At 59.1% G+C, this 54,875-nt stretch carries 64 protein-coding genes and 2 tRNA genes (2 of these 66 running past the window's edge); 19 read left to right on the top strand and 47 right to left on the bottom strand.

Annotated elements, in window-relative coordinates:
- From D460_RS0120605 to D460_RS36445, 5 genes are all read left to right on the top strand, one after another.
- Positions 1-225 carry the 3' portion of a hypothetical protein gene (locus tag D460_RS0120605; protein ID WP_026283348.1) on the top strand. The gene continues 201 nt to the left of window position 1, outside the view, so 225 of the gene's 426 nt are visible here — the last part of the coding sequence; the start codon falls outside the window, past its left edge; the stop codon is at positions 223-225.
- Positions 226-227: 2 nt separating this feature from the next.
- The gene (locus tag D460_RS0120600; protein WP_155947798.1) at positions 228-1,106 is read left to right on the top strand and encodes a hypothetical protein; all 879 of its coding nucleotides are present in this window, start codon (positions 228-230) and stop codon (positions 1,104-1,106) included.
- A 129-nt stretch (positions 1,107-1,235) separates the two neighbouring features.
- Positions 1,236-1,382, top strand: a complete 147-nt coding sequence (locus tag D460_RS36450) for a hypothetical protein (protein WP_018900475.1) — start codon at positions 1,236-1,238, stop codon at positions 1,380-1,382.
- Positions 1,372-1,923, top strand: a complete 552-nt coding sequence (locus tag D460_RS0120590) for a hypothetical protein (RefSeq protein ID WP_018900474.1) — start codon at positions 1,372-1,374, stop codon at positions 1,921-1,923. Before D460_RS36450 ends, D460_RS0120590 begins: the two co-directional genes overlap by 11 nt.
- Positions 1,924-2,395: 472 nt before the next feature.
- On the top strand, positions 2,396-2,569 hold the full coding sequence (locus D460_RS36445; protein WP_018900473.1) for a hypothetical protein: 174 nt from the start codon (positions 2,396-2,398) through the stop codon (positions 2,567-2,569).
- A gap of 94 nt (positions 2,570-2,663) precedes the next feature.
- Here the strand turns inward: D460_RS36445 and D460_RS0120585 are convergent, their stop codons facing one another.
- From D460_RS0120585 to D460_RS0120555, 6 genes are all read right to left on the bottom strand, one after another.
- On the bottom strand, positions 2,664-3,137 hold the full coding sequence (locus D460_RS0120585) for an NUDIX hydrolase (RefSeq protein WP_018900472.1): 474 nt from the start codon (positions 3,135-3,137) through the stop codon (positions 2,664-2,666).
- A gap of 694 nt (positions 3,138-3,831) precedes the next feature.
- Positions 3,832-4,329, bottom strand: coding sequence for a hypothetical protein (locus D460_RS33375; protein ID WP_018900470.1), 498 nt, complete (start codon positions 4,327-4,329; stop codon positions 3,832-3,834).
- A 77-nt stretch (positions 4,330-4,406) separates the two neighbouring features.
- Complete coding sequence (locus tag D460_RS34595; protein WP_018900469.1) at positions 4,407-5,717, bottom strand: hypothetical protein; 1,311 nt, start codon at positions 5,715-5,717, stop codon at positions 4,407-4,409.
- A gap of 175 nt (positions 5,718-5,892) precedes the next feature.
- The gene (locus D460_RS33365) at positions 5,893-6,105 is read right to left on the bottom strand and encodes a hypothetical protein (protein ID WP_018900468.1); all 213 of its coding nucleotides are present in this window, start codon (positions 6,103-6,105) and stop codon (positions 5,893-5,895) included.
- A complete protein-coding gene (locus D460_RS0120565) occupies positions 6,098-6,985 on the bottom strand; it encodes a metallophosphoesterase (RefSeq protein WP_018900467.1) in 888 nt (295 codons plus the stop codon). The genes D460_RS33365 and D460_RS0120565 overlap by 8 nt, the downstream gene beginning before the upstream one ends.
- 181 nt (positions 6,986-7,166) lie before the next feature.
- A complete protein-coding gene (locus tag D460_RS0120555) occupies positions 7,167-9,116 on the bottom strand; it encodes an AAA family ATPase (protein WP_018900465.1) in 1,950 nt (649 codons plus the stop codon).
- Positions 9,117-9,673: 557 nt separating this feature from the next.
- Here D460_RS0120555 and D460_RS0120550 point away from each other — a divergent pair.
- Together D460_RS0120550 and D460_RS0120545 are read left to right on the top strand one after the other, a co-directional pair.
- A complete protein-coding gene (locus tag D460_RS0120550; RefSeq protein WP_018900464.1) occupies positions 9,674-10,171 on the top strand; it encodes a helix-turn-helix transcriptional regulator in 498 nt (165 codons plus the stop codon).
- Between the two features lie 440 nt (positions 10,172-10,611).
- On the top strand, positions 10,612-10,812 hold the full coding sequence (locus D460_RS0120545) for a hypothetical protein (RefSeq protein WP_018900462.1): 201 nt from the start codon (positions 10,612-10,614) through the stop codon (positions 10,810-10,812).
- 81 nt (positions 10,813-10,893) lie between these two features.
- On the opposite strand, the gene D460_RS36030 is transcribed toward D460_RS0120545, so the two are convergent.
- On the bottom strand, positions 10,894-11,094 hold the full coding sequence (locus D460_RS36030) for a hypothetical protein (RefSeq protein WP_155947797.1): 201 nt from the start codon (positions 11,092-11,094) through the stop codon (positions 10,894-10,896).
- 11 nt (positions 11,095-11,105) lie between these two features.
- On the opposite strand from D460_RS36030, the gene D460_RS37165 reads away from it, so the two are divergent.
- Positions 11,106-12,125, top strand: coding sequence for a GlxA family transcriptional regulator (locus D460_RS37165; protein WP_018900461.1), 1,020 nt, complete (start codon positions 11,106-11,108; stop codon positions 12,123-12,125).
- A 55-nt stretch (positions 12,126-12,180) separates the two neighbouring features.
- On the opposite strand, the gene D460_RS0120535 is transcribed toward D460_RS37165, so the two are convergent.
- The 5 genes from D460_RS0120535 to D460_RS0120515 form a co-directional block, all read right to left on the bottom strand.
- Positions 12,181-13,506, bottom strand: coding sequence for a diguanylate cyclase (locus D460_RS0120535; protein ID WP_018900460.1), 1,326 nt, complete (start codon positions 13,504-13,506; stop codon positions 12,181-12,183).
- Positions 13,507-13,702: 196 nt separating this feature from the next.
- Positions 13,703-14,533: a response regulator gene (locus D460_RS0120530; protein WP_026283344.1), complete on the bottom strand. Its 831-nt coding sequence runs from the start codon at positions 14,531-14,533 to the stop codon at positions 13,703-13,705.
- A gap of 240 nt (positions 14,534-14,773) precedes the next feature.
- Positions 14,774-17,314: a mechanosensitive ion channel family protein gene (locus D460_RS0120525; protein ID WP_026283343.1), complete on the bottom strand. Its 2,541-nt coding sequence runs from the start codon at positions 17,312-17,314 to the stop codon at positions 14,774-14,776.
- A 178-nt stretch (positions 17,315-17,492) separates the two neighbouring features.
- The gene (locus tag D460_RS0120520; protein WP_018900457.1) at positions 17,493-18,932 is read right to left on the bottom strand and encodes an MFS transporter; all 1,440 of its coding nucleotides are present in this window, start codon (positions 18,930-18,932) and stop codon (positions 17,493-17,495) included.
- Between the two features lie 176 nt (positions 18,933-19,108).
- Positions 19,109-20,263 carry an amidohydrolase gene (locus tag D460_RS0120515; protein ID WP_018900456.1) on the bottom strand — a complete coding sequence of 385 codons (1,155 nt, stop codon included), beginning with the start codon at positions 20,261-20,263 and terminating at the stop codon, positions 19,109-19,111.
- Positions 20,264-20,429: 166 nt separating this feature from the next.
- On the opposite strand from D460_RS0120515, the gene D460_RS0120510 reads away from it, so the two are divergent.
- Positions 20,430-21,215, top strand: coding sequence for an IclR family transcriptional regulator (locus tag D460_RS0120510; RefSeq protein WP_018900455.1), 786 nt, complete (start codon positions 20,430-20,432; stop codon positions 21,213-21,215).
- A 48-nt stretch (positions 21,216-21,263) separates the two neighbouring features.
- Here the strand turns inward: D460_RS0120510 and glpD are convergent, their stop codons facing one another.
- Complete coding sequence (gene glpD, locus D460_RS0120505) at positions 21,264-22,790, bottom strand: glycerol-3-phosphate dehydrogenase (protein ID WP_018900454.1); 1,527 nt, start codon at positions 22,788-22,790, stop codon at positions 21,264-21,266.
- A 169-nt stretch (positions 22,791-22,959) separates the two neighbouring features.
- On the bottom strand, positions 22,960-23,763 hold the full coding sequence (locus D460_RS0120500) for a helix-turn-helix transcriptional regulator (RefSeq protein WP_018900453.1): 804 nt from the start codon (positions 23,761-23,763) through the stop codon (positions 22,960-22,962).
- Between the two features lie 130 nt (positions 23,764-23,893).
- On the opposite strand from D460_RS0120500, the gene D460_RS0120495 reads away from it, so the two are divergent.
- Positions 23,894-25,102 (top strand): MFS transporter, encoded by a 1,209-nt coding sequence (locus D460_RS0120495; RefSeq protein WP_018900452.1) that lies wholly within the window; start codon positions 23,894-23,896, stop codon positions 25,100-25,102.
- A gap of 326 nt (positions 25,103-25,428) precedes the next feature.
- On the opposite strand, the gene D460_RS0120490 is transcribed toward D460_RS0120495, so the two are convergent.
- The 4 genes from D460_RS0120490 to D460_RS0120475 form a co-directional block, all read right to left on the bottom strand.
- Positions 25,429-26,208, bottom strand: coding sequence for a putative nucleotide-diphospho-sugar transferase (locus D460_RS0120490; protein ID WP_018900451.1), 780 nt, complete (start codon positions 26,206-26,208; stop codon positions 25,429-25,431).
- Positions 26,209-26,245: 37 nt separating this feature from the next.
- Positions 26,246-26,322 (bottom strand) — tRNA-Arg (locus D460_RS0120485).
- Positions 26,323-26,383: 61 nt separating this feature from the next.
- Complete coding sequence (locus D460_RS0120480) at positions 26,384-26,689, bottom strand: ETC complex I subunit (RefSeq protein ID WP_018900450.1); 306 nt, start codon at positions 26,687-26,689, stop codon at positions 26,384-26,386.
- Positions 26,690-26,841: 152 nt separating this feature from the next.
- Positions 26,842-28,455 carry a phosphoethanolamine--lipid A transferase gene (locus D460_RS0120475; RefSeq protein WP_245267773.1) on the bottom strand — a complete coding sequence of 538 codons (1,614 nt, stop codon included), beginning with the start codon at positions 28,453-28,455 and terminating at the stop codon, positions 26,842-26,844.
- Positions 28,456-28,687: 232 nt separating this feature from the next.
- Between D460_RS0120475 and D460_RS0120470 the strand changes: the two genes are divergently transcribed.
- A tRNA-Pro gene (locus D460_RS0120470) sits at positions 28,688-28,764 on the top strand.
- Positions 28,765-28,885: 121 nt separating this feature from the next.
- The gene (locus D460_RS0120465) at positions 28,886-29,188 is read left to right on the top strand and encodes a hypothetical protein (protein WP_026283340.1); all 303 of its coding nucleotides are present in this window, start codon (positions 28,886-28,888) and stop codon (positions 29,186-29,188) included.
- Here the strand turns inward: D460_RS0120465 and D460_RS33360 are convergent.
- On the bottom strand, positions 29,185-29,379 hold the full coding sequence (locus D460_RS33360; RefSeq protein ID WP_018900447.1) for a hypothetical protein: 195 nt from the start codon (positions 29,377-29,379) through the stop codon (positions 29,185-29,187). The genes D460_RS0120465 and D460_RS33360 overlap by 4 nt on opposite strands.
- An 84-nt stretch (positions 29,380-29,463) precedes the next feature.
- Here D460_RS33360 and D460_RS0120455 point away from each other — a divergent pair, with 84 nt between their 5' ends.
- The 6 genes from D460_RS0120455 to D460_RS0120430 are packed head-to-tail and all read left to right on the top strand — an operon-like array spanning position 29,464 to position 32,413.
- Positions 29,464-30,207 carry a hypothetical protein gene (locus D460_RS0120455; protein ID WP_018900446.1) on the top strand — a complete coding sequence of 248 codons (744 nt, stop codon included), beginning with the start codon at positions 29,464-29,466 and terminating at the stop codon, positions 30,205-30,207.
- Positions 30,204-30,410 (top strand): DUF2829 domain-containing protein, encoded by a 207-nt coding sequence (locus tag D460_RS0120450; protein WP_018900445.1) that lies wholly within the window; start codon positions 30,204-30,206, stop codon positions 30,408-30,410. Before D460_RS0120455 ends, D460_RS0120450 begins: the two co-directional genes overlap by 4 nt.
- Before the next feature lie 44 nt (positions 30,411-30,454).
- Complete coding sequence (locus D460_RS0120445; RefSeq protein WP_155947796.1) at positions 30,455-31,228, top strand: hypothetical protein; 774 nt, start codon at positions 30,455-30,457, stop codon at positions 31,226-31,228.
- Entirely contained in the window at positions 31,225-31,620 is a 396-nt protein-coding gene (locus D460_RS0120440) for a hypothetical protein (protein ID WP_018900443.1), read from the top strand. Before D460_RS0120445 ends, D460_RS0120440 begins: the two co-directional genes overlap by 4 nt.
- Positions 31,617-31,859: a hypothetical protein gene (locus D460_RS33355; RefSeq protein ID WP_018900442.1), complete on the top strand. Its 243-nt coding sequence runs from the start codon at positions 31,617-31,619 to the stop codon at positions 31,857-31,859. The genes D460_RS0120440 and D460_RS33355 overlap by 4 nt, the downstream gene beginning before the upstream one ends.
- Positions 31,856-32,413 carry an HNH endonuclease gene (locus tag D460_RS0120430; protein ID WP_018900441.1) on the top strand — a complete coding sequence of 186 codons (558 nt, stop codon included), beginning with the start codon at positions 31,856-31,858 and terminating at the stop codon, positions 32,411-32,413. Before D460_RS33355 ends, D460_RS0120430 begins: the two co-directional genes overlap by 4 nt.
- 3 nt (positions 32,414-32,416) lie before the next feature.
- Here D460_RS0120430 and D460_RS0120425 read toward each other — a convergent pair whose 3' ends face one another.
- The 15 genes from D460_RS0120425 to D460_RS34585 are packed head-to-tail and all read right to left on the bottom strand — an operon-like array spanning position 32,417 to position 45,469.
- Positions 32,417-32,905: a hypothetical protein gene (locus D460_RS0120425; RefSeq protein ID WP_018900440.1), complete on the bottom strand. Its 489-nt coding sequence runs from the start codon at positions 32,903-32,905 to the stop codon at positions 32,417-32,419.
- On the bottom strand, positions 32,906-33,127 hold the full coding sequence (locus D460_RS0120420; RefSeq protein WP_018900439.1) for a hypothetical protein: 222 nt from the start codon (positions 33,125-33,127) through the stop codon (positions 32,906-32,908). It abuts the gene before it with no gap.
- Positions 33,127-33,408, bottom strand: a complete 282-nt coding sequence (locus D460_RS0120415) for a hypothetical protein (RefSeq protein ID WP_018900438.1) — start codon at positions 33,406-33,408, stop codon at positions 33,127-33,129. Before D460_RS0120415 ends, D460_RS0120420 begins: the two co-directional genes overlap by 1 nt.
- Before the next feature lie 4 nt (positions 33,409-33,412).
- Positions 33,413-33,721 carry a hypothetical protein gene (locus tag D460_RS0120410; protein WP_018900437.1) on the bottom strand — a complete coding sequence of 103 codons (309 nt, stop codon included), beginning with the start codon at positions 33,719-33,721 and terminating at the stop codon, positions 33,413-33,415.
- Positions 33,703-34,167: a hypothetical protein gene (locus D460_RS0120405; protein ID WP_018900436.1), complete on the bottom strand. Its 465-nt coding sequence runs from the start codon at positions 34,165-34,167 to the stop codon at positions 33,703-33,705. Before D460_RS0120405 ends, D460_RS0120410 begins: the two co-directional genes overlap by 19 nt.
- Positions 34,164-34,532 (bottom strand): hypothetical protein, encoded by a 369-nt coding sequence (locus tag D460_RS0120400; RefSeq protein WP_018900435.1) that lies wholly within the window; start codon positions 34,530-34,532, stop codon positions 34,164-34,166. The genes D460_RS0120405 and D460_RS0120400 overlap by 4 nt, the downstream gene beginning before the upstream one ends.
- Complete coding sequence (locus tag D460_RS0120395; RefSeq protein WP_018900434.1) at positions 34,529-35,152, bottom strand: glycoside hydrolase family 19 protein; 624 nt, start codon at positions 35,150-35,152, stop codon at positions 34,529-34,531. The genes D460_RS0120400 and D460_RS0120395 overlap by 4 nt, the downstream gene beginning before the upstream one ends.
- 40 nt (positions 35,153-35,192) lie before the next feature.
- Positions 35,193-35,519 carry a hypothetical protein gene (locus D460_RS33350; protein ID WP_155947795.1) on the bottom strand — a complete coding sequence of 109 codons (327 nt, stop codon included), beginning with the start codon at positions 35,517-35,519 and terminating at the stop codon, positions 35,193-35,195.
- A 10-nt stretch (positions 35,520-35,529) separates the two neighbouring features.
- A complete protein-coding gene (locus D460_RS34590) occupies positions 35,530-37,236 on the bottom strand; it encodes a hypothetical protein (RefSeq protein ID WP_018900432.1) in 1,707 nt (568 codons plus the stop codon).
- A gap of 12 nt (positions 37,237-37,248) precedes the next feature.
- On the bottom strand, positions 37,249-38,775 hold the full coding sequence (locus D460_RS0120380) for a hypothetical protein (RefSeq protein ID WP_018900431.1): 1,527 nt from the start codon (positions 38,773-38,775) through the stop codon (positions 37,249-37,251).
- Entirely contained in the window at positions 38,775-41,198 is a 2,424-nt protein-coding gene (locus D460_RS0120375) for a phage tail protein (RefSeq protein WP_018900430.1), read from the bottom strand. The genes D460_RS0120380 and D460_RS0120375 overlap by 1 nt, the downstream gene beginning before the upstream one ends.
- Positions 41,198-41,602: a hypothetical protein gene (locus D460_RS0120370; protein ID WP_026283337.1), complete on the bottom strand. Its 405-nt coding sequence runs from the start codon at positions 41,600-41,602 to the stop codon at positions 41,198-41,200. The genes D460_RS0120375 and D460_RS0120370 overlap by 1 nt, the downstream gene beginning before the upstream one ends.
- Before the next feature lie 4 nt (positions 41,603-41,606).
- Positions 41,607-42,251 (bottom strand): hypothetical protein, encoded by a 645-nt coding sequence (locus D460_RS0120365; protein ID WP_018900428.1) that lies wholly within the window; start codon positions 42,249-42,251, stop codon positions 41,607-41,609.
- Positions 42,252-42,869 carry a hypothetical protein gene (locus D460_RS0120360; RefSeq protein ID WP_018900427.1) on the bottom strand — a complete coding sequence of 206 codons (618 nt, stop codon included), beginning with the start codon at positions 42,867-42,869 and terminating at the stop codon, positions 42,252-42,254. It lies immediately after the preceding gene.
- The gene (locus D460_RS34585; RefSeq protein ID WP_018900426.1) at positions 42,869-45,469 is read right to left on the bottom strand and encodes a phage tail length tape measure family protein; all 2,601 of its coding nucleotides are present in this window, start codon (positions 45,467-45,469) and stop codon (positions 42,869-42,871) included. Before D460_RS34585 ends, D460_RS0120360 begins: the two co-directional genes overlap by 1 nt.
- Positions 45,470-45,527: 58 nt before the next feature.
- Between D460_RS34585 and D460_RS0120350 the strand changes: the two genes are divergently transcribed.
- Entirely contained in the window at positions 45,528-45,821 is a 294-nt protein-coding gene (locus D460_RS0120350) for a hypothetical protein (protein WP_018900425.1), read from the top strand.
- 374 nt (positions 45,822-46,195) lie between these two features.
- Here D460_RS0120350 and D460_RS0120340 read toward each other — a convergent pair whose 3' ends face one another.
- The 13 genes from D460_RS0120340 to D460_RS0120280 all read right to left on the bottom strand — a co-directional run.
- On the bottom strand, positions 46,196-46,609 hold the full coding sequence (locus D460_RS0120340; protein ID WP_018900423.1) for a hypothetical protein: 414 nt from the start codon (positions 46,607-46,609) through the stop codon (positions 46,196-46,198).
- 12 nt (positions 46,610-46,621) lie between these two features.
- Positions 46,622-47,113: a hypothetical protein gene (locus tag D460_RS0120335; protein ID WP_018900422.1), complete on the bottom strand. Its 492-nt coding sequence runs from the start codon at positions 47,111-47,113 to the stop codon at positions 46,622-46,624.
- A gap of 15 nt (positions 47,114-47,128) precedes the next feature.
- Entirely contained in the window at positions 47,129-47,548 is a 420-nt protein-coding gene (locus D460_RS0120330) for a phage tail terminator-like protein (protein ID WP_018900421.1), read from the bottom strand.
- Positions 47,549-47,751: 203 nt separating this feature from the next.
- Positions 47,752-48,276, bottom strand: a complete 525-nt coding sequence (locus D460_RS0120325; RefSeq protein ID WP_018900420.1) for a hypothetical protein — start codon at positions 48,274-48,276, stop codon at positions 47,752-47,754.
- Complete coding sequence (locus D460_RS34580; RefSeq protein ID WP_018900419.1) at positions 48,276-50,342, bottom strand: phage minor head protein; 2,067 nt, start codon at positions 50,340-50,342, stop codon at positions 48,276-48,278. Before D460_RS34580 ends, D460_RS0120325 begins: the two co-directional genes overlap by 1 nt.
- 32 nt (positions 50,343-50,374) lie before the next feature.
- The gene (locus D460_RS0120315; RefSeq protein WP_018900418.1) at positions 50,375-50,737 is read right to left on the bottom strand and encodes a hypothetical protein; all 363 of its coding nucleotides are present in this window, start codon (positions 50,735-50,737) and stop codon (positions 50,375-50,377) included.
- Complete coding sequence (locus D460_RS0120310) at positions 50,737-50,931, bottom strand: hypothetical protein (RefSeq protein WP_018900417.1); 195 nt, start codon at positions 50,929-50,931, stop codon at positions 50,737-50,739. The genes D460_RS0120315 and D460_RS0120310 overlap by 1 nt, the downstream gene beginning before the upstream one ends.
- 9 nt (positions 50,932-50,940) lie before the next feature.
- Positions 50,941-51,435: a DnaT-like ssDNA-binding protein gene (locus D460_RS0120305; protein ID WP_018900416.1), complete on the bottom strand. Its 495-nt coding sequence runs from the start codon at positions 51,433-51,435 to the stop codon at positions 50,941-50,943.
- A gap of 52 nt (positions 51,436-51,487) precedes the next feature.
- Positions 51,488-51,949 carry a hypothetical protein gene (locus tag D460_RS0120300; RefSeq protein WP_018900415.1) on the bottom strand — a complete coding sequence of 154 codons (462 nt, stop codon included), beginning with the start codon at positions 51,947-51,949 and terminating at the stop codon, positions 51,488-51,490.
- A gap of 12 nt (positions 51,950-51,961) precedes the next feature.
- Complete coding sequence (locus tag D460_RS0120295; protein ID WP_018900414.1) at positions 51,962-52,912, bottom strand: major capsid family protein; 951 nt, start codon at positions 52,910-52,912, stop codon at positions 51,962-51,964.
- Positions 52,913-52,926: 14 nt separating this feature from the next.
- Entirely contained in the window at positions 52,927-53,364 is a 438-nt protein-coding gene (locus tag D460_RS0120290) for a DUF2190 family protein (protein WP_018900413.1), read from the bottom strand.
- On the bottom strand, positions 53,364-54,509 hold the full coding sequence (locus D460_RS0120285) for a DUF2213 domain-containing protein (protein ID WP_018900412.1): 1,146 nt from the start codon (positions 54,507-54,509) through the stop codon (positions 53,364-53,366). The genes D460_RS0120290 and D460_RS0120285 overlap by 1 nt, the downstream gene beginning before the upstream one ends.
- Positions 54,510-54,513: 4 nt before the next feature.
- A protein-coding gene (locus D460_RS0120280) for a phage portal protein (protein WP_018900411.1) crosses the window boundary here: on the bottom strand, positions 54,514-54,875 show its 3' portion. Its footprint extends 1,480 nt past the window's final position; the window shows 362 of its 1,842 coding nt (coding positions 1,481-1,842); the start codon falls outside the window, past its right edge; it ends in the stop codon at positions 54,514-54,516.

The following is a 54,875-nucleotide window of genomic DNA, read 5'->3' as shown; positions in this document are numbered from 1 at the left end:
AGCTACACGGTGCCGACCTATCAGACAGCCACGACCTACGTGAATGGCCAAGCCATCACCACCAACATCCAAGGTTCGAGGACCGAGAGCTTCAACTACGAATGCAGACTCTCGCTCATCGTGAACAGTGCCGGGATCGTGGTGGACACCAAGGTGGAAGGAAACCTCGGTGGCTGTGAGCGCTACGCTCGCTTTGCTCCTAAGCCTCAGCCGAAGAAGGTTTGAAGTTGGCTATCTCGCCGCGTGTGAAACTCCTTGGAGAGTCAACTGACGGCTTTCCCAAAGTTGTTCTCGTACTGACGATCACCGTCGTGACGATAGCAATTGCCGCGTTGACGACGTGGAAATTGAGCTACGAAAAAGAGCAGCGTGAGGTTCGCGATGCGTCTCGCTCTGCAATGGTTCGGCGAGTGCAGAAGCAATGCCAACTTGATCTGGAATGTTTACGCCAAGAGTTGTCGGGACTTTCAGCGGCGGGAGACAACCTGGCCCAATCTCTTCAAGATGAGACGGCTGACTGGACATATTTCATTCTTATTCTCGGTGTGGTAACCGGGGGTGTGAGCGTTTTGGGTTTGGTGTGGATCAGAGCTTCGCTTCTGGCTGCGCGGGAGGCGAATGCTCTCAATGCTGCAGCGATTATCACGTCAGAGCGCGGTTGGGTTTTCTCAACCGTGCGGCCGCTAGACGTTCTTAGGCTAGAGCATGACGGAGAATCTTCATCGCTTCACATTGGCATCACGAATAGAAACGCAGGGAAGACTGCGGCTATCAATGTGCATACCAATGTTCACTCCTCCGATTTACACAGTATTCCCCTTGTGATGGACATGCTTGCGACAGAGTCCCTTGAGTTCGACAGCGAACACCATGGAACGCTGGTTCCGCCAGGAGAGAGCTATGAGCGTGAGTGGAGTTGGACGAACTATGACAGGTTCGAAATAGAGTTTAGAAGCCAGGCCGATTTCATCGTTGGTTGCGTGACATACGAGACGCTGTTTGATGATAAAAAGCATCAGACGGGGTTCGTCTATTTGATAGAACCTACTGATGAATTAAACGGCAAACCTATTCTTAGGCCGTGGTCTGGCGGCTTCGCAACTTAAAGAGCCGTTTGCGTTTCCCACCTGATAATCTCGCTACCGCTCGATCATCAGGTGTCGAGTGACCACGAAGACCTAGAGACTGCATTTTTCAATCTTCTGAGGCGGCTCGATGAACGCCCTCAGGATACCTTGAGCAACTACGACATTTGTGTCCCGCTGATCGGCGAAGGTTACTCTCAAGATGCAGTCTTGAACCTCTTGCTGCCACTCAACGGCCGCGGGGTGATCGAACTGCTGGATGACAACCGGACGAAGGTTCTGAAGCTTGGACGATAATCAGCGTGAGAAGTATGCGGTGCTGGCCCACGACCGACACCTCAAAGAGATATCGGACACTGAGAAGCTCCTGGAGAGTTTCGCTAACAGCGCTATGAAAGCCCCTGCCATAGCTAGTGCGGGTGGCATAGCAGGCCTGCTAGGGTTCTTCTCTGCCAACTCCAAGGCGATCATCCACACGCCTGCAGTGGAAATTTTCAGCGAAGCGGTTACCTACTTCTTCGCTAGCGTATTGCTCGCCGTGATCGTCCCGTCATTAGCCTACATCACCCAGTATTGCTACACGGCTTACCAAGTCCATCACACGATGCACTTCGACAGCCCGTTTGTTCGGCCAAAGCCGAGTGCTGTGCGTTGGCAGGCCTTCGGCTATAGCATCCATCTCATCGCCATACTCCTTGTTGTCGGGTCTATTGTACTACTTGTAGTGGGCGGATTGAAGTTCTTTGAACTCGCGAGCTTTGTCGGCCATCACCCAACAGGCTGCGGACTTTCCCCAAAATGTTTGGTGCAAAAATTTTTGGGGTCAGATCAGATGTAAGGAACTCCGCGTTCCCCCCGGTGGCCCCCTCAAACCAACCTCGACGATCCTTCCGGCCACCGCTGGTGACAAAACGGCATGATACACGATCTCTAATCATTACATGTTGCGCTAGATGATTGATCTGAAGATTGGCCCTAGCGTGCTGTGCAGTGAGGGCTGCCAGGCATCTTCGTGCGTCCAAACGGCCCTCGACCCGACAACCTACCCAAGCTAACCTGAAGGACATCCGTCACCGGTCGTATCGTTATATGCGATCGCCGGGACCACCCGGAGCGTTAAGCACTCGCCGATCAGCTAGGCGCAGGAGCGAGCTTTGCTCGACTGCGCCGTAGTCACCCTATGGGGTGTGACCGCATCACGGGTCCGCGAGATGATCTGTGCGAGACGCGAATCCCTTGTCTGGCCCTAGCCACCTCGGAACATTTGCTGTCTTCCGAACTTCTCTGATGGAAACCATCAGGAGATCATAATGAACGAACGCGACGAACCGTCACTAGCACCATCGGCCGACAGCCCTTCGCAAAACCGGAAGAAAGCGCGATTTGGCCGAGGAGCCGTTTGGATCGGCGTTGCTATCGCACTCGCCGCGTTTGCCTTTTACATCGGAATTGCCGTCTACGGCGGTTATCACGCAGCAAACTAAAGCAAGCGAGGCGAACCCCCGCGGCCCGTGATTATTGCTCGTGCAACTCGGGCCGCCGTTAATGCAAAATGCAAAGAGAGCACGCCGCTCATTTTCAATCTTCTGAAAAGCGCCTCGATAGCTTCGCAAACAACTTTTTTAAGCCGGGCTCGACCACGCGACGAGCTGCTTCCGACGCTGAGACCCAAGCCAACTCTCTTTGACCGCGCTCCGGAAAAATCGATCGGGTCTCTCTCACCTTGATAAGGTGAACCTGGACGTCTGCCGGGACAGCATCCCCATTGGCAAGCACTTTCTCGTACATGAAGCTTCCGAAGGGCTTTATTCCGACCTTGCCTTTCACCCCCGCCTCTTCCCACGCTTCCCGCTTCGCCGACTTGTGCCGGCTGAGGCCTTCTACCGGCCAGCCCTTGGGGATCGTCCATCTCTTGGTTTCACGAGTCGTGATCAGAAGGACGTCGGGTTCGCCGTCGGCGTTCACGCGAAAACACAGGCCGCCAACCTGTTGCAACGGGCGCTTTCGCTTCGGCGGCACCGCGCCGCTGAGCAGTCGTGCAAGAACGGACATCTGCTCCCCTGTCGATGAAGTGGTGGAACCCGCACTAGATGGGGGTGTGCGGGTTCCCGAGAGACATGCACTTCCTGCCATAACGTCGCGACGCGTTTATAGTTGCGACAGTGCTAATATGGGATATGGATGGTTACCAATTCGATAACGAGAAACCGCTAGTAGGACTGCCTTCAATTCCGGGAGCCAGTTGCTGAACCACCACCGCCTTCGCGGCGATAGCACGCGAATTATAGGACTTGGAACATTCCAAAGAGTAGGCCATTGATCGGCGATGAATGAAGAACATTCCATAATCGCCCATCGAAAGGGCATCATCCCGGACGACGCTGACGAAAAATGGCTCCAATCTCTTCCGCCATGCGACATGTATCAGTTCAGGCGTTTTCTAGGAGACGGCGGGAGTCCACTCTTCGTACTCGCACCAGGGTCGACAGCGTTCGCGCCCGTGTGGCTGCTTCTCACATTCGACAGGAACAAACAGCTCTTCCGTGTCACAACGGGGAAGAACCTGATGGCACGGCGGTTGGGGTCAATCCGACAGGTCTATCAAGTCGCCCGGAATTGCGGATTTGCGGGTCTGACGATACCAGTCGAACTGAGAGAATAAATATTCTGAGCCAAGGCTTCCCCGCCGATCTGGGCGACGCTCTGGACCTCGTACTAAGCCAGCGGTTGTCCATCCGACGCATCCCTAGACATCTGCCCTTTGTCGTACGGCCTTTGCGACGACTGACCAATGACCGCCCTCAACGAGACCGAGGGCAATCAAAACCGGTTTAAGGTTGACGGTGACGAACGCTTCCCGAATGCCATTTGCCGCAGCGATGGCGTCCATTGACGACAAATCAACGTTGCCCAACCCTGCTTCCGACGAAATGTCGGAAGACTGAAAGGCAAGCTGTCTGGTCTTGGTCGCAACTTGGATGACCGCGGCGCAAATGTCGTCCCAGCGCGGCGGGGGACTTGGATACTCGGGAAAACGAAGAGGGCTTGCTCCCCATTCGGTCTCCCTTGCCTGCCCCAAGGCAATCAACGCCTCGCATCCAAACATGAATTCCTTTTTGCTCAGATGTAGCCAGCCCACGACCTCATCGTAAGGAATGTTATACGAAAGAAACTCGGCGACTGGCCTGGCCCAAGTGGCAAACCTGATGGCTTGTGTCCTCTCCGCTTTGTCGCCCTCAACCATCCGCTAGTTCCTTCGCGAGTTCGTAGACGTCGTGCCGGGCTATAGACATGGCATGCCAGGTTCCCGGCCCCGTCCCTCTATTCTGCCAAATGTGGGAGATGCGGATAAAGCCGAGCTGCGACCGCTTTCCGCATGGCGATCGCGAGCGGATCACTGAAGATTTCCAATGCCCGTGCAGCTTCGTGTGGACCAAGCCAGCCGTCCTCTATCCGCCAGAACTTGTAGAACAGCTCGTCGAAGTCGAAACGCCTGATCCAGAGGACAGTGGATATTGCCTGCTCACGGGTCTGGGGCGGCGACCTGATCACCGCGTCTGAGTTTTCTCCGCTCTGATCCGGAATCGCGGTGTAAATCGCGATATCTTTTTCAGTAACCTGAGAGAAGCGGTCGACGGCTTCTCGAATATGATCGGGCATTCGAGCGCATGCCTTGTCAAGAGCGTCCAGAAATCGCGGGTGATCTGTGAAGTCGATGCGCCATTCCCGGGGGCTTTCGCGCCAAAGGATCGTTTCTGCGGCTTCGGTCCACTCGAACCCGTCCAGCACGTCAAGAAGACGAAGAATATTCGTGACGTCGGGATGCGAACGTGCGGCCCAGGACCTGTCCCCAAAGCGATGCAAGCTGTCGAAGCCCTCTCCGACTACTTGCGTCGCCTTGTCGTCATCGTTCGAGCGAAAGATGATCAAGCCGCTTTGCCCGGCGAGGTACAAAATCGCAACCGCCACATCGTCCTGCCGAGGCAAGATCGCAGGTAGGGATGGACCTGTGAGCGGGATCGCCCCGTCCTCTGTGGCCTCAGCCTGCCCGAGCGCGACGAGTGTCTCGCATCCGATTTGATAAGCCGTCAGAAAGTCGTGGTACCAGCGGACTTTGCTGTCGCCGGGCAAATTGCTGAAGAGGAACCTAATCACTGGATCGCACCACCGCGGCGGTGCGGACCCAGATTCAGTTATCACGACGCAGTCCTGCGCAAACGCCCCTGTCGAAGAGGCCTTGGGGCGAAAATCCCCGGCTAACACCGCCGCGATGTCATGCGATGTCTTGAGGGACTTCCAATGGAGCAGCTTGTCACTGAGCAATTCGACGTCTGTGATTTCATCGACGTTCGCGCCCGCGAGGTCTGCGAACGCGCTGATAGGCGTCGTGAATGTCGAGCCGTTCATGAAATCGATTACGAGCGTCCCCGATGTGTGATCGTACCTGGCGCTCCGCGGCAAGGGATTGCGGCCGGAGCCTGTCCTATGGGTCCCTGCATCTCCTGACCGAACGCTTCGCCGGCCGAGCGGCTCATAGTCGATGCCGTCAAGCGCTGAGCCAAACGAGAGACTTCCGCCATTTTCGCCCATATTCACGTCCGGTTCCGGCTCCAGAGGTTGTTTCGGCGTCATCTCGATAACTCCTCGGATTGGGTGAGTACCAGGAGAACCGCAGTGAGAGAGCATTCTCGTTATCTCCTATCAGTCACCAAGGGATGTTTTGTGCGATGTGCTCTCGCACATCAGGTTTCCATCATGTACCCGGGGTCAAACCCGTTTTTTGTCCGCGATAATCCGCGCGAGTTGGTCAGAGACCGCCTTTATGACCATCGTTCGGTTTGGAATCGAGCTCTTGGTCAGGTGCCGTTAACAGCGACTCCCGCCGTCGTTCGATTAGTGCTTCAACGCGTACCTTCATCTCGCGGGACGAGATTGTCGGGCCGTTGAGGCGGTCATCAAGAAACTTTCTAACCCTAGCGTTCGACAGGTCGCTGGCAGACACCGACGGTTTGTCACTCATTGTCTCCGACCTCCGTGCGCCGCTCTGGAGCCTCATCGCCCGGATCAGGAGCGGTATCAGGCGCTTGGTCAAGAATAGTGATCGCCTCCGCGACGAGTTTTGCCTTCAAGCCAGGGTCGCTGTCGACCTGGACCGTAAAGCTAGGATCGAAGCCAGTGTTTTCTCCGGGATATCCGCGGGGGTTGGAAACTACCCTGCAGGTGTCGAGCACGTAGTCGTTCCGATGGTGAACGTGCCCGTGCACCCAAAGCGCGGGACCAGTCTCAAAGATGAGTTCCTCCATATCCGAGGCATAGGACGCTGAGATCGGATCAGTTCGGTATCCACTCGCAATCGAACGGGACGACGGCGCGTGGTGGGTCACAACGACAACCTTTTCACCCCGCAGCCTCCGTAGCTCGGAGGCGATGAACTCTCTGGTCTCGACATGCATCCTGTAGGAATGGGTCGGCTTGAACTTCACATAGGGGGTCTTGGAAAACTTGATCTTCTTGTAATCATTCATGTCATGGGCTGCGTACGACATCGCGACTTCGGGATTGAAACCGAATAGATGAAAATCGGACCACAAGGTACCGCCCACGAAATGGACGCCCCCTATCTCTACGGTCCTGTTTTCAAGGAAATGGACTCCGGAGCCGAAAGCCTCGGCCGCGTCCAGGCTCTCCTTGACCGAGGCACCATAGAACTCATGGTTCCCGGCGCTGAACACCACAGGCTTGGTGTGGCCAATGTTTTGCCGAAGCCACTCGATGCTCGGCTTGATCCCCTTGGTCAAAACGTCGCCTGCGCAGACGACAACATCCACGTCTTCAGGGGGCCTGTATTTAAAAGGCACCCCAAACTCGAGATGGAGGTCGGAGATCGGCCAAATATTCATTAAGGGTCTCGCTGTTCAGCTAAGCATGGAAGGTGGGGTAAATATAGAGCTACAAATGCCGAACGCACGTTCAAGGCTAACGGATCAAGTTCGATCGAGGGCCCGCGCTCGGCCTCGCCCAGCGAGCCGGACTGCGCGGCATTCATGGCCCCGAGTTCGCTCCGCTTCGACCGCTTGGCCATCACATCCCAGCCCTTCTTGGTGGTTTCGCAAGACTGACTATGGAACGGCGGTGGTCGCGGATGATGTCTTGGACCTCCTCGCCCGCCAACTCACCCGCTTCAAGCAATCGCTCAGCGACCGCGTCCAACGCTGGCTGTTGCGAGCGAATTGTTGCCCTCGCGCGCGAAAGCTGGGTTTCGAGGATATCATGGACCTCGCGCCTCAATTCGGGCAGGTAAAGACGTAAATTGGAGGAGTCGCCCCGTTCGAAATTTGCTGCGACCAACGTATGTCCCATACCGAGCGACCCCGCGAGTGCGGTAGCAAGATCAGTGGCGCGGTTGAGGTCGGACTCATCGGCACCGCCCGCACCGTCGGTGAATGAACCATACACCTCAAGCTCGGCAGCAATGCCGCCAAGAAAGGTAGCGATCGCGTTCTCGAAGAACTGTCGCGTCCGCCGCTGGGGAGCGGGCGGCTGGTACTCGACGTAGCCCAGTTCTCGAATTTCGTCGTCGACTTTGTGGCGCGATATCTTGATGCGAGAGATCGGCGAATGCCCCAATTCGAAGCTGACGACAGCATGGCCCGCCTCATGGATAGCCAAGGCACGTAGATAGGACTCGGGAAGTTTGGTGAGTGGTCGGAGATTGCTGACGATGTGCTCGCTGTTGAGGTCTTGCGATTGTCGTCGCGCAGCGCGTCTGGCATCGCGAACTAGTCGCTCGATGTCCGCTCCCGTTAGACCTTCGGTCGCCATATCGTAAATCTCGTAGTCGGCAGTGCACATGGTGACCCCGCTGTGGAGTTTCAGGATGGCCCTCCTCGCTGTGGCATTCGGCAAGGGAACCGCGATATGGCGGTCAAGTCTTCCGGGTCTTCTAATAGCAAAATCCAGGCGGTCTGGGTGGTTGCAGGCTCCCATTACAACCACCCCCTCGCGACGTTCGAACCCGTCGAGTAACTGTAGCAACGCGGTTATCACGTTACGCATGTAGGCGCTGTTCCGGTCTTTCTCACCACGGCTGCCGAGAACATCGATTTCGTCAATGAACAGGATCGATGGTGATTTCTCTTTGGCTTCGGCAAAGGAAGCCCTCATGGCCTTGAGGTGCTCGTCGAGCGCTCCCGCCTCCTGCCATCTTGAAGCAGACCCGTAGATGATCGGAATTTTACAGGTGTTGGCTAAAGCACTGGCGAACATGGTTTTGCCAACGCCAGGTGGACCCGAAACCAAGACGCCGTTGTCGACATCTCTCCATGGAATGATGCCCGCTTTGAAGTCTGAGATGTCCTTTGCCAAGTCGTAGCCCCACTCAATGAGGCTCCCGAACCCGTGCATTTCCAAGAGCGTTGGCCCAGCAGGGGTCGGTGAACCCTTTGGCTCGGCCACTTCTTCTGCGATGGTCTTTGGAAGACTCCGCAGACGCTGGATCGCCTGAAGCGGACTGCGTCGATCTTGGAAAGCTCGGCTCAAGCGGGGCCACGGCTCTGTGAGAAGAAGGTCAACGTTTTCGCTGGTGACAGGAAGACCCGCCCGCCGTAGTGCGGCCTGCGCATGTCTGGCCGTACGAGAGCCAAGGGGCACCACGGCATCCGAGAGTAGCCGATCGTCTTCTTGAATTTCGTAGGATGGTGGTGCGAATAAAATTGCGCGCTCGTCACGCAGCGCTTCCGCCTCATGACGAAAATTCTTGTCGCTCCATTGTAATACGTTGCCCGCGAACCGATACGAATGCCAAATCTGCGCCGCAAAGAACCGGGCAGCTTCGGCGAAGACGGGATAATAAAAGTCTTCGCTCGCGACCAGGGTCACGATGCTCTTCGTGCCGTTCCTGTTAAAAGAGCGGAGTGCGCGGGCTACAGCGCAGTAAGCCATGAATACAGGCAACGTCACGGGTAGGTCGTTTTCGTCGAGCTTTTTTCGCCAAGGCACGCGAAAGCGTTTGCCGGACTGTTTATTCGGCATCGAGGTCTCCAATTGGGCTGCAAGGAATTTCTATCGACGGCCGGCTGATACAGCATCGTTTCCGGCGTCGGGCGGCTCGTAAGAGCCGAGCCTGTACCAACGTGACAGAGTTCTCGCTAAACGGCGTGTAGGATCGATGTAGTAGACTTCACTTGTGATGGCGCGTCGTCCGTCGCCAATGCTGGGATGGCCGAACGTGTGTCCTACAAGACATGGGGCCGCGCGAGTTGCGAACGACCACGACGTCATCAAGGTGGCAGGATGCGGTTCCGAGCGTCCTAAAGTGACGGCCTCAAGATCGTCCGCAAGAGTACGCAATCGATCAATTGTGCTGGAGGAAGTCGACCAACGCCAGCGCGACTCAAGCGAAGCCATTTCATCCATTTAAGCCTCCAAATATTCGACGTAGAATCAAACGTCATAAATAACCTTATAATTATTTTCTGACGTAATAATAGACGTCATAAGCAAGTGTTGACAATTTTTTCCGCTACCGGCTTCTCGGACGAATGAGGACCCCCGCACCGTCAGAAAGCCTTCGTGTCGCGCGAGCTCTTTTGCGCCGGTCGCAGCGTGACGTCGCGGAAGATGCTGGCATCAGTCAGAAGACGCTTAGCGAACTGGAGAACCATCAGGCCAGCTTGATCGACAAAAACCTGCAGCTGGTCGATTTCTATGCAAGCAAAGGCATTGAATTCGTCGGTGAAGCCCAGGTCGGAAAACCGGTAAGGCACGCAGGTGCTAAGTGGGCCGCACCGAACGGCCCTGACGCCACAGATGCACAGAAAGCAAAATTCCGATCAGAAGATCAGCCTGTCAGCTTTGGAGCTGCAAGGGCGCTGCTCCAAAAGCATCAGTCATATGTTGCTGCGGCCATAGGCGTATCTAATCCGACCGTCCAGAACCTCGAAAACAGTTATACGCGCTCCCCCGTCTCGGAGAGGCTCAAGCTGTGGTACGAGGAGCAAGGCGTCGTGTTCACCGGCTGGGGGGATGTAAAGAGCGGGCGGTTTTATGGTGTGGGCGTTCGGTGGGCGGACAGAGGCGAGGAGTAACCGCTTTCCGACCAGGACCAGGGCAGCGTTATCCAGTGGCTTCACCCACTACGTCTCTCCGTAGGGCTAAACGAAACATCTTCCGGGTTACCGCCGAAACTGAGCTGGGTTGAAGGGAGCTTTGATCACCGCTCCCGCGAACTGATCGAGTGACAACAATTCGCCAGGACAGCGCGCGCGTAGATTTTCTAAATCACTGAAAAATGTACGGCTAGGAAAAACTATTGATTCTGAAGCGGAGATTTCTTCCGAAAAGCGTCAGCAAATTTTTCCCACTATACGCCATTGGTTGCCCGATCCACATGATCGGCCAATCATTCAAAATGATTGATGATAGCCATAAACTCTATTCGTTTGATTGATGGGCCACGAAGGACCATATCAGTAACAACGGATTCACAACCGAGAGACGTCGGTCGATACGAGAAAGGACATTCGACATGACCACGATCACCTTCAGAGACAACAAGCTGTCCCATGTGGCGCATCATGACCACTCCCTGTCAGCCTACGCCCGCAAGGTTGCCCGCGCATGGCATCAGTGGCAGGCAGCACGCGAAATCGAAGCCATGCCGATCGACATGCGCAAGGATTTCGGCTGGCCGTCGGCGGATAATGTAGACGACCACAAGGCGATGTAATGGATGCGACATACCTCCCCGCATGAGAGCGGCGCCTGCTTACCCGCAGCGCCGCTTTCGTCGTTTTGGGCCCCTCGTGATTTAATCTTGAATATCAGGAACATGTATTTCTAAAGGGGCTTTTGGCGAACATTTGTTCTTGGCAAAAGCCAATTGACCGGCGTCAATTAAAGCAATGTCGCATTTTTGCTCTTTGCGGCCGCATTTTTCCATGAGAATGTCGCTTTCTGAATATCTAAGCGGCGCAATCCAAGCACCAATAGCGCATTGGCCCTCCATCATGGATTTCTCGCATGAGCAAGATGTCGCATAAGAAACGCTCCATCGTCTTCTTCATGGTACCGCAGTTTACGATGCTGCCCTTTTCGGCCGCGATCGATACGCTGCGCATCGCCAACCGCATGCTGGGCTACCAGGCCTATACCTGGCGCCTGACATCGGTTGATGGCGAAAAGGTCTATTCCTCCTGCGGCATCGGCGTCGAGGCCAATACGTCGCTGGCGGACGAACGTCGCAATCTAGGCGGCGAGAACCGCCCGAGCATGGTGCTGGTCTGTTCCGGCATCGACGTCGAGGAATTCAACAACAAGTCCGTCAATGCGTGGTTGCGCGAATCCTACAATCGCAGCGTCGCCGTCGGCAGTCTCTGTACGGGCGCGCATGTGCTTGCCCAGGCCGGTCTCCTGAATGGCAAGCGCTGCGCGATCCACTGGGAAAACCTGCCGGGCTTCTCCGAAGCCTTCCCGCAGGCGGAGGTCTATGCCGATCTCTACGAAGTGGACAGCAATCTCTACACCTGCGCCGGCGGCACCGCCTCGCTCGACATGATGCTCAACCTCATCGGCGAGGATTTCGGCGAAACGCTTGTCAACCGCGTCTGCGAGCAGCACCTGACCGACCGCGTCCGCAGCCCGCACGACCGCCAGCGCCTGCCACTGCGCGCCCGCCTCGGCGTCCAGAACGGCAAGGTCCTGTCGATCATCGAATTGATGGAAGGCAATCTCGCCGAGCCCTTATCGCTGCTGGAGATCGCAGACGGGGCCGGCCTGTCGCGCCGTCAGATCGAGCGCCTGTTCCGCCAGGAAATGGGCCGCTCCCCTGCCCGCTACTATCTCGAGATCAGGCTCGACCGCGCCCGTCACCTGCTGGTGCAGTCGTCGATGCCTGTCGTCGAAGTGGCTGTCGCCTGCGGCTTCGTCTCCGCGTCGCACTTCTCCAAGTGTTATCGCGAACTCTACCATCGCTCGCCGCAGCAGGAGCGCGCCGAGCGGAAGATGACGATGGCAACCGCCCGGCAGGCCATCGCGGCCTGAGCCTTACGACAATTGCCCACGATAGCGGCCGCAAATCGCTATCGTGGATGCGACATTACTCCGCCGCGGCCGTCACCACGCGCGCGTCGGAATAGACTTGGTTACGCCCGTGATGCTTGGCCATGTAGAGATACTGGTCAGCGGCATTGAGATAATTCTCGAACGTCTCGTACCCGCCGATTTCGGCGACGCCGATCGAGACGGTGACCGAAATGTCCTCGTCCTCGGCCACGATCTTCAGCGCTTGAATATCCTCGCGCACCCGATCGCAGAGCGCCGTCGCAGCGGCTGAATCCAGTCCAGCAAATAGCATCGCGAACTCCTCGCCACCCACGCGCGACAGCAGATTGTCACTGCCGATGAACTCGCTCTGGAGCCGCGTCGCGACTGCCTTCAACACCCTGTCGCCAATCTCATGGCCATACGTATCGTTCAAACGCTTGAAATGGTCGATGTCGAGAACTGCAACTGATGCCGGCTCTAAGTTGCGCAGACACTCCGTGACGATTCGCGGTCCCTGGTCGTAGAAGTAACGCCTGTTGTAGAGCCCGGTCAGATAGTCGCTCGCCGCAGCAGCCCGCAGCTGCTTGATCTGCGTCAGTGTCTCGATGTTGTGCGAGATGCGACATTGCAGCTCTTCCGGCACGAACGGACGATAGACGAAATCGCTGGCGCCGGCCTTCAGAAAGCTTGCGGACAAGAACCTGTCTCCCGACGAGGAAATTCCGATCACCCGGATGCGCTCGTTGCTATAGCGATTGCGGATCCGCCGCGTCAGCTCGTAGCCATCCATATCAGGCATATGATGGTCGGTCAGAACCAGCTCGATATCGCCGTATTTTTCCAGCACTTCCAGCGCCTCGATGCCGGTTCCAGCCTGGCACACCTTGAATTGCTGCGCTTCCAGGAGTTCGACGAGCGCGCTTCGGGCCGACACCACATCATCGACGACGAGAACACGGGTCTTTCGGTTGGAAATGGCGCGCCGTACGGCGGCGATCAGATTGTCGAGCGCGAACTCGTTATCCTTCACGACGTAATCGACGATATTGCGAGACGCGATCCGGTTGCGCACATCGACATTGAACGACCCTGTGAAGACGATGGCAGGGATGTCATGTGCGAGGATTTGATCAAGCGCGTGTCCATCCGGCGAACCCGGCAGATTGAGACCGACAACCGCCATGGTGAAACCGTCAGTGGCTTCCAGAAGCGCCGCGTCGAGCGCTTCCTGGGACCCGCAATGCGTCACCGTCAGCCCAAGCTCCGTTTCGAAACGGTGCGACAGGACGGACGAGAACATGCGCGAATCCTCCACCAGAAGAACCGTGCGCCCCTCGCGTTGCGAAGTCTGTCGTTCACGCAGAAGGTCTGATTTCATGTCGGTCACCTGCCTCGTGCGGCTTTGCCTGGCAAACGAAAATCCGTCCCGCGCCGCATCCGGTCAAAAGACCGCAGGCGGGCGCGAAAGGAGATTTTCATCGGTTGGGTATGGGAGTGGACAGCACTCCCGGGAGTGCCATCAGCCCCGGGAGTGATGGCCTCACTCCGGTGCATGGATTGGCGAACATTGCCGCTCAGGCGCTCTTGCGCGCCGGCTGCATCGACTGGATCTGCAGCAACGTATCGAGGTTCTGATTGACCCGGCAATAGAACTCTTCGTCGATGAACGGACGCAGCATGAAGTCGTTGCCTCCGGCCTTCAGGAACCGCGCCGAAAGCAGGCGGTTGGAAGACGACGAGACGCCGATGATCCTGAGTTCATGCGAGCCGATGCTGGAGCGGATACGGCGGGTAAGCTCGAAGCCGTCGATATCGGGCATGTTGTAGTCGGTGATCATCAAGCCGATGTCACGGTTCGCCTTAAGCGTTTCGAGCGCCTTGGCGCCGCTATCGGCCGTGCTGACGCGAAAATTGTATCGCTTCAGGCGGCTGGAGAGCAGCGCGCGCGCCGTCGGGCTGTCATCGACGATCAGCACGTGATGACGATGATTGGTCAGGAAGCGGCAGACGGATTCAGCCAGAAGATCGACCGCAAACACATTGTCCTTGAGGATGTAGTCGACGATCTCCTTGGCGATCAGCTTGTCGCGCATACCTTCCTGGAAGGTGCCGGTGAACACGATCGTCGGGATGCTGAGATCCACCAGATATTCCAGAGCCTCGCCGTTCTCAGCGCCCGGCAGGTTGATGTTGGAGATGGCGAGCGTGATTTCCTGGGAAGACTTGTCGTAGCAGAGCTGCAGCTCTTCGAAGTTGCGGCAGATTTCCACCTCGATGTCGAAAAGCTCCTTCAACCGCGTGCTGATCATGGAGGTGAAGACGTTGGAGTCTTCGGCGACAACAATACGTACGTTCTCAAACATGCCACCGGAATACTGCATCCCGGAAATACCCAAAAAAGCCATTTCAAAACCCCAAGAAGAAAATCGTCTGCTTGGTTCAAATCGCTACATCAGGCTGTTTGAATAAGTATTAAACGGACCCATTCTTGGGCGAGCAAAATAGCTTTCAGCGCAAAGGATGCGGCTTTCTTGGCAACATGATTAAAGGACTATTTTGCGCGCTTTAATCTATAACCTAGTGACCGGTTCAAGGCATCACGCGCGGACGAACGCGACCACAGACAGGCCCTGCGCTCGCATCGCCTAGCCGTCGGCCTTTCCGCGAAGGCGACGCACTCTGCCATCGTCTTCCTCGATATCGCGGCTTTCTACCTGTTCGTCCACCACTGGCTCCGGCGCCAGGATATCGGCATCAGGGGTGACGGTATCCGGCTGGCGATGGAACACCACGTCGCTCTGCGGCAGAGGTATTTCGATCGCCTCCTGGCGGAAGCGCTTGAGGATCGCGATCCTGAGATCATTGCGCACCTTCAACCCGTCGCCCATGTCGCCGAGCATGAAACGCAGCTCGAAATCCAGCGAATAAGGGCCGAAGCGCAGGAACTCGACATGCGGTTCCGGATTGCGCAGCACCAGTGGCACCGCATTCACCAACTCGAGCAGGATATCCATCACCTTCTGCGGGTCGGAATCGTAGCTCACCGAAACAGGAATCTCGGAGCGCCCCATCTTGTTGCGATGGGTCCAGTTGCCGACATTGGCGTTGATCAGCTCCGAGTTCGGAACGATGATCGACTGCTTGCGGAAGGTCTCGATCTCGGTGGCGCGCACCGAGATACGCTTGACGATACCTTCGGCCGTACCCGAAACAACGTGGTCGCCGACCTTGAACGGCCGCTCGACCAGCAGGATCAGGCCGGACACGAAGTTCGACACGATGTTCTGCAAGCCGAAACCGATACCGACCGACAGTGCCGAGGCAACGAGCGCGAAGCTTGACAGATCGATACCCGCAGCCGACACGCCGATCAGCGCCGCGATACCGACGCCCAGATAGCCGATGCCCGTCTTGACCGAGTTACGTACGCCAAGGTCGACATGGCTGCGGGCCATGACGTTGTTGTCGAGCCAGCGCTGGATCCAGCGCGTCAGGAGATAGCAGCCAGCAAACAGCAGGATACCCGTGAGTATGCCGACCAGCGATATGCTGATGCCGCCGAGCCGGACCTCCGTGAACAGGCGATAGGCGATCAGCTGCAGGTCCTGCACATGGAAGCCCCAGAGCAGCAGGATGAGCGGAATGCCGGTGGCAAGCGCCACGCCATAGATGCAGAAGCCGACGAGCAGCCCGACCTGGTCGATCACGACAGGCCCAAGCTTGAAGCGCGACGCCAAATACTGGCCCGGCCGCGTATCGCCGAAAGTTTCCGTCCGCGAAATTGCCTTGCCCGAGAGCAGGCCGATATAGGTCGTGACGCCGATGGCGCCGGTAAAGATCAGCTGCGAGGCGATGAAGCGCGCGAAACCGACATAACCGGTGAGCGCCGCGAAGATGAGGCCGCCACCGAGTACGCGGAGCACGATCGCCAGCCCCTTCGGCCAATGCCGGCCAGGCGCATCGGGATCACGGCTCTTCGCCATCATCGGCCGCCCGAAGGACGCCGCGATCAGTATCAGGCCGATGATCAGCGCCGCGATCCAGCTGCGGACGACGGTGAGAACAAGCGGCGAGCCCATCGATTCGCTGATGCTGCCGAAGAAGAAATCGAGTGCATGAACGATCGCCATCGCCAGCAGGCAGGCGCTGATCGAGCTTGCACCGCGATTGGACAGGCGGACGAGACGCCATTGCGGGTCGCGTGGCGCGAACACGGCATTGGTGAAGCGCCGAACGAAATAGATGACACCGATCGTCGAAAACAGCGCCGCTACTACAGGCGCGATGTCGGGTCTCAGGACATTGAAGCTATCGAGGAAGAGATAGGACGTGACCAGCAGTGTCGCGAGCGACAGCGTTCTGACCAGCGTCGACCAGAAGGCAATCGAAAGCCGGCTGATATAGGAGGGCGGCTCATCGCTCTCCTTGCGCTGCAGATAGTGCCCGAAGAGCCGGTAGCTGCCCGACAGAAGGATCAGCGCTGTGGCGAGCGACATGAAGATAGCGGCGGCAAAGGCGAAGGCCTTGAACTTCAGCACGAAGCCAAGCCAACTCGCCAGCGCCTGCTGGAATGCGCCCACTTCCTGGACAAACGCGGTGCCGGCGTCGGCAAGCACGGAGGCGGAAATGTCGCTGCGGCGAAGCAGCGTCGCGGCAAACAGCTTGCGGCGGAGTTCCGCGATCTGGTTGCTCATCCGGCCGAGCGAGGAGGTCAGCGTTTCAGCATCGCCTTGCACCACGTTGAGCTGCGCGCGCTCCGACATCAAGGCATTCCGCTCGTTGGCAACGATCTCGGCCTCGGGCGGTTGCCCGTCCTTCGGCGGCTCGCCGAGCTCGGCCAGGCGCGCTTTGATCTGATCGAGACGCGGCGTGATGCCGCCGGAAATCCCGGCAACGCCGCGATTGAGCTCATCGGCCCGCCCCGCCAGCGCCACCAACCCGTCATCGTCGTCGACGCTCTGCTTCACGCTTTCCTGAAGTGCCGCGAAATCGGCCTTCGCCTTGGCCATATGCTTGGCGGCCTGATCGCCCGGCCCGCTGGGTGCGGCAGCGTTCTGCTCGGCGGCTGGCTGCGCGCTCTGCGTCGGCGCGGCGGGTGGTGGTGTCTGCGCATGGCTGGAACCAGCGCCGGCCACGGCCAGCGAGACAAACAATAAGCTCTGAAGCAGAAAACGTGTCAGCCGCAAGGTATCCCCGCCAAGTTTGGTAGCAAGTTCGGTAGTAAGAACGAGCGCCCGCTTTTCATAGGAAAGAAAGGCGACAGAAAGGCGACGCGGCTCGAAGCAATCATCTGAGCCCTCGCTATCACGTCACGATCCGGACAGCGACGTGGAAATCGGCCGCACCCGGATCATCGTCCAGGCGCTACCGCTGACGCTTGTGCCCCGAAACCTCGGCGCCGGCATCGTGAGGCAACTGCAAAAACCGCAGCGTCGATGCGACGCCGATCGCGCCGATGACAACGAAAGCCCAGCGAAAATCGACAAGCCCGGGATCGCTGAGCCCGCGAACGGCAGCCGACACGTTGAGAACGGCGGCCGCAATCGCGACACCGAGCAACATCGACATCTGCTGCAGCATGCTCGACAAGGTCGAGGCCGAGCTTCTCTGCGCGCCGCTGATATCGGCAAAGGCAATCGTGTTGAGCGCGGTAAACTGCATGGAGCGCGACAAGCCTGTGATGAACAGCAGCGCATAAATCACCACACGCGGCGTCTCCGGCACGAGAAAGCCGCAAGCCGCGATCGTCAGCGCCGCGATCAACCCATTGAAGAAAAGCACCGTCCGGAAGCCGAACCGCGCGAGCAACGGCGTCGTCACCGTCTTCATGCTCAGATTGCCGAGGAAATAGACCAGCAGATAGATACCCGCCTCGATCGAGCTCAGTCCGAAACCGAGCTGGAACAACAGGGGCAGCAGAAACGGCGGTGCGTTGATGGACGTGCGGCTCGCCGTTCCGGCCGACAGCGTGGCGATCGCGAAGGTCTGCACCTTGAACGAAGAGAGATCGAGCAGCGGATTGTCGACCCGCATGAAATGCCGGTAAGCCAAGAAAGACAAGACGATACCGGCAACCAGCATGGCGCCGACAAGCAAAAGACCGCCATGCCATTTCGCCGACAGTTCGAGCGCCGCCAGAAGAAGCGTCAGCCCGGCGCCGCTCAGGATAAAGCCGCGTACGTCGAGCCGCCCGGCATCCTCCTCGCGCTGCTCCGGCACGAAACGCCAGACAAGCGCCATGCCGAGAACGCCGATCGGAAGGTTGATCAGGAAGTTCCAGTGCCAGCTTGCATAGGTGGTGATGACGCTTCCGAGCAGCGGCCCGATGACGGGCGCCGTCAGCGCCGGCCACGTAATGAGTGCAATGGCCTGCACCAGTTCGGACTTGCGCGCGTTCTTCAACACGATGATCCGCCCCACCGGCGTCATAAGCGCGCTGCCGGCGCCCTGGACCGCACGGGCAAGCACGAATTCGCTCAGATTCTCGGAGAGCCCGCAGAGCAGCGAGGCGACGGTAAACACGGCGATGGACGCCATGAAGACGCGCCGTGCGCCATAGCGATCGCCAAGCCAGCCCGACAGCGGAATGAATGCCGCCATGGTCAGCATGTAGACGGTGATGCCGATGCTCATCGATATCGTGGGAACACCGAAGCTCGCCGCCATCTGCGGCAGCGAGGTGGTGACGATCGTGCCGTCAAGGATCTGCATGAAGAAGGATACGGCGACGACCAGCGCCACTATTTTCGAACGGCGCGCGCTGCCCGCGTCACCATCCGCCTCGACCGTCTCAACTGCTGTCATCAATCTGCCAATGTGAAATCTGGATCAAACGGCCGGCAACAGCACGTGCGGCGTGGGGCGTCGGTCGAACCCGATCGTAGATAGGCCCATCCCGCCGAGCGGGAAAGGGAAAAACGACCTGCGCGGGCAATTTCGATGAGCCGGCGCACATGACATCAATCAAATCTGCGGCCTCATCAACCGAGGATATTGGTGATCGCGCGCAAAAACACGCCCGCCCCGATCGGGATCAACGCCTCGGGAAAATCATAATCCGGATTGTGCAATTGCGGATGCGTTTCACCCGACCCGAGAAAGAACATCGCCGATGGCGCGACGGTTCGAAACAGCCCGAAATCCTCCGAGCCCTTCATCGGCAGCAGGCGGCTGTCGCTCTGGTGGCTGACACCCTCGTCATCCAGCGCTCGGCGTAGCGCATCGACGGCTTCCGGCGAATTGAAGCACTGATGAAACACATCCTCGTAAGTGATCTCGATCGTCAGCCCGGCCGCATCCGCCTCGTTCTTCGCCAGCATCTCGGCGCGCTGCACCAGCCCGGCCATCCGCTCGTCGGTCAGCGTCCTGAGCGTCGCCCATATCTCCGCCCGCCCGGGGCTGATGCCGAAGGCGGGCTCGCCGAGCCGGGCATGGGTGACGGTCACCAGCGCGAAGTCGGGACCGACAGGTGCGACGCTCCCGAGCGCGGTCAGCCCGCCAAGCAGGTTCGCCAGCGCGAATGTCGGCGCAACGCCATCCTCCGGGCAGGAGGCGTGCGAAGTCTTGCCGTTGAGAATGATCTTCATACCCCGCGACGCGCAGTTGACGGGACCTTCGCGCAGCAGCACATGCCCAAGCGGCACACCGGGAAGATTGTGCAGCGAGAGCGCCATATCGGGCTTCAGCGTCGCGAACTGAGGATCAGCGAGAACTGCGGCGGCACCGGCGCCATTCTCCTCGGCCGGCTGGAACAGGAGGATCACACGCCCCTTGTTCGGCCGCTTCTGCCCAAGCGCGGTTGCGACCGCCATCAGGATCGACATGTGGCCGTCGTGACCGCAAAGATGCCCCTTGCCGGGGATCGTCGAGCGGTATTCCTCGTTGGAGATCTCCTCGATCGGCAACCCATCGAGCTCGCAGCGGATGAGCACCGTCGGCCCCGGAATGGCCCCGTCATAGACAGCGGCCACGCCATGGCCGCCAAGGTTCGACACGATCCGATCGGGCTTTGCCAGAAGCAGCGCTTCCTGCACCCGGCGCGCGGTCTCGACCTCTTCGCCCGACACTTCGGGATAGCGGTGAAGCTCGCGGCGAAACGCGGTGATATTTGAAAGCTCTTCCTGCGTCAGAAACATCGGCCTCATCCTGCAAATCTGCCGCATGCTATGTGCGCCTGACCTGGGTAGCAAGCTGCTTCGTGAAACGGGGAAGTTGTCCCGCACAGTCGATAGCACGGCCGAACTTTCGCTTTTCGGATTCGGCTTATTTGTATATGTAAGGGCATATTCACAGGAGAACAGCATGGACGCGGATGAAGCCGACCGGTACCGGGCGCCTGCCTTGGACAAGGGGCTTGATATCCTCGAGCTTCTTGCGAGTGTCGAGGAGGGGCTGACCCAGGCGGAAATCGCCAAGCGCCTAGACCGCAGTCCCAACGAATTCTACCGCATGCTCGACAGATTGGTGCGCCGCGGCTATGTCACCAAGCTTGAGGGCGACCGCTTCACGCTGACGTTGAAGCTCTTCGGCCTCTCCCAGCTGCACGCCCCTGCCCGCCGTCTCGCATCCTTCGCCATGCCGCTGATGCGCGACCTCGCGCAGCGCACCCGCCAGGCGAACCATCTCGTGGTTTTCGACCGCGGTTCCGCCGTCGTTATCGCCCAGCACGAGGCGCCGAACTACTGGGGTATATCGATCCGCGTCGGCTCGCATATGAGCTTGCTCGAAACAGGATCCGGCCACGTGTTGCTCGCTTTCCGCACCGATGAGGAGCGCGAGATGATGATCGCCGAGCACGCCCGCGATCCCAAGGCCAAGCGGCCGGGACCGGAGTTCTATCAGCGCCTCAGCGATATCCGTGAACGCGGCTACGAGAAAATGCCGAGCGCCCAGACCGCCGGCGTCCACAACCTCTCGGCCCCGATCCTCGGCCCCGACGGCCGCGTCATCGCCGCCCTCACCTGCCCCTATATCGGCCTCGTCAACGCGCCTGACGCACCCGATATCGACGGGACGATCGTCATGCTGCAACAGGCCGCGCGCGACCTCTCACTGCTGGCCGGATCGGACGTGAAAATCACGGGCTGAGCGGGCGGGAAAGCTTCCCCGCAGCCGCTCATTCGTGTCGAGCCAAACCTATACGGCGATCTCGGCCGGCGCGGCAGCCATGTACTCCTCCAAAACCGCGGCTTGCTCCCTCGTCAAGCGCAAGCCCTCCTTCGTTCTCCTCCAGAGCACGTCATCGGCGTGTCTCGCCCATTCGTGCTCGATCAGGTAGCGAACCTCCACCTCATAGAGATCGCTCCCGAAACAGCGCCCGAGATCCTCGGTCCCGCGCGCCTGTCCCAAAAGCGCCGCGGCCTTCGTGCCGTAGCGGCGAACGAGGCGGCGGGCATGCGTATCGATGAGAAACGGATAGCTGCCCTTCAGCTTGCGCACTTCCGCCTCGTATCCCTGCGCCGGAAAGTCGCCGCCGGGCAGATGGCTCTTGGCCGTCCACGGGGCACCCTTGGCGCCGATCGCAGCACTGATCTTCTCCAGCGCGTGCTCCGACAGCCGGCGATAGGTCGTGAGCTTGCCGCCGAACACGTTGAGCAACGGCGCCGGCGCGCCCTCGCCTTCGAGTTTCAGCACGTAATCGCGCGTCGCTTCCTGCGCCTTGGACGCGCCATCGTCGAACAGCGGGCGCACGGCCGAATAGGTCCAGACGATATCTTCCGGCCGCACCGGCTCGTTGAAATATTCGCTCGCGGCCTTGCAGAGATAGGTCGTCTCTTCGTCCGAAATCTTCACATCCTTCGGATCGGCCTTGTAGTCGCGATCGGTGGTGCCGATCAGCGTGAAATCCTGCTCGTAGGGGATCGCGAAGATGATGCGGTTGTCGGGGTTCTGGAAGAAGTAGGCCCGGGGATCGTTGAACTTCTTCTTCACGACGATATGGCTGCCCTGGACGAGACGTACATGCCGCGCCTCGTTCTGCCCGAAGGCAGCGCGAATGACGTGATCGACCCACGGACCAGCAGCATTGACCAGCATACGAGCCTGGAAGTGCCGCTTCTCGCCGGTCACCGTATCCACAGTCTCGATCGCCCAGACACCGTTCTCGCGGTGCGCGGAGACGACCTTGGTGCGCGGCATTATCAGCGCCCCCTTGTCGGCGGCGTCGCGGGCGTTCAGCACCACCATGCGGGCGTCGTCGACCCAGCCATCGGAATACTCGAACGCCTTCGAGAGGAGCGACTTCAACGGCTTGCCCGCCGGATCGCGGCGCATGTCGAGCACCTTGGTCGGCGGCAAGAGCTTGCGGCCGCCAAGATGATCGTAAAGAAACAGCCCCAGCCGGATCAGCCATGCCGGCCGGATCCCGCCTTTGTGATAGGGCAGCACGAAACGCATCGGCCAGATGATATGCGGCGCCATCGCCCACAGGATCTCGCGCTCCATCAGCGATTCGCGCACCAAACGAAACTCGTAATGCTCGAGATAGCGCAGGCCGCCATGAATGAGCTTGGTGGCGCCGGAAGACGTGCCGGAGGCGAAATCGTTCATCTCCGCCAGCGCAACGGAGTAGCCGCGCCCGATCGCGTCACGCGCGATACCGCAGCCATTGATGCCGCCACCGATAACGAAAAGATCGTGAATCTGACCGCTCACGCGTCCCATGCCCCCAGAAAATGCCGCAACGCAAACAAGACAACGCAATTGCGAAAGTGAAAACAGTTAAAGCGAAACTCATTCGAATGTCAAACGAATGTTTCGCACAGTTATGCCGCGCGCCGATGTCGGGCGTGTGACAGCGCGAAAGGCCTGCGCTCGAAATTATCGAGGAATTTCAATTGGGCTCGGCAACCCGGAAATAGGCGCGAGGCGGCGCGCCAAGCATGCGCTTGAACATGGTGGTGAACGCCGCGACGCTTTCGTAACCGAGATCGAACGCAACTGTTGTGACCGGCTGGCCCGCCGCCAGCCGTGGCAACGCCGTAAACAAGGCAGCCTGCTGCCGCCATGTCGAAAGGCTGATGCCGGTCTCGCGCCGGAATGCGCGGGTGAACGCCCGCCGGCTCATGTTCAGCTGCTCGGCCCAATCGTCGATCAGGAGCCGCGCGGTCGGGTTCGCCAGAAAGGCGCGACAAAGCCCCGCAAGCCTGGCGTCGCCGGGAATGGGCAGGCCAAGCGAGCGGTCCGGCAGCCGCGAAATCTCCTCGAGCAGCAGCGCGACCACCAGCCGCTGCCGCCGCGAACCTTTAAGATCACCACTTGGCGACACCGCTTCGATGATCAGCGCACGCGCAAGATCGGTAAGCCCGACCACGCGGATGGCCTCAGGCAGCGCGACCAGCGCATCGGAGCTGATATAGGCCGAGAGCATTGTCACCTCGCCCAGCATGTCCACCGAGTGATCCAGCCCGGCCGGTATCCACAGCGCGTGCTCCGGCGGCACCATCCAGCGCCCCTGCCGCGACGACACCATGACCACGCCGGTGCGCGCATAGACGAACTGCGCGCGGCTGTGCCGATGGGTGGCTACGTGATAGCCCGAGGGGTACTCGGACGGGATCGTGTGAACCGGCTCGGACGCAGCCTCGATGGCCGCCAACCGCTCGACATGGAGCTTGGCCAGTTCGGCCGATGTCATATTTTGCAACGCTTTCATAAGCCCTGGCCCAATCGCGAAAGAATGAGACCAAAACACGAAAGCGGGACTATCACAAGGAGACTATGCGGATAGTCAGGTTCTCAGGAGGAACATCGTGACAACAGGCACAATGACGGCGGAGAAACACTCCGCGGAACAGACGGTTTTCAGCATCATCATGGCAGTCAGCTTCTGCCATCTCTTGAACGACACGATGCAGTCGCTCATCCCGGCCCTCTATCCGATGATCAAGGACGGCTACGGTCTCGACTTCACCCAGATCGGTCTGCTCGGCCTGGTCTTTCAGGTCACGGCCTCGCTGCTGCAGCCGCTGATCGGTATCTATACGGATAAGCGCCCGCTGCCCTATTCGCTCTCGATCGGCATGGGCTTCACGCTGATCGGCCTGGTGCTGCTCGCCTATGCGCATGCCTATTGGGTGCTGCTCGTCGGCGCCGGCGTCGTCGGCTTGGGCTCGGCGGTCTTCCATCCGGAATCCTCGCGCGTTGCGCGCCTCGCGTCGGGCGGACGCCACGGTCTGGCGCAGTCGTTGTTCCAGGTGGGCGGTAATTTCGGCTCGGCCATCGGCCCGCTGGCCGCCGCCTTCATCGTCCTGCCGCGCGGACAGACCAGCGTCGCATGGTTCTCGGTTGCCGCATTGACTGGGATGATCATCCTGTGGCGCGTGGGCGTCTGGTATTCGAACCACCGCCGCACCAATGCCGGCCGCAAGGCTGCCATGCCCGCCGTCGTGCTGCCGCGCGCCAAGGTGATCATGTCGATCGCGGTCCTCGCCATGCTGGTCTTCTCGAAATACGTCTACATGACCAGTCTTTCGAGCTACTACACCTTCTACATGATCGAGCGTTTCCAGGTGTCGGTCCAAGAGGCGCAGATCCTGCTCTTCGTCTTCCTGGGCGCGGTTGCCATCGGCACGGTCGCCGGCGGCCCGATCGTCGACTGGTTCGGCACGAAGTTCACCATCTGGTTCTCGATCCTCGGCGCCTTGCCCTTCACGCTGGCGCTGCCCTATGCGGGCTACACCTGGACGATCGTACTAACCTTCGTGATCGGCATCATCCTGGCGTCTGCCTTCTCAGCCATCGTCGTCTTCGCGCAGGAACTGGTACCCGGACGCGTCGGCATGATCGCCGGCCTGTTCTTCGGCTTCGCCTTCGGCATCGGCGGCATCGGCGCGGCGGCACTTGGCATGGTGGCGGACCGCATGGGCATCGTCTTCGTCTACAACATCTGCTCGTACCTGCCGCTGCTCGGCCTGCTCACCGTCTTCCTGCCTGATCTCGGCAAAGGCCGGCGCCACGCAACATCAGCGAAATAGCCGCGTAAAGCCGCAACATCTTCAAAAACCACAAAAGGCCGAAGCACCCGCTTCGGCCTTTTCCATTTGAACATCACGCGAAGTTTTAAGCAGACCCAAATTCCGGACAATAAAAAAGGCCGGGGCGAAACCGCACCGACCTTCCTATTCGCATCTCACACCAGTGCCAGTACATCCGTGGTCAAAAGCATAAACGCGATACCGGCAACTGCGAGCGTTCGCTGTGTGGAACACTGACCAGCAATGCCGATGGACCTCATATGGGAGGTCAATGTGGCGAATTCAAGTCCGAGCGGGAATTCAGCACGCACGAACCGAAATCGATGTTAGGCGGCCTTGTTCTTGCGCATGGAGGGTGCCAGGCTTTTTTCGATGGTCGCGATCCTTTCGCGACGACGTTCGAGCTTTTTGTTGCGGCGGCATGTTTTGCCCGCTGTAGCCTGTCGGCTCGCCTGAAGCTGCTCGATGTAGACGGTCTCGCCTTTCGGGTTCGAAAGCCGGTCGAATATCCAGCAGAAGGACGCGGAGAGTTCCTTGACCTTGTAGAGCGGCGTACCCGAGGTCCGATCCTGATCAAGAATTTCCTGAAGCACGACCTGATCCCATATATCTGGATCGTTGTCGCAGCGCTCTTTCCACACTTCCAGAAGCCGGAGCGTCGCTGGCGTATCGTTCAGCAGAATGGTCGCGGAAATCAGCCGGTCGCCCTCGCGATAAACTGCCACATCGCAGTCATATCCGGCCAGCACCGGCCACGGGTCACGATGGAACACCGCATCGACGTCGACGTAGAGCAGCGGGCCGCGAAATTTCCTGCGCGCCTCCAGGAGAAATGTCGGCTTGAGCGCCGCGTTGCGCACCCACGTGCCGGCACTCTCGATCGCCGTTGTATGGACCGTCAGCCCAAGACGCTCAGCAGACGCCACCATGCGCGCTGCCTCGTTCGCGTAAAACGAGTCCGCCGTGTGAAAGGCGACGATGTCGCCCTTGAAGCCGCGGGATAAGACGATCTCCGAATCCGTCGGGAAAGATACGACGTGATCGCGGTACTTGGCTTTCGACTTGCTGAAGAGGTCAAGGAACCGGTAAAATAGGTTCGTGGTCATATTCAATCCTGGCTGTCCATGTCGGACAGAAAATGAATGGCGACCCCTGCAGGATTCGAACCTGCGACCACCTGCTTAGAAGGCAGGTGCTCTATCCAGCTGAGCTAAGGGGCCACACTGCCGATGCGCCTGGGCGCATCGAAGGCATGGGCTCTGGAAGCGATCGGTGCGCCGATCAGTGCGTCCAGGGCTGCGTGCGCGTATAGCGGAAATTATCCGGATATGCCACCGTCTGACGCTGCGGATCTTTCGGCGCGATCACCCGGTATTCGATGCCGTTGCGCTGTGCATAGGCTTCGGCCAGTTCCTGCGTTTCGAAATTCAGCTTTACCTGCTGGCGCATGTCCGACGACGAGGTGTAGCCCATGATCGGGTCGATCGTGCGCGGCGTTTCCTGATCGAACTCCAGCACCCAGAGGTGAGTCTTTGCCTTGCCGGATTGCATGGCGGTCTTTGCTGGACGATAGATCTTGGCAGACATAGCTGCACGCCTCCGAATTATGGCTTTCGCAATCAATGGACTGCCCCCTTGCGGGACATCTTCATCTACGATCGCACAGATAGATGAATTTTGCTTAGCGGCGAATCCCTTCCTTTTCAAGCGAAAAGCCGTGGGGCTCGCCCGCCAGCGACCTACCCCTTGAACGACGCCTGCACCGCCTTGTCCGGCACTTTCCGGCAAGCGGAAAACAGGTCGAGCTTCGCGTCGTAGACGCTGGTTTCGACATCCATCAGCCCGAGAACGCTGTGGAAGAAATTGTCGTGCGACACCGGATTGGCGGCACTGGCCGCGAGGCAGGCCGTATCGATGCCGGATGCCACGCTGAAATCCGGCGACAGCCAGACGATGATCGGCGCCCGCGTCTGCTCCGCCGGCGCGATGATATAGGGCGCGCCGTGAAGATAGAGCCCGTTCTCACCCAGCGATTCGCCATGGTCGGAGACATAGAGCATTGAAGCCGAAATCTTGTCCTGGTGCTTCTTCAGATTGTCGATGACCTTGGCCACCACGTGATCTGTGAAGAGGATCGTGTTGTCGTAGGCATTGACGACCTCCTCCGGCTTGCAGGCGCCGAACTCCGGTGTGCGGCAATCCGGCGTGAAGCGGCGGAAATCGTCGGGGTAGCGCCGGTAATAGGCCGGCCCGTGGCTCCCGAGTTGATGCAGCACGAGAACGCTGTCGCTCTTCACATTCGATAGCCAGTCGCCGAGCTTGTCGAGCAGCACGGTGTCGAGGCATTCGCCGTCCGTGCAGAAGCGCGGATCGGCGGCATCAGGCAGGAAGCGATAGGGAATGCGGTTGGCGACGCCATAGCTGCCGGTGTCATTGTCCCACCACTCGACATCGACCTTGGCGTGGCCGAGAATATCCGTGAGGTTGTCAGTCTCAAGGCCCTTGCGATGCGTATAGTCCGCCCGAGTATAGACCGAATACATGCAGGGCAAGGACACCGCCGTGGAGGTGCCGCAGCTCGTCGAATTCTTATAGTAGATGACGCCGCGCGCCTTCATCTCGGGATTGGTCTCGCGCGGGTAGCCGCCGAGCGAGAAATTCTGCGCCCTGCCCGTCTCGCCGGCAACGATGATCGTCACCCGGGGCTTACCATTGGCGCTCGCCGTGCGCTGATGCGCATCCGTACCGAGCGGCCGGCGCACGATATAGCGGTCATCCTCCGAGGCGAAGGCGAAGCGCGCGGCACTGCCGATCGGAACGAAGGGGTTGAGCGTCAGCATCAGGTCCTTGTGGAGACGCCCGACCGAGGCATAGGTCTGCGAGAATCCGAGCCCGGCCGCCATGGTGATACCAAGGCAGGGCACGATGACGGCCATGTTCCAGACGAATTTCTTCAGGAACGGCTTGTGAACGACCCTGACCCAGATGATGAACAGCGACGGCAACACACCGGCGAGCAGGATGTGCAGCAGGAAGGACAGCGTGATCAGATGCGCCGATTCCGCCTGCGTCGTCACCGCCGCATTGCGGATCATCTCCTTGTCGATGATCACGCCGAACTGGTCCGTGAACCAAGACGACACCACCGCCACCATCAAAAAGAAGATCAGCGTAGGCTTGGTCAGGTATTTCACCGAGAAAGTCGTCAGCGCAGCGATGGTCAGCGTCGAAATGCCGATCACGAAGGCGGCGAAGGCAACGGGGGCCGAGGAGAGATAGCCGAAAGCGCGGGTCCAGAAGGTGTGGTTGGCCACCACGAGAATATAGATCGCCGTCAATACCGATAGCGTCACGCTCCCGATCTTCGGCCGAAAGCTCTCGCTAGGCTCCGCTAAAACCGTGTCTTCCAATTCCACCCATCCTGAAACCGCATGCCCGGCTAAGATGCCGAGCGACCAAGCCGCGGGGGATGGCATTCGATACTGACATCAACCTGAACGAACGGGAGAGAGCCGATCCTTGTGAAAAGACGATTTTAGTTATTGCAGCGCATGATCGAACCGTGTATTGCGCTCCTCGTTGGCACGGAGTGTAGCGCAGTCTGGTAGCGCATCTGGTTTGGGACCAGAGGGTCGGGAGTTCGAATCTCTCCACTCCGACCACCGACAAGCGCCTGAGATTACTCGGCAATTCCCAACTTTTCGAATGCTGCTGAACCTCCCTTTGTGGGAGCACCGTGGGAGAAGCCCGCCATTTCAGCATCTGTGGGAGACGATCACCCGCATGCCCGATCGCTACCAACCCCTCTACCACTGGCGCCGCACGAAGCTGGATGAGAACGACGAGCCTCGCGATTCCGACTGGTCAGGCTATGACGGGGAGATCGGGATAGGGAGGATACAGTTGCAGGAGCATGGGCCGACGAAGGGGAAGTGGCATTGGGCGGCACACGGTCCTCACGTCCGCCACCGGCATACACCGCACACAGGATATGAAGCGGAAGGCCGCGAAGCCATGAGGATGGTCGAGGAATACTATCACGCGCTGATGGCGGCGAATGGCCTCAAAGGCTCACGGCAGGACTAATCCTGCTTCTCTTCCCGGCGGGATAGTTCGTTCTCGATGGCTTCACGAATGAAGTCGGCCATGCGGTAGTTACCAGCAATGGCTTTGATTCGGTCCTTCGTCTCTTGCGAGATCCGCACTTTCGTTTCCACAACATTGAGAGTTGGACGCCCCATGCGGCCCTGATTAATCGTCCCCGATAAATTTGTCAAAGCGGGCTCTCCATCGCTTGTAATCGTCCCCGTTTAAGATTTATAATCGGGGACGATTACAATGGCAACCAATGGAGGCAAAAGATGTCGGACGGCGGGAAGATGGGACGATTTGCTCCAATCAGCGACGATCAAATCCGCGAGATCATGACCTGCGGCGACGTATCGACGGCACGCATGAAGATTTCACGCCTGATCTACGAGAGGACAAGACCAGCATCGATGAATGCCGAGCCCGCGACCGGCGACGGCACTAAAGCGCTTTACTCGGAAGAAACCCCGGAAGGCAGCGTTGTTCGCCTGTCAAAATGGCCGGAGGGTTATGTTCTTTGGTGGGATGGCCGGATCGCGTGGCGCTCGTGGAAGGCAACGGGAGAGCGCGTTGACCTAACGATTTCGATCGATGCCAAGTCGCTCGAACCAGCAGCCCGCTCATTGCGGGACGCTTGCGAGGCCCATGCGATACGCGCTTTGCATCGCTTCGATGTGGCGAAATATCTGGAAAGCTACCGCTACGCCCCGGCATCCGAAAACGAGGATGCAGATTGCTACCCGCCGACCGAAGAGGAAAAGGAGATGCTTCGCGACGCCATCGATGATGTGATCGTTCATTTGATGGCCGCCGTCGAAGAGGCCCCCGACCAAGACGTGGCGGGTCGTGTTTGGGACGAAATTGGAACAGCCCTCGCCTTGCTCGATGACAACGACGTATCGGCAAAAGCCAGAGCGCTCATCCGCGCAGCGCTTGAGAGCGCGACTAGATGCCAAGCCCCTCAATATCTTGGCGGATCAGCCACACCTCACAACCCCGGAGAAGTCCAATCATGAAATCGCACGAAGCTATCAAGGCTGTCCTTGAAGGACACCGCATCGCCCGTTCTGGATGGAATGGAAAGGGCATGTACGTCTATCAGTACGAAGCGATCGGCTTCAAGCCAGTTCTGGTTTTACGCACGGCACAAGGCGAGCGCCAGCCTGGATGGGTATTTTCTCAGGACGACGTCTTCTCTCAGGATTGGGAGATCGTCTGATGCGGAATTGGAACGATCCGGTCTGCGCCCCCAAGGATGGGACAATGCTTCACCTACTGATCCGGCAGGGTCAGGATGAGAATGACGCATTCACGCCTTTTGACGATAGCCGAGAGCCATACGAGACCATCGGCTTTAACAACCTCGCGAACACGCAGGAAGATCGGTGGGATTTTGCAGGGTGGGACTGGCAGCAAGATTGCTTCGTGACTGGCGCTGGTGAGGTAATTGGCTGGCTCCCCTTCGGCCAGCCCCCATCGCCCATAGAGAATGTGCGTGGTGATCTTTATGACGCCGATGCCTTCATGGCTGACGGTGGCTACACGCCTATGACCTCTGCTGAGGCGGTTCTGGCCTGGCTTCTGATTGAGAAGATCGGCGTTCCTGATGATGTCTGCTACTCACCCAATCAGGCGCAAGATATCATCGTGCGTCGGCTTGATCTGGCCCGTGAGCTTGAGGAAATCGACGCCATGCTTGCCGAAGGTCAGGGCGATGATCAAGGCCACCCGATCATGCCTGAATTTACCAAAAGCATGACAACCTATGCAAAGGTCGAGGCTTGCTTGCATCTGCTCGAAAGGCGTCGTGACGCTCTACACCCATCGCCCGTTTCGAATGTGGTTGGCGCTGATCGGCTGATTGAAGCGGCCAAGGACGTGATCGTTAGCGCGTCAGACACCTACAAGAAGCGCAACGGGCATTTGGGCAGCTTCGAAGACGACAGCGGCGAAAAGTGCTGGATCGTGCCTTTCGACGCTTTCGAGGGCTTGCGCTCGGCGGTTGACGCTCTCGCCTCTACGAAGGTGGGCCGATGAGCAGGCTATTTGGTCGCGACTTCATAACACAGAAGTACCTTCGGCAATATCCGAACAGCAAACGCGCGCAGTCGTGGGCGGGCGTCATGGTGCAAATCCAGACTGAGAACGGCGTTTGGCGCCATGGCGGCAGCGGCTACACGTGGCCGGGACACCCTGACGCATGGATTGTGCCTTTCGAGTTCGCCGTGGAGAAGATTGACCACTGCGGGCCGGAGAAATGTGGCCGGTTCCTTCGCGCCACCCCACCGGCCGACCCCTTGCGCAGCCGCATCATGAAAGCGCTGTTCGATCCCGGCGCCACGGAAGGTTTCAAGGGCAATCGAGATCTTGTGGCATGGCAGGCTGACGCCGTTATGCGCATCATCAATTCTCCGGAGGCACAAATATGAGCATGGAGTGGGTCAGGAAGAACTACAGGGTTCCTGCCAAACGCGGCGGTCGCGTCGAGTATGCGGGCGACAATGGTTCTGGGCCGCGCTTTGGCACCATCATTCGAGCGGATAGCGGCAGGCTCCGGATCAGGCTCGACGGCGACAATTGGGCGGGCATCTACCATCCCACATGGGCGCTCCGCTATCTCGATGCCAGCCCCCCACCGCCCGTACAGAGCGATGTGTGTAGCAAATGAAAGATGAACTGAGCTTTGAACAGATCAGCAAGCTGATCCGCTATGATCGTGAGACCGGGCAGCTTACGTGGCTAGAACGCCAGCCAGCGATGTTCAAAGATAGCCGCTGGGGACGAGAGCAATCCTGTGCGGCGTGGAACGCGAGATATGCCAACAAGCCTGCACTGACCACCAAACACTCAGCGGGATATCTCCACGGAACGATCGATGGGAAGCAGTATTTCGCTCACCGTGTCGCGTGGCTTCTCGAAACTGGAGAGTGGCCGGCAGACCAGATTGACCACGAGAACGGCAACAGAGCAGACAATCGGTTCGTCAATCTCAGGGACGTGTCGACCTCCGTGAACAGGCGCAACACAGCCCAGTACAAGCGCAATACCAGCGGCGTGACGGGTGTGTGCTTCGACAAACGGAGGGGGAAATGGATGGCATACATCTCAACGGAAGTCGGACAAAACAAGTTCATCGGCTATTTCCCGTCAATTGAAGCCGCGACGGAAGCGAGGCTCAGCAGAAACGCAGAGTTCGGCTATTCTGCCCGTCACGGCTCCTAACCTTCAAACGGTGGAGATGGATGCACCTATCATCACGCCAGCCAGCAGGGAGCCAATTGCCACCGCCAAGATGATCGCCCAGATGTTCCGGGTTGAAAGGTCGCCATCCCGAAAGCCGGGTGCGCTCAGGAATAACATTCCTGCCACAGTGTATGAGTAGGGCCAAAAGCCGGACACCGGGGACAAGGCCCAACTCTCAGGTCTACCGAGCCAATTGAAGGCAATGACGTATAGCCGCTGGCAGAGCACCACCAGCCAGATCAGGAAGATGGCGAGTACGAGCAACCATTCACCGCTGTCAGCACCATTTTTGACGGCTCGAAACGCGGCTGGCCCCCAGGTGATCGTGATGATCACCGCTGTCCCGAAGGCCAATGAGTTGAAGATATCGCGCAGCACGAGCGGCGGCACGAACATCGAGGCGATCCAGTAGGCAAGGAACGCACCGACAGCGAAGACGACGGCGCGATTAGGCGTGAGGCTTCTGATCATTTATATTTTTCCAGATACGATGCTGAGGACATTCCCGGCAAGTTCCTGCCGTATTTCCCAAGATCGACGCTCGACGTTGAACTTGGCTTGGACCATGTCAGTGACAGCCTCATGCAGCTGTCTTTCCTTGGCGTGGTTTCGTTCGGCGGGGGCAACGCTATCGGAGGTCACCGGTTCAATCCGGGTATCCAACATGCGCTTCACTAGGTTCAGGAATGCCATCAGGATGCCTTCCTTGCGTTGACCGCGGCGACAAAGGCATCGAGAGAGCGTTCATTCGCCTTGATGATCTCGAAACCGACCCGCGCTTCATTGATCCTGGCATCATACAGCTTTTCGATGAGAGCGTCTTTGGCCGCGAGCTCGACCTTGTGCGCTGCTCTCTCGTTTTTCATTTCCGTCCACAGTTTGAGGATGAAGAGGGCCAGGGCGACACAGATCGAGCCTATGATGCCGTTGGCGAAGAATGGCGCTGTGATGCCGGTTGCTATGTCTGGCTGCATGGTTTCACTTCACCGTGGCGTTTCGCCGGTTGAGATCGGCAATCCATGCCGCGCAGTCGTCAGCCTGCTTGTCCCGGTTGTCGGCCGCGACCTCCCATCGGAACTTGAAGATCACCCACGGCTCGTCTCGGAGCTGGACTCGCTCCATATGGGCGATGCAGGCTGGGATCGGGACAATGGGCGGGCTTTGCGCGGCCGCCTGCCCTCGCGTCACCGCAGCAGACTGCAAGCGCCCGTCCGCCTTCTCGTCCGTCGACTGGCAAGTAGCGAGAGCCACTGCCATGACGAGGACGGCTATCGTTTTGGTGACCATGACCTGTCCTTATCGTTAGGGCGTGAGAGTTCGGCATCCTGATCGGCTTCAGCACGGAGGCGTTCTATCTCGGCAGCCTTGGCTTCCTCGCCTCGCTTGGCGTCAATGGCGCGCTTGTCGGCTTCCGCCGCCGCTTCGTCCGCCATTCGCCTTAAAGCGCGCTCACGGGCCAGCGTAGCGTTTGCTGCCGTCAGTTCGGCTGCGGACACCATCTTCTCGATGCGGGCGTTGTAGATGGCCGTCTGAGCGGCCGTGGCGAGCTTGACCTGATCGGCGGCGAAGGAGTGCGCCCTACCCGTCGTGAGGTCACCGATGATCGGGATGCTCGACAGGTATGGAATGCGCGACGCGCCCGGAATGCCCCAGTCGTAGACGTAGAGACCAAGGAAGGCCAAGCCACCGAAGCCGATCGCGCGGTACAGGAATGTGAAGATGGCACCAATCATGGCCTGCCCTCGTCTTTGGCGTTGAATGGTTGGGGCGGAGGCTCGTATGGCTCTGGGCAAGCCCGATCGACCGGATCGCCGTCGACGGCCACAGGAGGCGTGGCGTATGGCAGGCCAGTCCCAGTGCGCCAGATCGCGATGATGTCTTGGACGGTCGCAAACCCGGTGTAGCCGAGCACGAGGACCATGATCATGACGCCCCATATCCATGCGACTGTTTCATTGACCCTAGTGTCGGGCGCGTCGATGAGCTTCATTAGCTGCCAGCAAGCCCAGGTGACGACTGGGAAGATGATCAGGCGGCGCCATTTCCAGCCAGGCTCTCCGGTCTTTTTCGCCTCAGTGGGCTTCCCCTTCGTCTTCATGCGGCAGCCTGCAAGGCTTCGTAGAATCGCTTGGCATAGCCGGCGACGTCGTTAGCCCGATCGAGGCCGTTTATGATCTTGCGAGCGCTCACCCAGTCGGAGCTCTGCGCGGTGAAGTAGTCGCCGAGCTTCTTGCCGGTGAAGAGACCGCGAGCCATACCCTCGAACATGATCTTGACGGCGACGTCGTCGCGCATGGCCAGATCCGGGTTGCCAACTAGGTCGGCGCCGACTATCGGCCCCATCCGCTCATAGTTGGCCTTGTGGGTCAGTTGCACGAGCCCACGGCCCAGCCACGACTTGCCCTGCGCATCCTTCCGCCAGTAGGCCGACTTGACCCAAGGCATCCGGCCCTTTGCCCATGAGCTTTCCAGGCGGGCGATGGCCTTGTCGACCGTCGGGTTGGTGACCTCGTCCGACTGGCGTGTCTCGATGACCGGCTGCATGGTGCGAGCCGTCTCGTGGAAGGCCGTCGCCAGCATATAGGCCAGCCAGCGCGCGTCGATGACAGCCTTCGCTGCCTCGTCGAGAATGGCCTCCGTCCCCTGTACTTGAGACGCAGTAAGCGAGCCGCCGAACAATGAGGTTCGAACGCTCGCGAAGAATCGCGATCGGTCCATGGTGATCTCCGATGGTTTGTGAGAGGATGTTCGGTCTGGATCAGTCCAGCAGGGCGCCAGCGCGCCAGAAGCCGTCCATGTACTCGCTCGAAAGCGACTTCATAGCGGCGAAGAAGTCAACGAACCAGTTGCTGCGCTTGAACTCAGTAGCGCCGGCGAGCAGCATGCGGGCCTGCCATTGGATATCCTCGTCGAGGATGGCGTCGACCATCTCAGCAAACTCAGCTGGCAAGGTATTGGCAGCGATCGCCGCCAGCGCCTCTTCCTTGGTGATCATCTCCCGGTTGGCCAATTCCTGGTAGAACTGGCGACGGCTTATCGTTTCCGGAACCGCTACAGGTGCCAGAGTGCCCCACATTGTTGGCATGGTGAGATCCTTATGATTGCTGCAAAACAACGCCCGACGCGATGATGTTCTTGTTCGTGAGCGTCTTGAACCGCCAGCCGATTGCTGTGCCGCTTGGCTGGGCAACCAAAGAAACGGTGCCCTCGTACATTTTCACGCCGCCAAGTGACGGCATAGTCAACGCGAGAGTTACCGCAGTCCAGGTCGTACCGCCGTCGCGCGTCACTTCCATGGTGAAATCAGTGTTTGGCGCTAGAGTCAAAGCGTCGGCAAGCTGTACTGCAACACGGGCAATCGAGGGCGCGGATGGCGTTGGGTAGTTGACCGAAACCAGCGTCATGTTGAGCAATCCGTACACCGCCCCAATTGAAAACGTTTGTACGTTCGCGTCTTCGGTGAAGCCGGTTTGCGCGCCGGTTAAATCTCCGGTTTTGTAAGCCCGAGACGACAACGCAATGAACTGGGGATTACTCAGTGGGGAAGACGCCCCCATGTAAAATGTTCCAGACGCCGGAACGGTGTATGGAGTGGTGAGCGAATAAAGAACAGCGCCACCCGGATGTGATACCACCTGGTTGTAGACAATATTGTAGGCCCCTGCAGCGGTTCGTTGCGCTATCTTCAACGAGTAGCTTCCAGCTACTGAAGAGTTCAGCAGAAGCCCCAAAACCGTGCGACCATTCGAGATTGCAACATCCCTGTTAAAGACAGTGATATTGCTAATTGGCGCCGTTGTGTTTGGCGCCGCAGCGGCAGAAATGTCATTTGCAGGCGAGAACCAGTCGTTCGCCGCATCATAGACGTAGTTGGCCGAAGATCCAGCAAGGATACCGGACACGTCATCAAACGCATCCGCCACACCACCGATCATACCCATCCGCTGCCCCTTGAGATCGGCTATTTCGATGGCTAACAATGCGTCGTTTCTGCCTTCGGTCGGACCAATAAAGGCTTTCAACTCTGCTGACGTCAGTGCTTTTATGAGTTTACCCGTGACACCGTCAAATGCCGCTACAAGACCGTCGACCACCCCTGCCGGCCCGACGACATCACCCGTACCAGTGCCGTCCGTCCCCTTGAGCGCCGTGAGCTGCCAGTAGGCGTTCGATATCGTCGGAAGGGTCGGCGGCGCGTTACCCGTCGTCGGCTGCAGCGCAACAAACGACGATCCATTGTACAAGACGCCATCGTTGCGAGAGTAGGCGGTTGCAGCACTATAGACCCCTCTCGGGTTGACGTAACCCGCCGGGCCCATCGGGCCGACCGGTCCAGTGCCATAGGCGAACGGGCCGCTCCAGTCGCCAGAGGTTGCGGACGCCTTGACGTACAAGACAGGCACCGTCACCCCGATGAATACTAGGTACGAAAACCCTTTGGCGCGAGCGTCATAGGTGGCACGCCCAGCGAGATCACCGCTGGCGTCATATTTGAAGATCGTGCCAGCATCGAGTTCGGCGATCAGGCGCGCCAGCGTATTGCTGTTGACGTTGAGCTGCTGGAGATAGGCGGTGTCGCGGACCAAAGCATAATCATAGGTGCCGCTCGCCCCCATCCATTCAATCGCGGCTGTGATTGAGGTATCGCTGTCGACTGTCGCGATCGGCAGGGGGTTGCCGTCCGCTTCAGCAGCAATGAAGCCACCGGCGATCAGGGACACCTGCCAAGCGGTGCCGATGCCAGTAACCACAGCAGAGCCGTTCGTCAGGGTGATTTGCCCTGTCGTATATGCGATCGTCATGTCGTGAAGCCCCTAAGCTGGGATGCCGAGAATATAATATCGGATGCCTATGATGGGCGTCGGATCGTTCTCGGTGACAAGGTTGGAGATGTTGCTGCCACCAGAGAGGTAGCGACGGGTTGGCAGCCCCCTAAAGGTGAAAAACCGCGCTTCTGATGGCGTCAGCTGGCAGTAGGTGCTGTCGCCTGCCGTGTAATAAGCTTTGCCCGCGTCTGCGGTGTCATAGTAGCCATAGACTGTATATGGGGCCTTCACGCGGCTCGATATCGTCCCGCTGAAGTTCCCGAGCCGAACACCAGAGCCACCGGCATGCACCGTGACGTATTTGACGAAGGGAAAAAGGCCGCCCGTTGAAAGCGGGACCACCCATTGTTGGGCGCCATTGACCCCGCCGACGTCGATATAGCCTTCGTTCAGTATCCGGACCTGCGGCCAGCGGCTGTCGACCATGATATCAGATAGCCGCGGTGGCCTTGCCGCTCCAGGGCGAAGGAACTGAAGAACATCCCGCGTACCATCGTTGAACTCTCGCCACACGTCATTGTCGCCCGCAGACGGTGATGAATCGTCGAGGGCGTAAACGATGAACCTGGCGCGCGCTGCACCGAAGGGGTTCGAGAAGACGATGTTTGCCCCGCTGAACTGGTAGTCTGCGCCGTATTCAGTTTCGGTCGAAAGCGGGTTAGTGGGATAGAAGATAGTGCCGCCCTGGTAGACGATGACGTCAGCTCTCAGCTGCCCGATCGCTACACCCGCCAACGCGGTCAACGGATAAACTGTCGTCCCGCTTGGTAGAGCGATATCCCCAGCTGCGACCACCTTCGCGGGCAAACTAGAGCTGTCGAAGCTTAGCTGAGACGGTGTGGCAGTCCTCACGTCGTAACCGGGCTTTGCCGCCCGACAAGCTGTCCGGGTAATCTCAACGGCCACCTGACCCGCCACCGGCGCCAAAGGCGGGTTATTGATCGGCACGGCGGTGCCAGGCAGGTTCCAGACAACGAATTCTTTGTAAGTCTGCGCAAACTCCGAGTTGAAGAAGTGCGTGCCAAAACCCTGCGCCATGTTGAAGGCATAGGTGCCAGTCCCGGTGAAGTTAGTAAGCCACCCTTCCTCGCCGTATCCCGGCGTCGTGAACAGCGCCGATCGATTATTAAAGCCGAGGAAGTATCGCGTCACGCGAGCGCCATAGTTCACGACACCAGAGGCATCCTTGTACTTGATGTCGAACAGCGGCACCGCATATTCCAGCGCCGGGAAGGCGTTCGACCTGATGAAATAGTTCGCGATGTTCGTCAGGTAGCCGTCGTAGAATGTCAGGAAGTTAGAGGTTCCGGTTCCGGCCGGCGTGAAGGCTTGTCCGCTTCCGGAGTAAGCCCGCGCCACGATGCCCGCGAAGCGCATGGTCTGGTACTTGCTGTTGAACAAGAACTTCGCGTAGTCGGTGTCTGGCGTCGAATACGGATTGTAGATATCCGACGCCATAATTTTCACGCACCCGGCGTTCTGGCTATCGACACCGATGAATGCTGCAATTGCCATCAGCCGCTCTTTACCGTTATGCCGTTTTCATTGATCCGGACCTTGCCGCCGCCGAGATTGATGTCGGCGACGAGGATCGTCCCGATGTTGGCGATTTGCAGTTTCAGGACGCCGCCTTCGTAGACAAGCGGGTAAGAAGTGGTCGTTCCGTCCGTCACAACGAACTGATCGGCCATCACCGCAAACCGACTGCGCTGGACGCCGGAGACGGTGTAAAGCTCCAGAAAGAAGCCGGTCTCCTTGTATGCCTGCGAGGTCGAAGCCCTGAGCAGCACGGAAAATCTGGCGTCGACCCCGGCCTGATTTGCCGCGACACCGAACTTGATCAGCCCGTTGACAGAGATGTCATCGACGGTTGCCCCGATGGCAGTGGTTTGAGCAACCGCCGCAGACAGGTCATCAACGACGACGGCGATCTGCTCATCAAAGGTTGCCCTATTGTTGCCGATCTCCGCCGAGAGCTTCCGCCTCGACACCTCAGAGACCGCCGTGCTCATCTGATGCGCTTCCATCAGCTGCTGCAGCAACGGACGGACGTCGTCGATCTCCTGAAACAGGTTCGAGAAGACGTCCAGGACTTCCTTCTTGATGTTCCCGAGCCCGATCTCAAGGTCGGCGTTTCCGCCATCCAGAGACGTGATGTCGATAGGCGTAGACCAGTTCGTGACCCGATCAGCGATCAGCTTGTGCCGGAACTGATACGTCGTGAGGCTAAGGATGCCCTCCTGGATGAAGGCAATGTTCGCGTCCGCCTTCACTGTCCGCGAGAACTTGTTTCCGGGTTCAGTCTTGATCCACCACTCGATCACGATATCCGTGACGGTGACATCCTCTACCGGCGACCAGGACACGCGGAAAGCCGGGTATGATCTCCCATCTGAGCCGATGCCAATCACTGCCGCGATCGAGAAGTCCTGAAGCTCGTTGAGATAGATCGGCTCTCCGTTCGGTATCGGGATTGTCGGCGGCAGCACCGTAACGCTGTCATAGATGCCGCCGTCACGCTCCTGCAGCGACAGGGAGACGTTGCGCGGCCCGTCGCTGGTCAGCGCCCTGATCGATCGAGCCTGCACCATGTAGACGCGGTCACCGTATCGAGCCGAGTTCCAGCGGACCCAATCACCTGCCTTGATCGTCTGGAAGCGCGGCCGAATGACGATGTCGGCCGTTGCCTCGTAGCGGTTCTCATTGAAGTAGATCGAGGCGAGCTGATTGGCCTGGCGCTTCGATCGAACCTGGGGGAAGTCGAGGTTCACATCGCGCGTTCGGCGATCCAGCGACACGTACCCAGCATTCGTCTGGGTGTCGTAGCCGGCCGGCGACCACATGTTCTCAGGTTCCGGATAGGTGCCAGACACGGCATTGACGAGATCAGCCATCGAGCGACGACGCTGGAAGCGAACAGCCTCACCTGCAATCAGATCGTCATCGGTGAAAGTCTCGACAATCGGCTGGTCAGTCCCGATCAGCGGCCACGAGCCGGTGACGTCATCGATGACAATCCCACCGCAAGCCGTCATCACGGCTTCGATATTGTCGCCATGCTGGGCATCAGCATCAAACAGCACCGAGCAGCGATAGCGGCGCTCACCGCCTGCATCCTCGTCGCAGATGTTCATGGCCGTGGCGTAGCGGTCAAACGGTAGGTCTGCCGAGGCCATGCCCATGCCGCAGAACATATCGTCGTTGACCGAGAAGCCGCGCCGGTAATTGTACTCCTGGACGATCGGGTTTTCGGAAAACTCGTGCGTCGAGTAGTCATCCCACCGATGCCCGCCGGAACCGCCGACCGTCGAATCCTTGCGGAGGTCGTAGAGGCGAGCGCCGCGGAACTCGAAGAAGAAGTCGGGAAACTGCCCGAGCTTGTCCTGGTCGTATGTCAGCTCGGCTTTGATCCAGCAGATGCCGGTCCCGATGTGATCAGCCGTCCAGCGCCCAAAGGGATTGGAGTGATTGATCATGTCGGCGTCGGCCGCCGTCTGGGTGCCGTAGTAGAAAGTGAAGCGGATCAGGCCGGCGTAATCGCCGCTGACCACGGAATAGATGGTCTTAAATGCATCCCCGCCAAGGACGCTCAGCGACAGCAGAGAGCCACCCGCCCAGATGCGCGACAGGCCGTCGCATGGGAAGTCGGCGAGCACGTAGACCTGCTCGAGGTACTTGTTCGAGCTGCCATAGGTGTTGACATAGCAATCATGACCCGCAATCCCGACGAGGCCGCAAGCGACCTTGCGGGTGACGTTTTCGCCGTATTCTCGCTCGAACTCGACGCCGCCGACGGCCGCGCTGTTCTTCTTCGCCTGGTTCTTCTGGATCTTGCTGACGAGCAGGTTTAGGCCGATCCCGATGATTGCCTTACCGATGATGCCGAGCGAGCCGAAGAACCCGCCGATCGCGGCTCCGATAGGTGCGAGAAATGGCATTAGGTCACCTTGAATGCATATGCGACTTCGGAGGCCGGCAGAAACTCGACGGCATCAGCACCGCGCGTCATGAAGCCGATCGAGGTGAAGAGGCCGCCCGAGAGGACGCCATCGCGATCGACGATGCCGATATCGCCCCGCTGGGCCATGCAGGGCTGGATCTCCGAGAACTTGGCGCCAAAGGCATCGCGCACCGTCTCGAAGCCGTGCTGCCGCAGCTTCTTGGCCGCGCCCGCTTTCGTCTTGTATCCGAGCGCGTCGGCATACATGCGCTCGCCGGTGACGGCCTCGACGCCATCGTCAGCGATCAAATAGCAGTCCGATGTGCCGTAGAGCGAAGGCAACGCCTGATGCTTCGCCACAACCGCGTTGAGGCGTTTCTCCCATCCGGGAAGTCTGGTCATGTGGTTACAGTCCCTTGAAACCTATGGCACGCGCTGCGCCTGCAGCGGCACTCTTGGCGGCGTTGACGGCCGAGCCGACCGCCTTGCCCCACGCGATATCGACACGGCCAGCGGTGGCCGCATGCTCGAAGAACCGATCGCCCGGGTCGCGACGCTGCTGGTCGGCGACTGTCCGCTTGCGCCCATTCTGACGTGAGTAGTCGAGCTGTCGGCCCTCGCATCGCGCCGTTAGGTAATAACCGCGCGTGTCGTCGGCGTTGTGCTCGATGACGTCGAGGTAGCCGCGAGCAACAGGCTCGACCTGGATAAGCGCCATCGTGTCCGGATGGAAATGGGCATCATAGACGACGACTGGGCGGTCTCGATAATCCTCATTCTCGATCTGAGTGAGGATCTCTGGCGTCAGGTCGAATTGCTTGCTCTCCGCAAGCGTGAGCGTGAAACCACCGTCTGCCGCCGTCCCGGTACCGCCGCCAATATCGGAGACCTCGATCAGGCCGAAAGGCTGGTAGGTGACGCCAGCATAGGCCAGCGACTCGCGCCGAGCGATGAAACCATAGATGCCCGAGCCGAGCTGGACGCGCACCATCTGACGGGTCGAGATCCTGCCGGCGTCATACAGCGCTTTAACTTCAGTAGAGAGCGCCATTTACTGGCTCTCCCGAAGCTGGAACGACACCGTGCGGAATAGCCCCTCACCCGGCGCTTGATAGCTGCCAGGAACCAACCGCATGACCAGCGCAGGGTTTGCGAACCTAACAACCGCACCAGCCTGAGCAACGGTATAGAACGGCGGCGGCTCGACCGTGATCGACCTCGTAGCCCCCGATCCAGACACCTCAGTGATCCTGCCAATGTAATACCGACCAGATCGCTCAAGCCCAATGCGATCCCCTATCGACAGCACCAGTCCAGCATCGACGCTGTTGACCGACAGGATATTTCCGTCGGCGACCGATACCAAATTGCCGGGATCATCCGCCGGAGCGTGATTGCCCCGGTGGGCCTTGGGGTAGCCCTGCGTTGGATGGCGGAAGAGAACCGTGCGAAGCCCTTCGCGGAGAGACAGCCACCAAGCCTCGACCTCCGCGTACTTGTCGTACAACAGCTCCGATGTCTTCATTGTCGCAACCCAAGTCTCATCCTCGGTCTGCGTGAAGTTGATAAGCCGGCTGCCACTCCGACTGGCCTTCACCGGATTGTCGAGAATAAAATCGCACTGCACCCACCCAACAGCAGGAAGTTCACGCGGGAAGATAACCGCCATTAGATCAGCCTCCTCCGCTGCGCTTCCTTGACTGTGTCGATGATCTTTGCGGGCAATTCCGCATCTCGACGAGCCTGCGCAGCCTGTAGCCGCGCCACTGCCTCGCTGTCCGCGCCTCGTGCATCGATCGTGGTGCGGGCGTCGATATGCATCGGCCCACTGCCAGAAGGGCTGCTATTCCCGTTAGCAGGAACATTGAGGCGATGATTTGGTACGACTTCCTCGCCACCCTTAAAGCGGACGAGCTCGGGACCGTTCTCACCAACCCACGCCACACCAGCACGGGCCGAAGGCGTCCCGCTCGCATATCCCGGCAAAGACCCGGTGTATGCGGTCGCCCCAGACCCCAAATTGAAGCCCTTGGAGCCCCCGCCGCCGCCGAACAAGCCTCCGAGTATGCTGCCGAATAGCCCCGTTGACCCCGAGGAATTGTTGATGGCGAAGATGTTGTTCAGCACGTCATTCAGAAGGCTGTCGCCGATCTTCTTCAGCACCGACAATGCCGCATCGCCTAGGGATTCCCACGCGTTCTTTCCCTGTTCAATGCCGTTGAAGAAGGTATCGGTGAAGTCGCCTGCAAGCTCTCGGCTAAACTTCAGCTGCTCATTGAACCTGATCATCGACGCGAGCTCAGAATCCATATCGATTTCCAAGCCGTAGGACTTCTGGAATGAGGCGATGGTCTGATCCGTGGCCGAACGGCCCATCTGCTCGCGTTCGAAGAGCAAATCGGCCTTGGCATTGGCGTTCGCGGCAGCTTCCGCATATTTCTTGTAAGCTGCGACCTTGTCCTCAATGGCCTTGACCTGGCTGGGGCTTAGATCGCGGCCCTTGTTCTCTCCCTGCTGCAAAAGCTCGAGCTTCATGCGCAAAGCATCCGCTGCGACACCACTCTTGCCTGCGAGCTCGGATTCCAGTTTCATCTGATCGACGCGATCCTGCGCAGACTTGAGCAGGTCGCGGTAAGCATTCGCAGCAGATTTCGCAGCCGACTCCGCTGCCTTGGCTTGCTTTTGAAAGCCTGGCAGCCCTTCCAGTTCGATCTTCGGACGTGCCTCTGGGGTCGGAGCAAGCACGTTTCGCCCGTCACCGAGGTTCACATACTGGCTATCCACACGCTGCCTCGCCGCGGTCTGGTTGTTGAGGAGACGGCGACGGCCTTCCTCGAACGTGATGGGATCGCGGCGAGCTATAGCGCTCATACCCTGCTGCGTAGCCGCAGCTATGCGCTCAATGTCCGTAGCGTCCGGCAGAGCGACGTTCGCGAGCTGGGCGAGTGCCTTTGCCAGTTCCTGCACCCCTGCGACCTGCGCTGCCGCCGTGCCGCCAACGAGGGCAAGCGCGGCTTTGGCCTGTTCGACCTTTCGCGAGGAGTCGAATGCGGCTTCGGCTAGTTTCAACAGGTTATCGCCCGTTTCTCGGAAACCTGGGTTGTCCTGGACACGCTTTTCGACCTGTTGGCGGAAGGCGGCTAGATCGGGAGTTCCCTGCTTGGCAGCGTCCTTCAAATCAAGGATGGCCTTGCGGAAGGGTTCGAATTCAGGAGCGAACACCGCGCGACCCAGCAACCCGCCATTCGGAACAAGGGAGTCGATGAAGTCGGTCATGTCCGACTTGAGCTGTTCCGTCTGGTTCTTCAGGTTGATACGGGCGAAGGCTGCGGTCTCTTCTGAACTCTTGCGCAGGAAGTCGTCCAGCCCTGTCGTGGCATCACCGTAAGCGTCTTTCACATCCCTGATGACCTGGGCATGCAGCTTGATCGCTTCGTCGGCCTTCTTGGTACCGGTCAGCAGCTCGGTGATATAGCCGATGCCAGCGCTGGCGAGGCCGACGGTCGCAATCGTCGCAAGTGAAAGCGGCGAGACCAGCGACGCAAACGCGCCGCCGAGAGCCGTCACAGCTCCCTTGACGCCGTTGCCCCCAAGGGCATCCGTCAGCTGAGGCGCCTGCTGCAACGCGACGGTCAGCGGAGACATACCAAGCGCTGAGGTCGAGAAGATGTCTTGCAGCTGATAGCCAACATTGGAAGTCTGGAAGCGCTGGTTCCTTCCGCCTTGGGAAGCGGACTGGACCCTCTCCATCCGGCTTGAGGCTTCGGTGACATCGTCGATCGCTGCTTTTCTGCCCTTCAGGGCCGCGATGCTCGCGAGAGCTTCCTGACGTTCCCTCGAAATGGCGAGCGACATGCGGTCTGCGCTCAATGCCCCGACGGAATGCGCTTGCTTGATGTCTTCAACCGTCTGCTTGTATCGCTTTATCACAGCGAAGAGCGGATCGTAGCGGGCCCGAAGGTTATCAAGCTTGCGGCCATATTCTTCAATGTCTTTGCCGCGCTCGCCGCCACCGAAAGCGGTTTTGACATTCAGGGCCCGGTTGATGCGGTCTGCCATGCTCTCCGCCTGCTGGGCAGACTGCTGGATGCGCTTGGCGAACTCGGTAGCGGCCGCTCCTGTCTCGGCGAAGGCCTTCTTCGACGTGGTGCCCAGGCGCACAACTTTGGATTCCGCGTTAGCTGCGGCTGCGGGAAGTGCATCGAGATCGGCAACCGCCTGTTTGATAGGCGAAGAGTCGATGGAAAACCCAAGATGCGCGTCCGTCATCAGCTTTACCTTCTGGCAATCTGCGGTTTAAGGTTGCCGAAATCCACAGGGAGTGAACATGGCAAAAGTCTTTAAAATAGCCGGCGAGCAAACGCTGACCCAGAACGGGAAGCTCGGTGCCTGGCTGTTCGTATTGAGCCCGTTGGCATCGGGCTTGTGCTATTACTGGTTCTTGGTCGAGGCCGGGAAAACCTACGGCGGTCAGCCGGAAATCCCGTTGGCGCTCATGGTTGGCGCTGGCCTCGCCTTCCTTGGTGGCCTCGTGATGATCATCGTGGGCAGGTCTTATTCCTACCGCGCCTACGAGGAAGAGCAGAAGCCGGCTGAATCGGGCGGCCTTTGGAGCAAGTAATCGGGGCGGCGACCGAGCCGCCCCTATACCGCGTCAGAAAAGCGCGTCGAAGAGATCCGCGGTCATCGGCCTTTGAGAGGTGACCGTTTTCTCTGCCTCAGGCTTTGACTTGTTCTCGATATCCGCATGAAGCAGATTGAGTTTAGTCGTGTCCATGGCCGAGAGAGCATCAATCTCCCAATCACGAAGGGATATCCTTCGCCGCCTTGCCCATGCGTCTAGCTCGGAGAAGGTGATCGGGTTGAACCCATACCCAGTGCTGCACCTCGCCCGGTCCAAGTCTTTGAACCAGTCCCAGACATGCCGTGCTGCAATGGGTATGAGAGGTTTCTGCTTCGCATGCCGATCGCGAAGCGCCTGGCATAGCGCTCGCGTCAGCTTTTGGCGAAAGAGGCCCGCTTTCCCGCCTTTTTCTCAACCTGCTCGCGGATGAACCGGAAGCGCGTGAAGAGCTTGACCGCATTTTCTTCGGTGCATTCCAGATCCTGGCCATCAAGCTTGATTGGCGTCCACGAGATGATGCTCCTCGCTAGGACCTGAAGGGCGCGACGGTCAAGTTCGGCCGCCGTCGTGTGGCTCGCATCTTCACGATCGAGGTATTCATCCGTGAGATCGTCTACAGCCTTGCGCTGACGATCGCTGTCCGGGCCGGCCACCTTGATCGAGAAGCCGAGCGGCGTCTTGCCATCCAGCCCTTTGATATCGACGTCGATGCCATCGTTCTGGGCCTGCACAGCCTTGTCGAGCGTGGAGAGGTCGACAGCACCAGTGTTTTCAGTCTTTGCCATCAGGGCTTCTCCTTACGTGGCAGACGCCGCAACGCGGACGATGTTGGAGTTGATTTCGACGGTCACGTTCATGTTCTGAACGGTGTTTGCTTCACCGCCCTGCTCATTGGCAGAGGTGACGAGGCCGACGAAGTAGCGGAGCGAGTTCTTCGGGCTGGCGCCGACCGCCGGCTTGTCGTTGAGCTCGATCTTGAACGGATAGTTCTGATTGGTCTTTTCAGCCGCGATGACAGCGATCTGGCCTGGGTCCGTAGCGGCAACCGCGAAGACGTTCGCCATGCTGCCGGCGTTGCGAGTGCCCTTCTGCTTAACATCGCGCCCCTGATCGATCAGCGACGTGGTGATGAGAGCGGACGCATCACCGAAGCCACCCATCTGGGTCCACTTCTTGATCTCGGTCCAGGTGATGGCGGTGAAGTCGGACGCGTCGACATCCTCGTCCGGCAGATCCATTGCCGGACCGATATAGATCTTGCATCCGGCGACCGGGTATAGCGTAGCCATTGGTCTTTCCTTTCGTTAGGGGAAGCACCGCCACCGGATGGTGACTGGTACGGTTATGTGCGTGTCGCCGGTGACGATCACGCCAATCTCTGGATCCTCGTCGATCCTGACCTCGGTATCGACGCGAACGAGCTTGGTGCCGCGGCGAAGGAATTCGCGCAGCTGGCCGGCGAGGTTGATCGCATCTACTTGGGCGGAACCCTTAGGCCACATCACGTTCGTGCGGAGAAAACCTTGCCGGATCGGATCGCTCTCGAGAGAGATGTCAGTCTCGATCGACCGATTGAAGTGCACCTCAACGCTGACAAACTTGCTTTGCGCGGTGGGTGCGAACGCTACCCCAGGCAGCACGACCGTCACCCCAGATGGAGGCACGAATGCCTGCGCCCTCAGGACAAGCGCCTGGAATATTTTCATTTCAGTAGTGTCGGCCATCTGATATCCGTGGCCTATGGCCAAAAAATTGTTGAGCGATGACGAGGTATACGAGCGGCTCCACTCCGCTTTTCTCGCATTGGGCCGAGAGAACGCATCCTCTGTCGTTGGCAACACAACGATCCAGACGGCTAGGGTTGCGCTTCAGTCCCTTCAACAGGGGCTTCTCATGGCAACTGAAAGCGGCTCTGATCGAAACACCGCTATTGCCGACCCGCCACGCGATCCATAGCTTCCTGTTCGACAGCTTTGACGATCTGCGGCCATTGTTGCGCGGCCCGCTGGGTCCAGCCGATGCCCTGCTGATTGTAGCTTCGGCCCAATGAATCCGTCCCGACGAAGCCATATTCGAGCCTTCGCGCGTAGGCCATTGTATAGGCGGCTACTATCCTGTCCCCGGCAACCGCCCCTGCTATAGCCAGCTGGATCTCGTCAGGATTGTAGGTAGGAGACGCCGTCTCATCGGTTTTATCGGCGGGCGGCGGCGGCTTGTTCACCAGAACTACCAAAGAAGCTCGCAGAAATCCTTGATCATACGGCAGATATCCACCTTCGCGGTCAGTCTTCTGCATGACCTCGATCACGCGCTGGGTCGATAGTCGGAAGACGGCATTCAGTCGCTTCTCAGTCGCCTTTACCCAGTCACTGACCTCATTTGCAAATCGGGCCTTTCCCCTCGAAATCCTGCCAGATCGAGTGAAAACGCCGACTGTGGGGCCGCGCGCCATCAGTCCAGATCCGCCAAGAAATCGATCTTTGTTTCCATCCAGCAACGGCAGTTGTGGGCGACGATATTATTTGCTATGACAAGTCCATTCTGAGTTTGGAAATCAAACACCTTGCCTTCATAGGGAACCCTTCGGATATGGCTCACGGCAACACTGGTAAAACTCCCGTCGGCTCGATGGAAGCTAGACGCGCTAGACGCTCCCAGCACCTCGAAAAAGTCAGAGTTTTTTACAGCGAGGGGCTGAGTGTTAGAGGTATTGGCACGCGCATCGGCATCTCTGACGCGTTGGTCAAAAGCTGCATCAACGATCTGGGGTTGCCTCAAATCACTCGTGCTCGCGCCAACGCCGTTAAGGGCGAAGCGACTGCTGCTAGACACGCCAAGAGGCGACGCCAATACCTTGACCGCGTCAAGGAACTTTACGACGACGGCTACACCGTTCTTGCCATTGCTAGTGCGCTGGGAACATCCAGAGGAACCATTACCTCTTGCCTTCTTGATCTTGGGTATCAGCCTCCAAGCGTTTCTGAGGGAAACCGAAGGAGCGCCTCCTTCGCTTCCGCCGAAGAACGCCGCGACCGAGCGGCAAAAGCCCATGAGGCCATGCGCCGAAAGGGTTCTGTTGCGACTACGCTTGCTAGTAAGGCGAGCGAAAGTCAAAACTCCCTGCGATATGTCGGTTTCGGCGAGAGTGATGTTGCCAAACGCTTGACGAAGCGTGGCATTGAGTGCACCCCGCAGTTCGCCTGGCAGCGTTATAACATCGATGTCATGGCTGGGCACGTGGCCGTGGAAGTTCACAACACCACGACGCGCCCGCACGCTAGCACCAACCGACTTTGCCGCATCGTAGAGCTCGTCGGCGCGGGGATCAACGTGGCCTACATCTGGCTTGGACGAGCCACCGAGATCAGCGAAAGCGCGATTGACGAGCTTGTCGCCTTCCACAACATGACCGGCAGGCACCCAACCGCGTTGGGTCAATATCGGGTGATTAGGGGTGACGGACAGATAGACATCACCTCCAACCGAGAGTTCGATGAGATCACCGCTGTACTCATGCGCTACTGCGGCAACCAATCCCGCAGGTGAAATGCGTGACCAAGGGGCAAAGCAGTTCACGATCTCGTCAACGCCACCATGTGGGTCGCCAGGATAAGCGAGAAATCTGCCGCGCGCGGTTTCGAACATGTCATTGATGCCGACTATCTCGTTGTTCAGCTCGCGGTGCGTGTAACGGGTCCTACCGTCGATGAACGCGTGCCACTGCTTGACGACGACGCCAGCCGATACCCTGCCTTCTGCTATCGCTTGATGCATCGATGCCATTTGACCTTTGTTGAAAGCAGTCATGGTCTCAGTGCGCGCGATGGTTTCGCCGCGGAGCTGCAAAAGCCGGTCAGAGTATCTGGTCGTCATCTTGGCAACCATATCAAGCGTAACAGGCTTTCCATCGCGTATAGCTTGCTTAATTGTGGCATCGAAGCGCTTGTCCCGGCGCCCCATCTCCAAGACCTTCTTCATTTCGTCCGGATCGCCAGACAGCAGGCGAACACGCATGGATTCGACATAGCCAGCCTGCACCGACGTCAAGCCGATTATGCCCCCCTCGCGCTTGAGGGTTACGGGGTTCACACGGCCGACGATATCGAGAGCGGTGCGGCGTGGTGCCCTGCCCTGCGCTATGCCGTCAGCAAGAGCCGTGCGTATGGATGCCCGCTGATCTTCGCTGATGTTCGTGATCAGTGTCGAGCTTGACTGGCGCAAGTCCTGCTCGGCCGACGGGTGGCGAACATCGAAGCGGAAGAGCGCCGTCGATCCGTTGTTCTTCGTGACCTTCGGCACGCGCTTGGCGGCTTCTTCACCGCCGCTCTCGAATGTGGCCTCGTATGCCCTTGTCATTGGACGAAATGCAGCAGAGTCAAGATTGATAGCTCGAGCTGCTCGTTCGATGTCGCCGGCCTTCAGGGCCTCTTCCATTGCCGTGTAGCTAACGTTGGACTTCAGATTGTCGACGCTTGATAGGAATGCTTCTCGCATTGACGGCTCAAGCTCATCGAGCAACCCTCGTATCCGAGCACTAGGTCGTTTAGCCATCAGACGAGCCGTCCCTGAACGATATGCACTACGTTGACGATCCCATCGTAATTGTTGGGGTCGCTTGCAATCACGTGGTACTCGACCCCGCCTGCGGAGACGATGTCACCAACCTGTGGCACGACAGCGAGACCGACCGAGGAGATGTAGATCTGCCGGTCGGTGGTCAGGATCGTCGTTCCGTTGATGTATCGCTGGTCATAGGTCATCGGCACCAGTGTGGCCGGGTAGCTTGTTTCTGTGCCGTCACCGCCGAGAACCGGGTCGGGAGGCGTGATGCGCTTGATGGTGCCTTTCTGGCCATACTTGGCGATCAGGCGCTGCGCGGTTGCCTGAAGGCGGGAAAAGACCGGGTTTGCCATCAGGGGGCCTTTGCCGGGGCGATTTCGACATGCAACAGAGAGCCGACGGCACTGATCGTGATGCCCCCGTGGGCCTTGTCGCCGAGCTTGTCGAGTTCAGCGTTCACAGCCTCAATGGAGGCTCGGAGCTTATCAAAAGCTTCTGTTGTGCTTTCCACGGCCGTGTGGTCGATAGCGATTGTCAGCTTTTCCATGATCGTCTCCTAAACTACAAGGATCCCAGGCAGGACCGGGCAAAGGAACGGCCAGAGCAGCCCCTCGATCGCCGTGACAACTGGTGTAGCCATCGCAACCATGTCCGCAACGTCAGACGACGAGGACGAGGCGTACTCGACTTCCAGCTGGCCGATCTTCTCGCGCTTCACTGTTGAGGTGCCGGTCACCACTGGCGACAGGCTGCCGGGGTTCGTCAGTTCAAGGAATGCCGCCTCATAGGATGCGTTCTCGATCGCCACAGGAATGGCATCAGATGGGATGCTCTCGCCATAGTAGGTCGAGGCGCCGGTTCGAGGCCAGGATCTCTCTTGAGCAAAACCGCCCGTGCGCGTGCCCGAGAAGAACCGCTCATAGCGATCGATCACCATAGAACCGCGCTGACGTGCGGCGGTGATCTGAGCTTCAGTCGTTCCATCGGGAAGGACATAGCCGGCCGCCTCGGCATAGGCCGTGAAGCCTGCATTTTCGCCATATCCAGCCATGTCATTCTCCGATGAGGTGGTGGGCCCGGCGGTTGCCCGCCGGGTGTGTCTGTTATGGCTGTGTCGCCAGCTCTTCCAAGGCGGCGACGATCTCGTCCTTCTTGGCGGGGGTCTTGTCGCCGAGGAGTTTGGTGGCGGCGGCCTTGAAGGTCATGAACTGAACTTCAGGGTTGGATGCCATGGCCAGGACTTCGGCGGCCGTCTTTGGCGGCTCCTCGTCCTGCTTTGCATTCGCCTTGAGCTTGGCGAGTTCTGCCTCGCGATCTGCAAGCTGCTTACGCAGGCCTTTGATCTCGTCAGTTTCGCCGGAAGCCGCAGCCTTGGCAGACGGTGCGCTCGGTGCGCCAGGGTTGTCCGTGTAGGAGCCCTTGACCTCGAACCACTGCGTTGCCTCGATATGCTGCTGCTCGCGAGCGTAGACCTCGACCTCGACCGTTTCCTTCGGATCGACGAGGATAGGCCCGTTAACGGTGTTGATACCGCGCGGGCCAGGCTGAGTGTTGGTGAACTTCATCAGCTGATCTCCTTAGATGCCGTCGAGGTAGCGAATGGACTTCGGACGGCGGATGTCGACGCCACCCAAGCGGAAGATGCCAGGGACATCGAACTTGAGCGGTCCCGTCTGCCAAGCAGGCAGGAAGCGGAACGGCATCGGGATGTGCATCTTCACCACTTCCGGCGAACGACGATAAGCCACCATGCGCTTGGTGCCGCCGGCGCCTGCCGCGTCGAGGAAGCCGAACATGCCGCGGATGGTCAGCGGCTGGCCGGTGGTCAGGGTGTAGATGTTGTTCTTCTGCACCCATTCCAGGATCGTCGTCTGGTTGACGGCGTCGATGCGACGGGTGGAGATATCGAGCAGCACCGAGTACGGCAGGAGCAGCGTGTCGGCGATCTCCGCACCGAGCGTGCCGGTGAAGATGCCGGTCAGCTGACCGTTGATGTCGCGGAGGATCTGATCGGGCGTCTTGCTGGCGAAGGTCGTAGCGGAGCCCGTACCGTCGGCCGGCGCAGTCGTGGCCGTCGGGGTGCTCGCATTGACGAGACCGGTCAGGCCCTTCGTGCTGTCACCAACGAAGGCAACGCTGTCGATCTTCTCTTCCGCCACACGGCGGGCCAGAGAAGCCTTATCCGGGGTCAGGTTCATGCCGAGAAGCTGGGCAGTTCCAAGCTCTTCGAGATTATACCCGTAGCCGATCGCGGCCATGCTGACGCCGGTTTCGAACTTCTCGCGGGTCAGTTCGACCTTCGGGACATCCTGCGCGTTGCCGTTGAACCACTGCGCCTGGCCGACGCCGTCCATCGAGAAGTAGGTGACGGACTGGATCCATTCAGGCGCCGAGGTGTCGACAGGGACCAGGGACGGATACTGAATGTCCTGGTACCGGATCGCGTAGACCGTAGGCTCGATCAGCGAGGCCTGACGGATGAGAAAGCTCATCGCGACCTGCTGAGCGTCGTTTACATGCATGTTCATGAGTGTCGCTCCTGTTAGCCGAGACGCAGGGCAGCGAGGGCAGCACCGGAAGTGCTGGTATCCCACTGAGCGTTCGCGATGAGGGTGTTTCCGGATGCGACGTTCGTCAGGACGCCGGTTGCCGGGACGTAGTAGACGGGATCGCCGACGGCGACCGCAACGGATGCCTGCACGACGATGACGCCCTTCTTCATCAGGGCGACATTCGAGTACTGCTCGTACTTGCCGGTAGGCTGGGTGGTGTCGAGCACGGCGATGCCGGTGAACTTGACCGTGGCTTCGGAGTCCACGACCTGGTTGTCAGCGGTGCCCTGCACGCCGACCTTGCCGAAGCCGATACCCTCAACGTCTTCCGCGACGCGGGTGACGATGTCGTTCGGCTCCATGTTGAGGACCATGCCCTCGACCCAGCGCGCATGCTGGGCTGCGTAAGTGGTCTGAACTGCAGGCATTATGCTGCTCCCTTCGACTGGTTGCTCATCCATGCCGTGGACATGTCACTGACCATGGACGCATGAGCGGCGGTGGAATTGTTCGTTTCCGTCGGCTTGAGGCCATCCTTCACGACGGCGGCGAACGGATCGGCCGCGCCCTTGGCTGCGTCCTCGACCAGGAGATCGAAGCGAGCGTCGACATAGGCATCAGCCTTGCCGGCGACAGCAGCATCGCCGAACTTGGCGACGACGACGGCCTTGCGGATGGCCGCGTCGGTCAGACCGTCGGTCTTGACGTCCTTGGCGATCGACTTCGCGACTGCGATGAGGTCGGCGCGAGCCTGCACCTTCTTGTCGAGATCGGCGTCGGAGAGAACCTTGGCCTTCAGCGCATCGATCTCTGCGTCCTTCTTGGCCATCTCGGCATCCTTGGCGGCAAGTGCCGTCTGATGTGCCTTGTCGGCATCCGAAAGCTTGGTATGGGCGTCTGCAAGCCGCGTCTGCAGCGTGCCGATCACCACGGCGCCCTGGTCGGTTACTTCAACCGGGATGCCATCGACGGTAACCGTCTTCAGGGTCATGATCTTTTCCTCTGTGGGTTTGTGATCAGGGGTGAAAGGGCTGACGCCCCATGTCGCACCGTCTCCGATGCGAGCTTGTGAACCAGCCCGAGCGCGATCAACGATCGCCAGGTGGTTGATCTTGATGTTGGTCTGTTTGGCGTCGTAGGCTTCGCCAGAAGGCGTTACGCCGTCGCCCCAAACGAGATCACAGCTATAGCCAGCCGAGAGTTCACGCTTGTCGCCCTCGACCTTGCTGATAGCCTTGGCATCCTTGAGGATCAGCGGCAGCCATACCCACTCGCCGTCCTTCTTGGCGGCAGTGCTGACCTCTCCGACGGCCAGATCCTTCCAGTTGTCAGAGGTGACCGATTCCTTCGGATGGTCATCAGTGACCGGCGCGTGGGTGAAGGACTGAAGGCTGGCGTCCGAAAAGACCTCCTCCTCAGGCCGGTAGACCCGCACGACACGCATCTCGGGCTTACCCACCTCGTCACCGAGATAGAGCTGAATGCCGGTGCGCACGGCCTTAGCTTCGGCCACGAGGTATCCATCGGCGGTCCGACGGGTGCCGGACACCGTGACAGCGTCGGTGAATTGCATGATGTCAGTCCTCGCGAAGCTCTTCGAAGATTTCGGGGCCGAGAATGATCTTGCCCTGGTACGGCGTGACCTTGGTCAGATCGACATCGCCACCCACCTGGATGGTGATATGAGGTTGGTACTCCGGCCAATCCCACGATGCGCCGAGCTCGACCATGGCCTGGTGCCGCCACTTCAGCTCATTGGCGACGATCAGGAGGGCGTAATAGTTCCCGTCCTGTCCGAACGCTTCCATCTGACGAGGACCGCCGGCGCTTATCTCCAATCGCGGTGACCAGCTCTCGCCCATCTCGAACCAATCGACCGGGGTACGGCTATGGATGACGGTGACATGCAGGTCAGGCACGACGTCGGTGAAGCCCTGCT

This window comes from Rhizobium sp. 2MFCol3.1, assembly GCF_000377565.1.
Lineage (GTDB): Bacteria > Pseudomonadota > Alphaproteobacteria > Rhizobiales > Rhizobiaceae > Rhizobium.
Note: the sequence above shows the minus strand (reverse complement) of the source record. Positions and strands in the feature narration are given on the sequence as shown.

Coding starts and splice junctions, on each gene's coding strand:
- D460_RS36445 (WP_018900473.1), top strand. CDS start 2,396: ATGAACGAACGCGACGAACCGTCACTAGCACCATCGGCCGACAGCCCT.
- D460_RS0120585 (WP_018900472.1), bottom strand. CDS start 3,137: ATGTCCGTTCTTGCACGACTGCTCAGCGGCGCGGTGCCGCCGAAGCGA.
- D460_RS33375 (WP_018900470.1), bottom strand. CDS start 4,329: ATGGTTGAGGGCGACAAAGCGGAGAGGACACAAGCCATCAGGTTTGCC.
- D460_RS34595 (WP_018900469.1), bottom strand. CDS start 5,717: ATGACGCCGAAACAACCTCTGGAGCCGGAACCGGACGTGAATATGGGC.
- D460_RS33365 (WP_018900468.1), bottom strand. CDS start 6,105: ATGAGTGACAAACCGTCGGTGTCTGCCAGCGACCTGTCGAACGCTAGG.
- D460_RS0120565 (WP_018900467.1), bottom strand. CDS start 6,985: ATGAATATTTGGCCGATCTCCGACCTCCATCTCGAGTTTGGGGTGCCT.
- D460_RS0120555 (WP_018900465.1), bottom strand. CDS start 9,116: ATGCCGAATAAACAGTCCGGCAAACGCTTTCGCGTGCCTTGGCGAAAA.
- D460_RS0120545 (WP_018900462.1), top strand. CDS start 10,612: ATGACCACGATCACCTTCAGAGACAACAAGCTGTCCCATGTGGCGCAT.
- D460_RS36030 (WP_155947797.1), bottom strand. CDS start 11,094: ATGATGGAGGGCCAATGCGCTATTGGTGCTTGGATTGCGCCGCTTAGA.
- D460_RS37165 (WP_018900461.1), top strand. CDS start 11,106: ATGAGCAAGATGTCGCATAAGAAACGCTCCATCGTCTTCTTCATGGTA.
- D460_RS0120535 (WP_018900460.1), bottom strand. CDS start 13,506: ATGAAATCAGACCTTCTGCGTGAACGACAGACTTCGCAACGCGAGGGG.
- D460_RS0120530 (WP_026283344.1), bottom strand. CDS start 14,533: ATGGCTTTTTTGGGTATTTCCGGGATGCAGTATTCCGGTGGCATGTTT.
- D460_RS0120520 (WP_018900457.1), bottom strand. CDS start 18,932: ATGACAGCAGTTGAGACGGTCGAGGCGGATGGTGACGCGGGCAGCGCG.
- D460_RS0120515 (WP_018900456.1), bottom strand. CDS start 20,263: ATGTTTCTGACGCAGGAAGAGCTTTCAAATATCACCGCGTTTCGCCGC.
- D460_RS0120510 (WP_018900455.1), top strand. CDS start 20,430: ATGGACGCGGATGAAGCCGACCGGTACCGGGCGCCTGCCTTGGACAAG.
- glpD (WP_018900454.1), bottom strand. CDS start 22,790: ATGGGACGCGTGAGCGGTCAGATTCACGATCTTTTCGTTATCGGTGGC.
- D460_RS0120500 (WP_018900453.1), bottom strand. CDS start 23,763: ATGACATCGGCCGAACTGGCCAAGCTCCATGTCGAGCGGTTGGCGGCC.
- D460_RS0120495 (WP_018900452.1), top strand. CDS start 23,894: ATGACGGCGGAGAAACACTCCGCGGAACAGACGGTTTTCAGCATCATC.
- D460_RS0120490 (WP_018900451.1), bottom strand. CDS start 26,208: ATGACCACGAACCTATTTTACCGGTTCCTTGACCTCTTCAGCAAGTCG.
- D460_RS0120480 (WP_018900450.1), bottom strand. CDS start 26,689: ATGTCTGCCAAGATCTATCGTCCAGCAAAGACCGCCATGCAATCCGGC.
- D460_RS0120465 (WP_026283340.1), top strand. CDS start 28,886: ATGCCCGATCGCTACCAACCCCTCTACCACTGGCGCCGCACGAAGCTG.
- D460_RS0120455 (WP_018900446.1), top strand. CDS start 29,464: ATGTCGGACGGCGGGAAGATGGGACGATTTGCTCCAATCAGCGACGAT.
- D460_RS0120450 (WP_018900445.1), top strand. CDS start 30,204: ATGAAATCGCACGAAGCTATCAAGGCTGTCCTTGAAGGACACCGCATC.
- D460_RS0120445 (WP_155947796.1), top strand. CDS start 30,455: ATGCTTCACCTACTGATCCGGCAGGGTCAGGATGAGAATGACGCATTC.
- D460_RS0120440 (WP_018900443.1), top strand. CDS start 31,225: ATGAGCAGGCTATTTGGTCGCGACTTCATAACACAGAAGTACCTTCGG.
- D460_RS33355 (WP_018900442.1), top strand. CDS start 31,617: ATGAGCATGGAGTGGGTCAGGAAGAACTACAGGGTTCCTGCCAAACGC.
- D460_RS0120430 (WP_018900441.1), top strand. CDS start 31,856: ATGAAAGATGAACTGAGCTTTGAACAGATCAGCAAGCTGATCCGCTAT.
- D460_RS0120425 (WP_018900440.1), bottom strand. CDS start 32,905: ATGATCAGAAGCCTCACGCCTAATCGCGCCGTCGTCTTCGCTGTCGGT.
- D460_RS0120420 (WP_018900439.1), bottom strand. CDS start 33,127: ATGGCATTCCTGAACCTAGTGAAGCGCATGTTGGATACCCGGATTGAA.
- D460_RS0120415 (WP_018900438.1), bottom strand. CDS start 33,408: ATGCAGCCAGACATAGCAACCGGCATCACAGCGCCATTCTTCGCCAAC.
- D460_RS0120410 (WP_018900437.1), bottom strand. CDS start 33,721: ATGGTCACCAAAACGATAGCCGTCCTCGTCATGGCAGTGGCTCTCGCT.
- D460_RS0120405 (WP_018900436.1), bottom strand. CDS start 34,167: ATGATTGGTGCCATCTTCACATTCCTGTACCGCGCGATCGGCTTCGGT.
- D460_RS0120400 (WP_018900435.1), bottom strand. CDS start 34,532: ATGAAGACGAAGGGGAAGCCCACTGAGGCGAAAAAGACCGGAGAGCCT.
- D460_RS0120395 (WP_018900434.1), bottom strand. CDS start 35,152: ATGGACCGATCGCGATTCTTCGCGAGCGTTCGAACCTCATTGTTCGGC.
- D460_RS33350 (WP_155947795.1), bottom strand. CDS start 35,519: ATGCCAACAATGTGGGGCACTCTGGCACCTGTAGCGGTTCCGGAAACG.
- D460_RS34590 (WP_018900432.1), bottom strand. CDS start 37,236: ATGACGATCGCATATACGACAGGGCAAATCACCCTGACGAACGGCTCT.
- D460_RS0120380 (WP_018900431.1), bottom strand. CDS start 38,775: ATGGCAATTGCAGCATTCATCGGTGTCGATAGCCAGAACGCCGGGTGC.
- D460_RS0120375 (WP_018900430.1), bottom strand. CDS start 41,198: ATGCCATTTCTCGCACCTATCGGAGCCGCGATCGGCGGGTTCTTCGGC.
- D460_RS0120370 (WP_026283337.1), bottom strand. CDS start 41,602: ATGACCAGACTTCCCGGATGGGAGAAACGCCTCAACGCGGTTGTGGCG.
- D460_RS0120365 (WP_018900428.1), bottom strand. CDS start 42,251: ATGGCGCTCTCTACTGAAGTTAAAGCGCTGTATGACGCCGGCAGGATC.
- D460_RS0120360 (WP_018900427.1), bottom strand. CDS start 42,869: ATGGCGGTTATCTTCCCGCGTGAACTTCCTGCTGTTGGGTGGGTGCAG.
- D460_RS34585 (WP_018900426.1), bottom strand. CDS start 45,469: ATGACGGACGCGCATCTTGGGTTTTCCATCGACTCTTCGCCTATCAAA.
- D460_RS0120350 (WP_018900425.1), top strand. CDS start 45,528: ATGGCAAAAGTCTTTAAAATAGCCGGCGAGCAAACGCTGACCCAGAAC.
- D460_RS0120340 (WP_018900423.1), bottom strand. CDS start 46,609: ATGGCAAAGACTGAAAACACTGGTGCTGTCGACCTCTCCACGCTCGAC.
- D460_RS0120335 (WP_018900422.1), bottom strand. CDS start 47,113: ATGGCTACGCTATACCCGGTCGCCGGATGCAAGATCTATATCGGTCCG.
- D460_RS0120330 (WP_018900421.1), bottom strand. CDS start 47,548: ATGGCCGACACTACTGAAATGAAAATATTCCAGGCGCTTGTCCTGAGG.
- D460_RS0120325 (WP_018900420.1), bottom strand. CDS start 48,276: ATGGCGCGCGGCCCCACAGTCGGCGTTTTCACTCGATCTGGCAGGATT.
- D460_RS0120315 (WP_018900418.1), bottom strand. CDS start 50,737: ATGGCAAACCCGGTCTTTTCCCGCCTTCAGGCAACCGCGCAGCGCCTG.
- D460_RS0120310 (WP_018900417.1), bottom strand. CDS start 50,931: ATGGAAAAGCTGACAATCGCTATCGACCACACGGCCGTGGAAAGCACA.
- D460_RS0120305 (WP_018900416.1), bottom strand. CDS start 51,435: ATGGCTGGATATGGCGAAAATGCAGGCTTCACGGCCTATGCCGAGGCG.
- D460_RS0120300 (WP_018900415.1), bottom strand. CDS start 51,949: ATGAAGTTCACCAACACTCAGCCTGGCCCGCGCGGTATCAACACCGTT.
- D460_RS0120295 (WP_018900414.1), bottom strand. CDS start 52,912: ATGAACATGCATGTAAACGACGCTCAGCAGGTCGCGATGAGCTTTCTC.
- D460_RS0120290 (WP_018900413.1), bottom strand. CDS start 53,364: ATGCCTGCAGTTCAGACCACTTACGCAGCCCAGCATGCGCGCTGGGTC.
- D460_RS0120285 (WP_018900412.1), bottom strand. CDS start 54,509: ATGCAATTCACCGACGCTGTCACGGTGTCCGGCACCCGTCGGACCGCC.